This window comes from Burkholderia latens (assembly GCF_902499045.1).
Lineage (GTDB): Bacteria > Pseudomonadota > Gammaproteobacteria > Burkholderiales > Burkholderiaceae > Burkholderia > Burkholderia latens.
Window position 1 is genome coordinate 1 of record NZ_CABVPL010000008.1, and the last position, 54,636, is coordinate 54,636.

Below are 54,636 nucleotides of genomic sequence, written 5' to 3' on the forward strand. Positions count from 1 at the left end.
AAGAAGGTCTGCGCTTCGCAATCCGCGAAGGCGGCCGTACCGTCGGCGCAGGCGTCGTCGCCAAGATCATCGAGTAATATCGACGATCCGCGGGCTCCGACGGGGCCCGCGATTCCCGCGGTACGCCGTTGTACCGTCGAAACCGGGTGTCCAGTTCGATCTGGCACCCGGTTTTTCTTTGTGGCGAGTCGATCGTCGTATTGACAAACGCCCACCACCGCCTTGAATTTTCGTGTAGAATCGCGGGCTTAGCAGTGGAAGTACCGTTCGGAACCGGGCGCTTCGCTCCCCGCAGGCAACAGGTTTCGCGTTCTTTTAGTGTCCGGCGATGCAACATCGCCTCGCTCTTTCCAAGGAATCGTCATGCAGCAACAAAAAATCCGCATTCGCCTGAAGGCTTTCGACTATCGTCTGATCGATCAATCGGCTGCCGAGATCGTCGATACCGCGAAGCGGACTGGCGCAATCGTCCGTGGCCCGGTGCCGCTGCCGACGCGCATTCAGCGTTTTGACATCCTGCGTTCGCCGCACGTCAACAAGACGTCGCGCGATCAGCTCGAAATCCGTACCCACCAGCGCCTGATGGACATCGTCGATCCGACCGACAAGACGGTCGACGCGCTGATGAAGCTCGATCTGCCGGCAGGCGTCGACGTGGAAATCAAGCTGCAGTAAGGCTTTCGGCGCCGACCGGCCTGCCGGCCGGTGCTAAGTCTTTGTATTGCTTGCGGAAATCGAAAAGTCGGGCTATACTGCTTGGCTTTTCGCGTATTCGCGTAAAAAAGTTGGGCCTTGCGTGCCCGGCATTTTGTAAATCAGCCCCGACCAATCGCAGTCGGGAATGGAGAAAATGATGAGCCTTGGACTCGTAGGTCGCAAGGTTGGCATGACCCGTATCTTCACGGCTGAAGGGGATTCGATTCCCGTCACCGTGCTGGACGTGTCGGACAACCGCGTGACGCAGATCAAGACTGTTGAAACCGACGGCTACACGGCCGTGCAGGTTGCATTCGGCTCCCGCCGCGCATCGCGCGTGACGAAGCCGCTGGCAGGTCATCTCGCCAAAGCCGGTGTCGAAGCCGGTGAAATCCTCAAGGAATTCCGCATTGACGCGGCCAAGGCAGCCGAGCTGTCGAATGGCGCCGTGGTCGGTGCAGATCTTTTCGAAGTAGGCCAGAAGGTCGACGTGCAGGGCGTGTCGATCGGTAAGGGCTACGCCGGTACGATCAAGCGTTACAACTTCTCCTCCGGCCGTGCCACGCACGGTAACTCGCGCTCGCACAACGTGCCGGGCTCGATCGGTATGGCGCAGGATCCGGGTCGCGTTTTCCCGGGCAAGCGCATGACGGGTCACCTCGGTGACGTTACGGTGACGGTGCAGAACCTCGAAATCGCTCGTATCGACGCAGAGCGCAAGCTGCTGCTCGTCAAGGGTGCGATTCCGGGCGCGAAGGGCGGCAAGGTTTTCGTGACGCCGGCCGTCAAGACCAAGGGGGCGAAATAATGGAACTCAAGCTCCTGAACGAAAATGGTCAGGAAGGTGCAGTGGTCAACGCGTCGGACGTCGTGTTCGGTCGTGACTACAACGAAGCGCTGATCCACCAGGTCGTCGTCGCGTACCAGGCGAATGCTCGCCAGGGTAACCGCGCACAGAAGGACCGCGAGCAAGTCAAGCACACCACCAAGAAGCCGTGGCGCCAGAAGGGTACGGGCCGTGCTCGTGCCGGTATGTCGTCGAGCCCGCTGTGGCGTGGCGGTGGTCGCATCTTCCCGAACTCGCCGGAAGAAAACTTCTCGCACAAGGTCAACAAGAAGATGCATCGCGCAGGCCTCTGCTCGATCTTCTCGCAGCTGGCCCGCGAAGGCCGTCTGTCGGTCGTCGAGGACATCGTCCTCGAGGCGCCGAAGACCAAGCTGCTGGCCGACAAATTCAAGACCATGGGTCTCGACTCCGTTCTGATCATCACGGACACGGTCGACGAGAACCTGTACCTGGCTTCGCGCAACCTGCCGCACGTGGCGATTGTCGAGCCGCGCTACGCTGACCCGCTGTCGCTGATCTACTTCAAGAAAGTGCTGGTCACGAAGGCTGCGGTCGCCCAGATCGAGGAGTTGCTGTCATGAGCGAGATTCGCAAGAACGATCATCGTTTGATGCAGGTCCTGCTCGCACCGGTGATCTCGGAAAAGGCGACGCTGGTTGCCGACAAGAACGAGCAAGTCGTGTTCGAAGTCGCACCGGATGCCACGAAGCAGGAAGTGAAGGCGGCTGTCGAGCTGCTGTTCAAGGTTGAAGTTGATTCGGTCAACGTGCTGGTTCAGAAGGGCAAGCAAAAGCGCTTCGGCCGTTCGATGGGCCGCCGCAAGGACGTGAAGAAGGCGTACGTTTGCCTGAAGCCCGGCCAGGAAATCAACTTTGAAGCGGAGGCCAAGTAATCATGGCAATCGTGAAAGTTAAACCGACTTCGCCGGGTCGCCGCGCGATGGTCAAGGTGGTCAACAAGAACCTGCACCAGGGCAAGCCGTACGCGGCACTGCTCGACTCGCAGAGCTCGACCGCCGGCCGTAACAACAACGGTCGTATCACCACGCGTCACAAGGGTGGTGGTCACAAGCAGCACTACCGTATCGTCGATTTCCGTCGCACGAAGGATGGCATCCCGGCAAAGGTCGAACGTCTCGAGTACGACCCGAACCGCAGCGCGAACATCGCGCTGGTGCTCTACGCAGACGGCGAGCGTCGCTACATCATCGCCCCGAAGGGCCTGACTGTCGGCCAACAGCTGATGTCGGGTTCGGAAGCGCCGATCCGTGCAGGCAACACGCTGCCGATCCGCAACATTCCGGTCGGTACGACGATCCACTGCATCGAGATGCTGCCGGGCAAGGGCGCGCAAATGGCGCGTTCGGCTGGCACGTCGGCCATGCTGCTCGCACGTGAAGGCGTCTACGCGCAGGTTCGTCTGCGTTCGGGCGAAATCCGCCGCGTGCACATCGAGTGCCGTGCAACGATCGGTGAAGTCGGCAACGAAGAGCATAGCCTGCGCCAGATCGGCAAGGCTGGCGCGAACCGCTGGCGCGGTATCCGCCCGACGGTGCGTGGCGTTGCGATGAACCCGGTTGATCACCCGCACGGTGGTGGTGAGGGCAAGACGGCTGCAGGTCGCGACCCGGTGAGCCCGTGGGGTACGCCGGCTAAGGGTTACCGCACCCGCAGCAACAAGCGCACGACGACGATGATCGTCCAGCGCCGTCACAAGCGTTAAGGAGTAGGCAATGGCACGTTCTGTAAAAAAAGGTCCGTTCTGCGACGCCCATTTGCTGAAGAAAGTTGAGGCGGCTGCAGCTTCGCGCGACAAAAAGCCGATCAAGACCTGGTCGCGTCGCTCGACGATTCTGCCGGATTTCATCGGCCTGACGATCGCTGTTCACAACGGCCGTCAACACGTTCCGGTGTACATCTCGGAAAACATGGTCGGCCACAAGCTTGGCGAGTTCGCACTGACCCGTACGTTCAAGGGTCACGCAGCCGACAAGAAGGCCAAGAAATAAGGGGCAATCAAGATGGAAGTGAAAGCAATTCATCGCGGTGCCCGCATCTCGGCGCAAAAAACGCGCCTTGTGGCTGACCAGATCCGCGGTTTGCCGGTCGACAAGGCGCTGAACGTTCTGACGTTCTCGCCGAAGAAGGCGGCTGGCATCGTGAAGAAGGTTGTGCTGTCGGCAATCGCGAATGCGGAGCACAACGAAGGCGCCGATATCGACGAGCTCAAGATCAAGAGCATCTACGTCGACAAGGCTGCATCGCTCAAGCGTTTCACCGCGCGCGCCAAGGGCCGCGGTAATCGCATCGAGAAGCAATCCTGTCACATCACTGTGACGGTCGGGAATTAAGGAGCCATACGATGGGACAGAAAATTCATCCGACTGGCTTCCGCCTGGCTGTCAGCCGCAATTGGGCTTCGCGTTGGTACGCGAACAACAACAATTTCGCGGCGATGCTGCAGGAAGACATCGGTGTTCGTGAATACCTGAAGAAGAAGCTGAAGAACGCTTCGGTCGGTCGGGTCGTCATCGAGCGTCCGGCCAAGAACGCGCGCATCACGATTTACAGCTCGCGTCCGGGCGTCGTCATCGGCAAGAAGGGCGAGGATATCGAACAGCTGAAGACGGAACTGCAACGCCGCATGGGCGTGCCGGTTCACGTCAACATCGAAGAGATCCGCAAGCCGGAAACCGATGCGCAACTGATCGCTGACTCGATCACGCAACAGCTCGAGCGCCGGATCATGTTCCGTCGCGCGATGAAGCGTGCGATGCAGAACGCGATGCGTCTGGGTGCCCAAGGCATCAAGATCATGAGCGCAGGCCGTCTGAACGGTATCGAAATCGCTCGTACGGAGTGGTATCGCGAAGGTCGCGTGCCCCTTCATACGCTGCGTGCCGACATCGACTACGCGACTTCGGAAGCGAAGACGACCTACGGGATCATCGGTGTCAAGGTGTGGGTGTACAAGGGCGACACGCTCGGCCGCAATGACGCGCCGGTGGTCGAAGAAGTAGCCGAAGACAAGCGTCCGCGTCGCAATGCGCGTCCGGGCGACCGTCGTCCGCGCCGTGACGGCGAAGGCGGCGCTCCGGGTGCTCGTCGTGGCGCACCGCGCCGTGGCGCCGGCAAGCCGGAAGACGGCAAGACTGGAGAATAACGATGCTGCAACCGAAACGCAGGAAGTATCGCAAAGAGCAGAAGGGTCGTAACACCGGCAAGGCGACGCGCGGCAACGCCGTGTCGTTCGGTGAATTCGGCCTGAAGGCGATCGGTCGCGGTCGTTTGACCGCACGTCAGATTGAAGCGGCGCGTCGTGCAATGACGCGTCACATCAAGCGTGGCGGCCGTATCTGGATCCGTATCTTCCCGGACAAGCCGATTTCGCAAAAGCCGGCAGAAGTGCGTATGGGTAACGGTAAGGGTAACCCGGAGTACTACGTCGCCGAAATCCAGCCGGGCAAGATGCTCTATGAAATGGACGGCGTATCCGAAGAACTGGCACGCGAAGCGTTCCGTCTGGCTGCAGCGAAGCTGCCGCTGAAGACGACGTTCATCGTGCGTCAGCTCGGCGCCTAAGGAGAAAACATGAAGGCTTCCGAACTTCTCCAGAAAGACCAGGCCGCGCTCAACAAGGAGCTGGCGGACCTGCTGAAGGCGCAATTCGGCCTGCGCATGCAACTCGCGACCCAGCAGCTCACGAACACGAGCCAGCTGAAGAAGGTTCGTCGCGACATCGCACGTGTGCGGACCGTCATGACTCAGAAGGCGAACCAGAAATGAACGATAGCGTGAAAACCTCGCTGAAGCGGACGCTGGTCGGTCGGGTCGTCAGCAACAAGATGGACAAGACCGTCACCGTGCTGATCGAGCACCGCGTCAAGCACCCGATCTACGGCAAGTATGTCGTGCGCTCGAAGAAGTACCACGCGCACGATGAAGCGAACACCTGCAACGAAGGCGATCTCGTCGAAATCCAGGAAACTCGTCCTGTTTCGAAGACGAAGGCCTGGACGGTGTCGCGCCTCGTCGAAGCAGCTCGCGTCATCTAAGCGGGCAGAGCAGTAGGCAGTAACGGGCACTTCGCCACGAAGTGCTTGAAATCGCAAAGTTTTTGCTTGCGTGACCGGGATTATTTGTTATAATCCCGGTCTTCCCTCTTTATGGGAGCCCCGTCGCGGGCGAAGTTGGTGGGGGAAGCGGACTGGCGCCAGCCTGTCCGAAAGATTCACCGAATTGCGATGGCGGGTTTCGTTTGCCGTCGCTGCTGTTCCAACCCAAGCAGCCGATTGGCTGACGGGACCAAGACTGACCGAATGCATCATGGTGGTGCATCCGGATTAAGTTGGGAAAGACAAACCATGATCCAGACCGAATCTCGGCTCGAAGTAGCCGACAACACGGGTGCGCGTGAAGTCATGTGCATCAAGGTGCTCGGCGGCTCGAAGCGTCGTTATGCCGGCATTGGCGACATCATCAAGGTGACCGTCAAAGAAGCAACGCCGCGCGGGCGCGTGAAGAAAGGCGAAATCTACAACGCCGTGGTGGTCCGCACCGCCAAGGGTGTTCGCCGTCAAGACGGCTCGCTGATCAAGTTCGACGGCAACGCCGCTGTGCTTTTGAATAACAAGCTTGAGCCGATCGGCACCCGTATCTTCGGGCCGGTGACGCGTGAGCTGCGTAGCGAACGATTCATGAAGATCGTTTCGCTGGCGCCGGAAGTGCTGTAAGGAGTCGCGATGAACAAGATTCGCAAAGGTGACGAAGTTATCGTCGTCACTGGCAAGGACAAGGGCAAGCGCGGCGTCGTGCTGGCTGTCGGTGCAGAACATGTGACGGTTGAAGGTATCAACCTCGTCAAGAAGCATGTGAAGCCGAACCCGATGAAGGGTACGACGGGCGGCGTGGAAGCGAAGACGATGCCCCTGCATATTTCGAACGTCGCACTGGTCGACGCGAATGGCAAGGCGTCGCGTGTTGGCATCAAGGTCGAGGAAGGCAAGAAGGTTCGCTTCCTGAAGACGACCGGTGCCGTACTGAGCGCCTGACGCAGCGGAGTAAAAAATGGCTCGTTTTCAAGAGTTTTACAAAGAAAAGGTTGTGCCCGGCCTGATCGAGAAGTTCGGTTACAAGTCGGTCATGGAAGTGCCGCGCATCACCAAGATCACGCTGAACATGGGTCTTGGCGAAGCGATCGCTGACAAGAAGATCATCGAGAACGCCGTCGGCGACCTCACGAAGATCGCTGGTCAGAAGCCGGTCGTCACGAAGGCACGCAAGGCAATCGCAGGCTTCAAGATCCGTCAGGGCTACCCGATCGGCGCGATGGTGACGCTGCGCGGCCGTGCGATGTACGAATTCCTCGACCGTTTCGTGACCGTTGCCCTGCCCCGCGTGCGTGACTTCCGCGGTGTGTCGGGTCGTGCCTTCGATGGCCGCGGCAACTACAACATCGGTGTGAAAGAGCAGATCATTTTCCCCGAAATCGACTACGACAAGATCGACGCACTGCGTGGGCTGAACATCAGCATCACGACGACTGCGAAGACCGACGACGAAGCAAAGGCTCTGCTCGCCAGCTTCAAGTTCCCGTTCAGAAACTGAGGTTACCGTGGCTAAACTGGCACTGATCGAACGTGAAAAGAAGCGCGCCCGCCTGGTCGCGAAGTTCGCAGCAAAGCGCGAAGCGCTGAAGGCGATCGTCGAAGACCAAAGCAAGTCGGAAGAAGAGCGCTACGAAGCACGCCTTGAGCTGCAGCAACTGCCCCGCAACGCAAACCCGACCCGCCAGCGTAACCGCTGCGCGATCACGGGCCGTCCGCGTGGCACGTTCCGTAAATTCGGCCTCGCGCGTAACAAGATTCGTGAAATCGCATTCCGTGGCGAGATTCCTGGCCTGACCAAGGCGAGCTGGTAATAGGAGAAACGTAAATGAGCATGAGTGATCCTATCGCCGATATGCTGACTCGCATCCGCAACGCGCAGATGGTCGAGAAGGTATCGGTCGCGATGCCCTCGTCGAAGGTCAAGGTTGCAATCGCGCAAGTCCTGAAGGACGAAGGTTATATCGACGATTTCGCCGTCAAGGCGGAAGGTGCGAAGTCCGAACTGAATATCGCGCTGAAGTACTACGCGGGTCGCCCGGTCATCGAACGCCTCGAGCGCGTGTCGAAGCCTGGTCTGCGCGTGTACCGCGGCCGTAACGACATTCCGCAGGTCATGAATGGCCTGGGCGTGGCAATCGTGTCGACGCCGAAGGGCGTGATGACCGACCGCAAGGCGCGCGCTACCGGCGTCGGCGGCGAAGTCATCTGCTACGTCGCTTAAAGCCGAGGAGAGAGAAACATGTCTCGAGTAGGTAAGAGCCCGATCGCGCTGCAAGGCGCGGAAGTCAAGCTGGCCGACGGTGCGATCACCGTCAAGGGCCCGCTGGGCACCATCACGCAAGCGATCAATCCGCTCGTGAACGTGGCGAACAACGACGGCACGCTGAATCTGTCGCCGGTCGACGAAAGCCGCGAAGCAAACGCACTGTCGGGCACGATGCGCGCGATCATCGCGAATGCCGTGCACGGCGTGACCAAGGGTTTCGAGCGCAAGCTGACGCTGGTTGGCGTCGGTTATCGTGCGCAAGCGCAAGGCGACAAGCTGAACCTGTCGCTGGGTTTCTCGCACCCGGTGGTGCACCAGATGCCGGAAGGCGTCAAGGCTGAAACCCCGACGCAAACCGAAATCGTGATCAAGGGGATCAACAAGCAACAAGTCGGTCAAGTGGCTGCGGAAGTCCGCGGTTACCGTCCGCCGGAGCCGTACAAGGGCAAGGGCGTGCGCTATTCCGACGAGGTTGTGATCCTCAAAGAAACGAAGAAGAAGTAAGGGTGCGCAATCATGGATAAGACTCAATCTCGCCTGCGCCGCGCTCGCCAGACGCGTATCAAGATCGCTGAGCTGCAGGTCGCGCGTCTCGCCGTGCATCGCACGAACACGCACATCTACGCTCAAGTGTTCTCGCCGTGCGGCACCAAGGTGCTCGCCAGCGCGTCGACGCTCGAAGCAGAAGTGCGCGCAGAACTGGCCGACAAGTCGGGCAAGGGCGGCAACGTCAACGCCGCGACGCTGATCGGCAAGCGTATTGCCGAAAAGGCAAAGGCTGCCGGCATCGAATCCGTCGCCTTCGACCGCTCGGGCTTCCGCTACCACGGCCGCGTCAAGGCGCTGGCTGAGGCAGCTCGCGAAGCTGGGCTCAAGTTCTAAGGAAGGAATTCGTCATGGCAAAGATGCAAGCGAAAGTTCAGGCTGACGAGCGCGACGACGGCCTTCGCGAAAAGATGATTTCGGTCAACCGCGTGACCAAGGTCGTGAAGGGTGGCCGTATTCTCGGCTTCGCCGCACTGACCGTGGTTGGCGACGGCGATGGCCGCATCGGTATGGGCAAGGGCAAGGCGAAGGAAGTGCCGGTCGCTGTCCAGAAGGCAATGGAACAAGCTCGCCGCAACATGTTCAAGGTGCCGCTCAAGAACGGCACGCTGCAGCACGAAGTGCACGGCAAGCATGGCGCATCCGCTGTCCTCCTCGCTCCGGCGAAGGCAGGTACGGGCGTGATCGCCGGCGGCCCGATGCGCGCAGTGTTCGACGTGATGGGCGTTCAGAACGTCGTGGCGAAGAGCCACGGTTCGACGAACCCGTACAACCTCGTTCGCGCCACGCTGGACGGTCTGCGCAAGCAGTCGACCCCGGCAGACATCGCGGCGAAGCGCGGCAAGTCCGTCGAAGATATTTTGGGCTAAGCCCGGGTGGTCACCATGTCTGAAAAAACTGTCAAGGTTCAGCTCGTGAAGAGCCTGATCGGGACCCGCGAATCGCACCGTGCGACCGTGCGTGGCCTGGGCCTGCGCCGACTCAACTCGGTTAGCGAGCTGCAGGATACGCCGGCGGTCCGCGGCATGATCAACAAGGTCTCGTACCTCGTTAAGGTCATCGCGTAAGCGGCCCTACGGATCAAGGAGTTGATATGGAATTGAATAACCTGAAGCCGGCCGCTGGTGCAAAGCACGCCAAGCGTCGCGTCGGCCGCGGCATCGGTTCGGGCCTCGGCAAGACGGCTGGCCGTGGTCACAAGGGTCAGAAATCGCGTTCGGGCGGCTTCCACAAAGTCGGTTTCGAAGGCGGTCAGATGCCGCTGCAACGTCGTCTGCCGAAGCGCGGCTTCACGTCGCTGACGAAGGAATTCGTCGGTGAAGTGCGCCTGGGCGACCTCGAGAAGCTGCCGGTCGACGAGATCGATCTGCTCGCACTGAAGCAAGCCGGCCTGGTCGGCGAGCTGACGAAGAGCGCAAAGATCATCGCGACGGGTGAACTGAAGCGCAAGATCGTCGTGAAGGGTCTCGGTGCCACCAAGGGTGCGCGCGCTGCGATCGAAGCGGCTGGCGGTTCGTTCGCCGAGTGACACGCGTAGCGCGTCGTTACTTGCATTCATCGGAGAAGGTACTTGGCTAACAGCCCGAGTCTTGCAAAACCCGGTCGAAGCACGGCGAAATTCGGCGATCTGCGTCGGCGAGCGATGTTCCTGCTCCTGGCGCTGATCGTCTATCGCATCGGCGCGCACATCCCCGTGCCGGGCATCGATCCGGATCAACTGGCGAAGCTGTTCCAGAGCCAGGCGGGCGGCATCCTGGGCATGTTCAACATGTTCTCGGGCGGCGCGCTTTCCCGCTTCACGATCTTTGCGCTGGGGATCATGCCGTACATCTCGGCGTCGATCATCATGCAGTTGCTGGCGATCGTGTCGCCGCAGCTCGAGGCGCTGAAGAAGGAAGGGCAGGCAGGGCAACGGAAGATCACGCAGTACACGCGGTATTTCACCGTGGTGCTCGCGACCTTCCAGGCGTTCGGTATCGCGGCGGCGCTGGAAAACCAGCCTGGCCTCGTGATCGACCCCGGCATGCTGTTCCGGCTGACGACGGTCGTGACGCTGGTGACCGGCACGATGTTCCTGATGTGGCTCGGTGAGCAGATCACCGAGCGCGGTCTGGGCAACGGCATCTCGATCATCATCTTCGGCGGGATCGCAGCAGGGTTCCCGAATGCCGTCGGTGGGCTGTTCGAGCTGGTGCGCACGGGTTCGATGAGCATCATTTCGGCGATCATCATCGTCGTTCTGATCGCCGCGGTGACTTACCTGGTCGTGTTCATCGAACGCGGTCAGCGGAAGATCCTCGTGAACTACGCGAAGCGCCAGGTCGGCAACAAGATCTACGGTGGGCAGTCGTCGCACTTGCCGCTGAAGCTGAACATGTCGGGTGTGATTCCGCCGATCTTCGCATCGTCGATCATCCTGTTCCCGGCCACGATTCTCGGCTGGTTCAGCACGGGGCAGCCGTCGGGAAGCTGGATCTCCAACACGTTGCATAACGTCGCGGAGGCGCTGAAGCCGGGCCAGCCGGTCTATGTGCTGCTGTACACGCTGGCGATCGTGTTTTTCTGCTTCTTCTACACCGCACTGGTGTTCAACAGCAGGGAAACCGCGGACAACCTGAAGAAGAGCGGCGCGTTCGTTCCGGGCATCCGTCCGGGCGATCAGACCGCACGGTACATCGACCGCATCCTCACGCGTCTGACGCTGGCCGGTGCGATCTACATCGTCTTCGTGTGTCTGCTGCCGGAATTCCTGGTGCTGCGCTGGAACGTGCCGTTTTATTTTGGTGGAACGTCGCTGCTGATCATTGTCGTCGTCACGATGGACTTCATGGCGCAGGTGCAGTCGTACGTTATGTCGCAACAGTATGAGTCGCTGCTCAAGAAGGCAAACTTCAAGGGCGGCAACATCCCAATGCGTTAATTAAGGACTATGGCCAAAGACGATGTAATCCAGATGCAGGGTGAGGTGATCGAAAACCTCCCGAATGCGACCTTCCGCGTGAAGCTGGAAAACGGCCATGTCGTGTTGGGGCATATCTCCGGGAAGATGCGGATGCACTACATCCGCATCCTGCCGGGCGACAAGGTGACGGTTGAATTGACGCCTTACGATCTGTCTCGTGCGCGGATCGTGTTCCGGGCGAAGTGATTTGAAAAAAGGGTATTATCATGAAAGTGATGGCATCGGTTAAGCGCATTTGCCGCAATTGCAAGATCATCAAGCGCAAAGGCGTCGTTCGCGTGATCTGCAGCTCGGATCCGCGCCACAAGCAGCGCCAAGGCTGACCGCGCGTTTGTTTGCGCTTTTTGTTTGAGGAAAAACAATGGCTCGTATCGCAGGGGTTAACATCCCGAATCACCAGCATACCGAGATCGGCCTGACGGCAATCTTCGGTATCGGCCGCACGCGCTCGCGCAGCATCTGCACGGCAGCTGGCGTGGAATTCTCGAAGAAGGTCAAGGACCTGACCGACGCAGACCTCGAAAAGCTGCGTGAAGAAGTGGGCAAGTTCATCGTCGAAGGCGATCTGCGCCGTGAAGTGACGATGAACATCAAGCGCCTGATGGACCTCGGTTGCTACCGTGGTGTTCGTCATCGCAAGGGCCTGCCGATGCGCGGTCAGCGTACGCGTACGAACGCACGTACCCGCAAGGGTCCGCGTCGTGCAGCGCAAGCGCTGAAGAAGTAAGCGGAACTGACAGTTACAGGAAAACGTAATGGCTAAGGCTTCGAACACCGCGGCGCAACGCGTTCGCAAGAAGGTTAAGAAGAACGTCGCTGAAGGCGTGGTTCACGTTCACGCGTCGTTCAACAACACGATCATCACGATCACCGATCGCCAGGGCAATGCGCTGGCATGGGCGACGTCGGGCGGCCAGGGCTTCAAGGGCTCGCGCAAGTCGACGCCGTTCGCTGCTCAGGTTGCTGCTGAGTCGGCCGGTCGCGTCGCGATGGAATACGGCGTGAAGAATCTGGAAGTGCGGATCAAGGGCCCGGGCCCGGGTCGTGAGTCGGCGGTGCGCGCACTGCACGGCCTCGGCATCAAGATCACCGCGATTTCGGACGTCACCCCGATTCCGCACAACGGCTGCCGCCCGCCGAAGCGCCGTCGTATCTAAGGATGTTGCTGGCACGTTCGTGCTGGCGCATTGCCTGTCGCCGCGCAGCGTCGACGGGCGTTGCTTTTTTGATTGACTAAGCCCACCGTTCGCCCCAAAGGGCGCGAACTAGCGCGGATCCCGATCCGCGTGACCGATTGATAAAGGAATGCAAAGTGGCACGTTATATCGGCCCTAAGGCCAAGCTGTCCCGCCGTGAAGGCACCGACCTGTTCCTGAAGAGCGCGCGCCGCTCGCTCGCCGACAAGTGCAAGCTCGACAGCAAGCCGGGCCAGCACGGCCGTACCTCGGGTGTACGTACGTCCGACTACGGTACGCAGCTGCGCGAAAAGCAGAAGGTCAAGCGTATCTACGGCGTGCTGGAGCGTCAGTTCCGCCGCTACTTCGCCGAAGCCGACCGCCGCAAGGGCAACACGGGTGAAAACCTGCTGCAACTGCTCGAGTCGCGCCTCGACAACGTCGTGTATCGCATGGGCTTCGGCTCGACCCGCGCTGAAGCGCGTCAGCTGGTGAGCCACAAGTCGATCACCGTGAACGGCGTCGTCGCGAACGTGCCGTCGCAGCAAGTGAAGGCTGGCGACGTCGTCGCGATCCGCGAAAAGGCGAAGAAGCAGGCGCGTATCATCGAAGCGCTGTCGCTGGCCGAGCAAGGCGGCATGCCGAGCTGGGTTGCAGTCGATGCGAAGAAGTTCGAAGGCACGTTCAAGCAAATGCCGGAACGCGCTGACATCGCAGGCGACATCAACGAAAGCCTGATCGTCGAATTGTATTCGCGTTAATCCGATTGACGGCCGAGGTACCCCGATTGCGTCATGCAAGGAGGGGCCTCGGCTGTTTATTTTCTGGTTGTTACCGGTCAGCCTTATCGGTGTAACGAGCCGAGGGTATTGAAAAGGAAAGCCCATGCAAACCAGTTTGCTGAAACCCAAGATCATCGCCGTGGAATCGCTTGGCGAGAACCACGCGAGGGTGGTCATGGAACCGTTCGAACGCGGTTACGGCCACACCTTGGGCAATGCGCTTCGCCGCGTGCTGCTGTCGTCGATGGTTGGCTACGCGCCGACCGAAGTGACGATCGCGGGCGTGGTGCACGAGTACTCGACGCTTGACGGCGTGCAAGAGGACGTCGTCAACCTGCTGCTGAACCTGAAGGGTGTGGTGTTCAAGCTGCACAACCGTGACGAAGTGACGGTGACCCTGCGCAAGGAAGGCGAAGGCGTCGTCACGGCCGGCGATATCGAACTGGCGCACGATTGCGAAGTCATCAACCCGAATCACGTGATCGCGCACCTGTCGAAGGGCGGCAAGCTCGACGTTCAGATCAAGATCGAGAAGGGCCGCGGCTACGTGCCGGGCAACGTCCGCCGCTACGGCGAAGACACGGCCAAGATCATCGGCCGCATCGTCCTCGACGCATCGTTCTCGCCGGTTCGCCGCGTGAGCTATGCGGTGGAAAGCGCACGTGTCGAGCAGCGTACCGACCTCGACAAGCTCGTGATGAACATCGAGACGAGCGGCGTGATCACCCCGGAAGAGGCGATCCGTCAATCGGCCCGGATCCTGGTCGACCAGCTGTCCGTGTTCGCGGCGCTGGAAGGCACGGAAACGGCTGCCGAGGCGCCGTCGCGCGCACCGCAGATCGATCCGATCCTGCTGCGTCCGGTGGACGATCTCGAGCTGACGGTTCGTTCGGCGAACTGCCTGAAGGCCGAGAACATCTACTACATCGGCGATCTGATCCAGCGCACGGAAAACGAGCTGCTGAAGACGCCGAACCTCGGTCGCAAGTCGCTCAACGAGATCAAGGAAGTGCTCGCTTCGCGCGGCCTCACGCTCGGCATGAAGCTCGAGAACTGGCCGCCGGCTGGTCTCGACAAGTAAGCCCGCCTGTAGCGTTGCTATGGTGGTAGTTGGCAAAGATGCGGATTTTCCTTTAAAATCCGCATCTTGCTTTTTTTCGTTACCGGCCCGTGCGCCCTCAAGGGTGCGATAGAAGAGCTGGATCAAAACTTTGAATCAAGGAAACTGAAATGCGCCATCGTCATGGTCTGCGGAAACTGAACCGCACGAGCAGCCACCGTCTGGCTATGCTCCGTAACATGTCCAACTCGCTGATCGAGCACGAAGTCATCAAGACGACGCTGCCGAAGGCGAAGGAACTCCGTAAAGTCGTCGAGCCGCTGATCACGCTCGGCAAGAAGCCGTCGCTGGCAAACCGTCGTCTGGCGTTCAACCGCCTGCGCGATCGTGACTCGGTCGCGAAGCTGTTCGACGTGCTCGGTCCGCGTTTCGCGAACCGTCCGGGCGGCTACCTGCGCGTGCTGAAGTTCGGCTTCCGCGTCGGCGACAACGCACCGATGGCACTGGTCGAACTGCTCGATCGTCCGGAAGTCGACGAAACGGAAAACGTGCAAGAAGCCGAGTAAGCTTCCAGTACGCAGCAGTAACCGAAAGGGGCCGAGCAATTGCTTGGCCCTTTTTGTTTTTGGAGATCCGCTGCGACCGATTGCCGCAGACGAAGGGGCGGGAGTCGTGCTCCCGTTAAGGCGGCACACGGACGCGATGTCGAAGTGCTCAGTATTCACAGTTCGCTACACTGCCGTCGCTCGGGCAATGAACTGCCCGGAGTGTGTGTCGCGGGCCATCCCGAGGTGGATGCCCGTATTCCGGGTGCTCCCAAATCCGGACGAGTGTTAAAGGCCGCCTGCTGCATATAGAGTGGGGGATTCTTCAGGAGAAAGCCCGGTGACGACGCAGACATGTTCCAATTTTTCCCGGCATTCGAGGCCAATATGGCCGCGCTGCATCTGCCTGTTCCGACCACGTTGTTCGCAACGTTGCAAACCTCTCTAGCGAGCGTTACGTCCATGATGACGACGCTCAAGACGTTGGGTCCGAATGCATCCGTCGCTGAGCTCGCAGGTGCAACGACCAAGCTCGAAATGCTTAGCGTAGCGGGCAGCATCTTGGCGAGTGCTTATATCGGCGCGGTCATTGGCAGTCTGATCGTGGCGACTGATTCAATCGCGTCGTGCAAGCCGGGGGCCAGTGCCACGATCGAGATTACCCGATGGGCCGCTCGCCACGGGTTGACGATTCATCCCCTCGTGTTGACTCAATTGCTACGCCATCCTGAAATCCTCGAACCTGCCCCTTATAGTAATTTTGACCAGCGAAAGCGTGCGGCTCTCAAAGGTGCCGCGCGATGAAGTGGCTGACTGACCGATTCCTGTTGCTCGTGACTGCGCTCGTGTGTCTTGCGGTCAGCTGGATGGTCATCCGGCTGACCGGTAAGTGGTTCCCGTCGATTCTGCTTATCCTCTCCGTCGCAACACTGCTCGGCGACAATGCGCGCCTGCGAAAGCTGCTGGAGCAAAACGGCATCAACCCCCGACGGCGCAAACGTTGAAGCGCGATCACACATCACGTCGCGGTACGCCTGCTAGACAAAACTCGAGCGCCTGCGAAGCCGGCAGAGTCGCGCCGGCTGCGCTACGATACGGGGCAACCGGCGTGGGCGATCCACGTCGACGAGAAGCCAGTAAACCAGTCGGGGGGGCGCGTATGGTGGTGGTGCTGATGCTGACGACGGTGCCTGATGCGGCGACGGCCGAGGCACTGGCCAGCGGCGCGCTCGACGCGCGGCTTGCGGCATGCGTGTCGGAGCTCGGGGCGATCAAGTCGCGCTATCACTGGCAAGGCAAGGTCGAAACGGCCGACGAGATCCAGTTGCTGTTCAAGACGAGCCCCGTGCGCTCGCTCGAACTGGAGCGATTTATTCTTGCGCATCATCCGTACGAGACGCCCGAAATCGTCTCGTGGCAGGCGACGGCCTCGGCCGCGTACGGCCAGTGGGTGACCAGCGAAACACAACGTCTATTTCATGTTTAACGGTATGGCGCTTTCCGTACGCGTGCGCGCGCTGCGGTTCCTCGCAGTCCTGTTGTCGTTCATGGTCGGGCTGGGCGGCCTGTCGGTCGCGCGCGCGGCGGACGATTTCCTCGATCCGTCGGTCGCGTTCAAGTTCAGCGCGACCGAAGCGCCGGGGCAGGTGGACGTCCGCTTCAAGGTCGCGAACGGCTATTACCTGTACCGTGAGCGATTCGCGTTCGCGGTGAAGAACGGCCAGGCGACGCTCGGCGACCCGCAATTCCCCGCCGGTCACGTGAAATTCGACCAGACGTTCCAGAAGGAAGTCGAGACCTATCGCGACGAGGTCGTGATACACGTGCCGGTCAAGCAGGCTGCCGGGCCATTCGAGCTCGCGGTCACGTCGCAGGGGTGTGCGGACGAAGGCATCTGCTATCCGCCCGCCGAGCACGTCGTGAAGGTCGACGGCGCGGCCTTGGGCGCGGCTGCGCCGGCTGCCGGCGCAGCGGCTTCGGGTAGCTGGCTCGACAAGGTGACGAGCGCCGATTTCGCGCAGTCGCTGCTGGAGGGCCACGGCTTCTTCACGATCGTCGCGCTGTATTTCGCCGCCGGCGTCGTGCTGAGTCTCTTGCCGTGTTCGTATCCGATGATTCCGATCGTGTCGGCGATCATCATCGGCCAGGGCACGCGCGCGACGCATGCGCGCGGCTTCGCGCTGTCGCTCACGTACGTGGTCGGCATGGCGCTTGTCTATACGGTGCTCGGCATCGCCGCCGCGCTGGTTGGCCAGAGCCTCGGCGCGTGGCTGCAGAATCCGTGGGTGCTCGGCGCGTTCGGCGTGCTGCTGACCGCGTTCGCGGTATCGCTGATCTCGGGCAAGGACATCGCGCTGCCCGCGCGTTGGCAGAACGGCGCTGCCGAGGCATCGAGCGCGCGCCAGGGCGGCCACTTCGTCGCGGTCGCGGCGATGGGCGCGTTGTCGGCGCTGGTCGTCGGCGCCTGCATGACGGCGCCGCTGTTCGCGGTGCTCGCGTTCATCGCGCACACCGGCAATGCGCTGCTCGGCGGTGCCGCGCTGTTCGCGATGGGCCTCGGCCTTGGCGTGCCGCTGCTCGTCGTCGGTGTCGGCGCGGGCACGGTCCTGCCGCGCGCCGGTGCGTGGATGGACGGCGTGAAGGTGTTCTTCGGGATCGTGCTGCTCGCCGCCGCGCTGTGGATCGTATGGCCGGTGCTCGCGGGCGGTCTGAAGATGGTGCTCGCCGCGTTGTGGCTGCTCGTCGCGGCCGCGGCGCTCGGCCTCTTCACGCCGCATGCCGGCGTCGCGTCGATCTGGCGCCGCCTCGGCCGCGGCCTCGGCGCCGCGCTCGCGATCTGGGCGGCGACGCTGCTCGTCGGTCTTGCCGCCGGCTCCAACGACCCGATCAAGCCGCTCGCCGTTCTCGCGGCGCGCACCGTTGCGGCGGGTGATGCAGCTGCCAACGGCGCGGCTTCCGCGCAGGCGGGCCCCGCGTTCGCGCCGGTGCGCTCCAGCGGCGAACTCGATGCGTTGCTGAAGACGTCGGGCCGCCCCGTGATGCTCGATTTCTATGCCGACTGGTGCGTGAGCTGCAAGGAAATGGAGCATCTGACGTTCACCGACTCGCGCGTGCAGGCGCGGCTCGCGCAGCTTCACCTCGTGCGCGCGGACGTGACCGCGAACAATGCGGACGATCAGACACTGCTCAAGCGCTTCAACCTGTTCGGGCCACCGGGGATCATCTTCTTCGATCGCAACGGCAACGAGATCGGCCGTGTGGTCGGCTATCAGGCGGCCGACACGTTCCTGCGCAGCCTCGATCGCGCGGCGGTGCCGACGGTGTAACGCGCAATCGCGTGCGCGCGTCGGCTGCCTCCGCGCCGGCTCCACGTAAAAAAACGGCGGGACACCGAAGTGTCCCGCCGTTTTGCTTGATGCCGTCAGTCGTGCGGCTCAGCGCTGCGCCTTCAGCAGACGCGCGGCGTCGAGCGCGAAGTACGTGAGCACGCCGTCGGCCCCTGCGCGCTTGAATGCAAGCAACGATTCGAGCACGACCTTGTCGTGATCGAGCCAGCCGTTCATCGCGGCGGCCTTCAGCATCGCGTATTCGCCGCTCACCTGGTACACGTAGGTCGGGAAGCGGAACTCGTCCTTCACGCGACGCACGATGTCGAGGTACGGCATGCCGGGCTTGACCATCACCATGTCGGCGCCTTCGTCGATGTCGAGGCGCACTTCGCGCAGCGCTTCGTCGCTGTTCGCCGGATCCATCTGGTAGGTCATCTTGTTGCCCTTGCCCAGATTCGACGCCGAGCCCACTGCATCGCGGAACGGGCCGTAGAACGCCGACGCGAACTTCGCCGAGTAGGCCATGATCCGCGTATGGATGTGGCCGTCGCTTTCGAGCATTTCGCGCACTGCGCCGATGCGGCCGTCCATCATGTCCGACGGCGCGACGATGTCGACGCCGGCCTCCGCTTGCGCACGCGCCTGGTCGATCAGGATCTCGATCGTGTCGTCGTTGATCACGTAGCCGTTTTCGTCGAGCACGCCGTCCTGGCCATGGCTGGTGTACGGATCGAGCGCGACGTCGGTCAGCACGCCGAGTTCGGGGAACCGCTTTTTCAGCTCGCGCACCGCGCGCGGAATCAGGCCGTCCGGATTGGCCGCCTCGCGGCCGTCGGGCGTCTTCAGCGACGGCTCGATGGCCGGGAACAGCGACAGCACGGGCACGCCGAGTTCGACGCATTGCTCGGCGACGTGCATCAGCAGATCGACCGACACGCGCTCGACACCGGGCATCGACGGAACGCTCTGGCGTTCGTTGGTGCCGTCGACGACGAACACCGGATAAATCAGATCGTCCGTGGTCAGGCGGTTTTCGCGCATCAGGCGCCGGGAGAAGTCGTCGCGGCGCATCCGGCGCGGACGATGAAGCGGATGGAAGCTCATGGCGATTTGGCAGAAATCAGGGCAAGAAGGGCCTTACGGAACCCTTGGGTCATTTTCGAGATCGTTGGTATATGATAGCGATCGAGCGGCACGCGTCGCGTGCAGCTCCCCGCTTCTCCTCCCTGAGCGGGTGCCTGTCGTTTTTCGATTAGGCTGTTTGACCCGCCGTTCAACGGCGGGTTTTTTTATGCGCCGGCCGAATCCGCAGGTGCCGTCAGGTGCGCACGGCCGATCCGGGCCGCGCGGTGCCCGCTCATTGTGCTACAGGCTCGCTTTTTTCGTCGGCGACGGACGGCCGCACCCAGCTCTCGATCAGCTCGTGCGCCTCGTCGAGCCCCGTGCGCTTCAGCGCCGAGAACAGCTGGACGGTCAGCTTGCCCTTCACGCCCTGGTCGCGATACGCGTCGAGCCCCTTTTGCGTGTTCCGCAGCGCGTTGATGCTTTCCTGTCGCGTCAATTTGTCGCACTTCGTCAGCAGCGTGTGGATCGGCTTGCCGGTCGGCGCGAACCACTCGATCATCCGGCGATCGAGGTCGGTCAGCGGACGGCGCGAATCCATCATCAGGATCAGGCCGCACAGCTGCGAACGCGTCGCCAGGTAGGACGACAGCAGCATTTCCCAGTGGGCTTTCGCGGCCCCCGGCACTTCCGCGTAGCCGTAGCCGGGCAGGTCGACGAGATTCGCGACGGGCTCGGCGGCCGGGCCGACGGAGAAGTAGTTGATGTGCTGCGTGCGGCCGGGCGTCTTCGACGCGAACGCGAGCCGCTTCTGGTTGCACAGCACGTTGATCGCCGTCGATTTGCCAGCGTTCGAGCGGCCCGCGAACGCGATTTCCGGCTGGACCGTCGGCGGCAGGTCGCGCAGATGGTTGACGGTCGTGTAGAAGCGGGCTTGATGGAGCAAAAAGGCCATGGGAAACCGGTGGGACGGGGCGGCGCGAGCCGCTTGGTGGAGGCGGGGTAGCCCCGATAGGCGCGGGAGCTTTCAGCGCGATATTGTACAATACGGCGGTTTTGCCGACGGGCTGCGGGCGCCTGCCTCACGCTTTTATGCAGCTTCTGCGGTAGACTGGTCGACGTCGTTTTTTGCAGAACCTCAAATTCCCACAAGACGAAACAGGGTGTGCGAATGAATCGACTGTGCAAGTCTCTGATGGTGCTTCAGGTTGCAGCAGGGTTCGTAGGTTTCGTAGCAGAGGCAAACGCGGCGGATGCGGCAAAGAAGCCGGATCTCGACCGCGGCAAGGCGATTGCCGCGCAGGTGTGCGCGTCGTGTCACGGCGCCGACGGCAACAGCGCGTCGGGCAGTTTCCCGAAGCTCGCCGGCCAGCATCCCGAATATCTGGTCAAGCAGTTGAACGACTTCAAGACCCAGCCGGGCGCGAAGGGGCCGGCGCGGACCAATCCGGTAATGGTCGGGTTCGCGAGCGCGCTGAGCGCGGACGACATGCGCAACGTCGCCGCGTACTACGGATCGCAGACGACGAAGCTCGGCACCGCACGCGATGCGGCGACCGTGCCGATCGGCCAGAAGATCTATCGCGGCGGCATCGCGGAGAAGGGCGTACCGGCCTGCGCGAGCTGCCACGGGCCGACGGGGCAGGGGATGCCGGTCCAGTACCCGCGTCTGTCGGGGCAATGGGCCGATTACACGGTCGCCCAGTTGACCGCGTTCCAGCAGGGTGCCGGCGCGCGCAACAACAACGAGGCGATGCATCAGATCGCTTCGCGTCTGTCCGACACCGAGATCAAGGCCGTCGCGGATTACATCGCAGGCCTGCGTTGAACGGACAGTCGCGAATGAAATGACCGGGCGCCGAAAGGCGGCCGGAGTCAGAACAAGAAAAGGGTGGGGCGCCGCATGAGTGCGGCCGCCTTGCCCTTTTTTGTTGTCAGTTGGAGTTTGAATGAGCGTTACCACGTCGGGGTTGCAGTCGAAGTCGGGTCAGAGCGTGTCCAAGCGCGCGGTCGAGCTGGTGAGCTCGATGCGCTTCGCGATCGCGCTGCTGGTGGTGCTGTCGATCGCGAGCATCGTCGGTACGGTCCTCACGCAGGACGACCCGTATCCGAACTACGTGAACCAGTTCGGCCCGTTCTGGGCGGACATCTTCCGGTCGCTGGGCCTGTACAACGTGTACAGCGCGTGGTGGTTCATGCTGATCCTGATCTTCCTCGTCGTGTCGATCTCGCTGTGCGTGATCCGCAATGCGCCGAAGATGCTCGCGGACGCGAAGAGCTGGAAGGACAAGGTGCGCGAAGGCAGCCTGCGCGCGTTCCACCACAAGGCCGAATACACGGCGCCCGGCACGCGCGCAAGCGTCGCGGCCACGCTCGCGGCGTTCGTCGGCAAGGCCGGCTACAAGCACGTCGTGCGCGAAACCGACGGCGCGACGCTGATCTCCGCCAAGCGCGGCGCACTGACGAAGTGGGGTTACATTTCCGCGCACCTTGCGATCGTCGTGATCTGTATCGGCGGCCTGCTCGACAGCAATCTGCCGATCAAATTCCAGATGTGGATGTTCGGCAAGAGCCCGGTCAACACGAGCGCGACGATCAGCGAGATCTCGCCCGATCACCGGCTGTCCGCGTCCAATCCGACGTTCCGCGGCTATGCGTGGGTGCCGGAAGGCCAGTTCGTGTCGACCGCGATCCTGAACCAGCCAAGCGGCTCGCTGATCCAGGACCTGCCGTTCTCGATCCAGCTGAACAAGTTCATCGTCGATTACTACACGACCGGAATGCCGAAGCTGTTCGCGAGCGACATCGTCGTGATCGATCGCGAGACGGGACAGAAGATCCCGGCGCGCGTCGAGGTCAACAAGCCGTTCACGTACAAGGGCGTGTCGATCTACCAGTCGAGCTTCCAGGACGGCGGCTCGCAAATGCAGATGACCGCCTACCCGATGACCGGCGACAACGCGAAGACGTTCGCTGTGAAGGGCACGATCGGCAGCACCGCGCCGCTGCAGATGCCGGGCGCCGACGGCGACACGATCGAGTTCTCCGACTTCCGCGCGATCAACGTCGAGAACATGGCCGATGCGAACGGCAAGCCCGACGTGCGCGGCGTCGCGAAGACGGAATCGCTGAAGGAAGTGTTCGACGAGCGGCTCGGTTCGGGCGCGAAGACGTCGAAGCCGATGCAGCTCCACAACATCGGCCCGTCCGTGCAGTACAAGATTCGCGGTAAGGACGGTCAGGCGCGCGAATTCAACAACTACATGCTGCCCGTCGACATGGGCGGCACGCGCGTGTTCCTCGCCGGCGTGCGCGCGAGCCCGAACGACCCGTTCCGCTACATGCGGATTCCCGCCGACAGCCAGGATTCGATCGGCGAATGGATGCGCCTGCGCGCTGCGCTCGAGGATCCGGCCGTGCGCGCCGATGCCGCCGCCCGCTTCGCGCAGCGGTCGCTGCCGACGACCGAAGCGGCGTTGCGCAGCCGCCTGCAGGACAGTGCGTTCAAGGTGCTGACCCTGTTCGCGGCGAGCGACGACAGCGTGGGCCGCGGCGCCGACGGCCAGCCGGTCGGCGGCTTCCAGGCGGTCGCCACGTTCATCGACCGTTCGGTGCCGAAGGCCGAGCAGGAAAAGGCGGCGAGCCTGCTGCTGCGCATGCTCGAAGGCTCGATGTGGGAGGTCTGGCAGATCGCGCGCGAGCGCGCCGGCGAGCCGGCCGCCCAGCAGGGCAGCGATACGATCCGCTTCGTGCAGAACGCGATCAACGCGCTATCCGACAGCTTCCTGTATGGATCGCCGGTCTATTTGCAGCTTGACTCGTTCAAGCAGGTGCAAGCTTCGGTATTTCAGCTGACGCGCGCACCCGGCAAGAATCTGGTGTATCTTGGCAGCCTGCTGCTGGTCGCAGGCATCTTCTCGATGTTCTACGTGCGCGAGCGGCGCCTGTGGTTCTGGATCAAGGATGCCGGCTCGGGCGTCGATGTCGTGATGGCGATGTCCACGGCCCGCAAGACCTTCGATTTCGAGAAAGAATTCGTGCAGACGCGCGACGCGGCCGGCGCCGCGTTGGGCGCCGCACCTCGCGATGCCACGCCCGCCCGCCAGCCAGCAGGCGGCGGTGCCGATTCCGAGACTTCCACCCGGTAACATCATGGATCTCACTCAAGTTTCCTCTTCCCGTCCGGGGCCGGCCAAGGCTCCGAATCCGGCGCCGTTGTTCGACGACCGTCCGTTCCTCGCGCGCCTGTCCGTCATCGACTGGTTGTTCGCGCTGGCACTCGTGGTCGGCGCGGGCTATGCGCTCGTGCACTACAACGAGCACATGGATTACTACGACAAGGCGGTGATGATCGGCACGGTGCCGGCGCTTGTCGTGCTCGGCTGGCGCTGGAAGCCCGCGCGACTGATGATGGCGGCGATCGCGGTGCTGTCGCTGCTGTCGATCCAGATCTACCAGGGCGACCTCGCGCGTGCCGATTCGGCGTTCTTCCTCAAGTACTTTCTGTCGAGCCAGTCGGCGATCCTATGGATGAGCGCGCTGTTCGTGCTCGCGACGATCTTCTACTGGATCGGCCTGCTCACACGCTCGGAGTCGGGTTCCGCAATCGGCCAGAAGCTCACGTGGGTCGCCGTGCTGATGGGCTTCACCGGGCTGATGGTGCGCTGGTACGAGTCGTACCTGATCGGCGCCGACGTCGGGCATATCCCCGTGTCGAACCTGTATGAAGTGTTCGTGCTGTTCAGCCTGATCACCGCGCTGCTCTATCTGTATTACGAGGGCCACTACGGTACGCGGGCGCTCGGCGCGTTCGTGCTGCTGGTCATCAGCGCGGCCGTCGGCTTCCTGATGTGGTACTCGGTCGCCCGCGACGCGCAGCAGATCCAGCCGCTCGTGCCGGCGCTGCAGAGCTGGTGGATGAAGATCCATGTGCCCGCGAACTTCATCGGCTACGGCAGCTTCGCGCTGTCGGCAATGGTGTCGGTCGCGTACCTGATGAAGGAGCGCGGTGTGCTCGCCGATCGGCTGCCGGCCCTCGAAGTGCTCGACGACGTAATGTACAAGTCGATCGCGGTCGGTTTCGCGTTCTTCACGATCGCGACGATCCTCGGCGCACTGTGGGCGGCCGAAGCGTGGGGCGGCTACTGGAGCTGGGATCCGAAGGAAACCTGGGCGCTGATCGTGTGGCTCAATTACGCGGCATGGCTGCACATGCGCCTGATGAAGGGGCTGCGCGGCGCGGTCGCCGCATGGTGGGCGCTGACGGGCCTGCTCGTGACGACGTTTGCGTTCCTGGGCGTCAACATGTTCCTGTCCGGGCTGCACAGCTACGGCAAGCTGTAAGATTTCCGATGCTGGTCCGACGAATGACCGCCGGCGCACTGCGTGCCCGGCGGTTTTCTTTTGTAACGGGCGGGCGCGCCGGCCGTCGAACGGCGCTGGACCGGCCCGGTCGAACGCTGATGAAGCGTGCGCGCCGCGCATGCACGAGGAGCAGCACGATGTGGATCAAAACCCCCTTGCGTACCGCGCTGACCGGCGCTGATATCGCGCCGACCGAGATTACGCCGCGCGCGGTGTTCGAGAACCGGCGGCGCGTATTGCAGGCCGCGGGCCTCGCGGCGGCGGGCGGCTTGCTTGGCGGCAGCGGCGCGGCGTTCGCCGCGTATGCGTCGCCGGACGCGCGGGCAGCGAAGCTCGCGGCCAAAACCAACCCGAGATTCGTCGCGGCCGACAAGGTGACGCCGTTCAAGGACATCACGTCCTACAACAACTTCTACGAGTTCGGCACCGACAAGGGCGACCCGGCGCAGAACGCCGGCACGCTACGGCCTCGACCGTGGCGCGTGAGCGTCGACGGAGAAGTACTGCACCCGAAGGTGTTCGATCTCGACGAGTTGCTGAAGCTTGCGCCGCTCGAGGAGCGCGTGTACCGGCTGCGCTGCGTCGAGGGCTGGTCGATGGTGATTCCGTGGATCGGCGTGCCGTTTTCCGAACTCGTCAAGCGCGTGCAGCCGACCGGGAACGCGAAATACGTGCAGTTCATCACGCTCGCCGATCCGTCGCAGATGCCCGGGTTGTCGACGCCGGTGCTCGACTGGCCGTATTCGGAAGGGCTGCGGATGGACGAGGCAATGAACCCGCTGACGCTGCTGACGATGGGCGTCTACGGCCAGGTGCTGCCGAACCAGAACGGCGCGCCCGTGCGCATCGTCGTGCCGTGGAAGTACGGTTTCAAGAGCGCGAAGTCGCTGGTAAAGATCCGCTTCGTCGACAAGCAGCCGAAGACGAGCTGGAATACGTACGCGTCGAACGAATACGGCTTCTATTCGAACGTGAACCCGAACGTCGATCACCCGCGCTGGAGCCAGGCGACCGAGCGCCGGATCGGCGAGGACGGCTTTTTCACGCCGAAGCGCAAGACGCTGATGTTCAACGGCTACGGCGACCTCGTCGCGTCGATGTATCAGGGCATGGACCTGAAGAAGAACTTCTGAGGGCTGCGGTGAGAAACGACATGCGTCCTTCGACGCTGACGCCCGAACGCGCACCGCGCCCGCGCCGGGCGGCCGCCGCCGGCGGGTCTTCCAGGACCGGCGGCGCGGTGCGGCCTGCTGCGCCGCGTTGGCTTGCGCCGGCCAAGGTGCTCGCGTTCGCGGCCGGCCTTTATCCGCTCGCGCGTCTCGTGCTGTTCACGCTGACCGACCGGCTCGGCGCGAATCCGATCGAATTCATTACCCGTTCGACGGGCCTCTGGACGCTGGTAATGCTGTGCGTGACGCTTGCCGTCACGCCGCTTCGGCGCGCGGCGCGCGTGCCCGCGCTGCTGCGCTTTCGCCGGATGATCGGCCTGTTCGCGTTCTTTTACGCGACACTGCACTTCACGACGTATCTGTGGTTCGACAAGTGGTTCGACGTGCTCGCGATCCTCAAGGACGTCGGCAAGCGTCCGTTCATCACTGTCGGTTTCGCCGCATTCGTGCTGCTGATTCCGCTGGCCGCGACGTCGCCGCGCGCGATGGTGCGCCGGCTCGGCCGTCACTGGACGACGCTGCACCGGGCGATCTACGCGATCGCACTGTTCGGCGTGCTGCATTTCTGGTGGATGCGTTCCGGCAAGCACGATCTCGCGCAGCCGAAGGTGTACGCGACGATCGTCGCGGCGCTGCTCGGCTGGCGGCTGCTCGACTGGGGCTGGCGGCGCATTCGCGCGTGACCACGGGCCCGAAAGAACGAAAGGCGATGACCGGAAGTCATCGCCCTTTGCACGATAGCCACCGCGCGAGCGGCGGCGCACGATCAATTACTGCGTGACAGCGGGGCCGGATGCGGGCGTTGCGCCCTTCGACGTATTGCTCGACAGCTCGGGCGACAGCGTGAGCGGCGTGCCGGAGGAATCGGGAATGCTGTCGGACGACGCGTTTTCGTCGGTCGGCGCGACGTCGGACGGCGGCGTGTCCTGCTGCTGGATGGGCTTCGCCGGCAACGGGGGCACGGTGGGCAGATAGAGCGGACCGCGTTGACCGCAACCGGCAAGAATCGCCAAAGCCGCTACAATCGCGCTCATCCGGAAAACGACTCGCATGATCGTCCCTGAACAATTTAACCGATAGAGTTTAGCATGTCCGATACCGAATACCTGGCCCGTGCCGAGGCCGTGCTGGCAGCCGTCGAGCGCACCGTGGACGCCGCGAACGACGGCGATCACGACATCGATCTCGAGCGCAACGGCAGCGTGCTGACGCTCACGTTCGAGAACGGCTCGAAGATCATCATCAACCTCCAGCCGCCGATGAAGGAACTGTGGATCGCCGCGAAGGCGGGCGGATTCCACTACCGTTTCGTCGACGGCGCATGGCGCGATACGCGCACCGGCACCGAGTTCTTCGCCGCGCTCACCGATTTCGCGACGCAGCAGGCCGGCCTGCCGATCACGTTCGCGGGGTAATGCACGCGCGCTCGGCTCGTCGGGCGCGGATGCGCGGGATGCGCCGTATAGATCGAAACGCAAAGAAAAAGCGCCCCGCGGGGCGCTTTTTTCGTGCATGGGCCGCTGGTGTCAGTGGCCGCGGAACAGGTTCATGATGTCCTGCTTCTCCTGCTCGTCGACATGCGGCACCGCTTCGTCGACGTTCTCCGCCGCCGGCGCCTGCGGCACGCCGACCGTCGACACGAAGCCGTGCCCCGGCGTGAACTCGGTGAAGTAGAGCTCGCCGCCGAGCGACTGGACGTCGTCCGGCATCGTCGGCTTGAATTCCGGCACGCCCTTCAACGCCGCACCCATGTAGTCGATCCAGACCGGCAGCGACAGGCCGCCGCCGGTTTCGCGATCGCCGAGGCTGCGCGGGTTGTCGTAGCCGATCCACGCGATCGCCGCGAGCGTGTGCTGGTAGCCGGCGAACCACGCGTCGTGCGAGTCGTTCGTCGTACCGGTCTTGCCGGCGAGGTCGGTGCGCTTCAGCACGTTGGTGCGCGCGCCCGTGCCGCGCTGCGCGACGCTCTGCAGCAAGCTGTTCATCACGTATGCGTTACGCGGGTCGATCGCGCGCGGCGCGTTCTGCTCGGCGACGAGCGGCTGCGCGCGCGCGACGATCGCACCGTTCGGGTCCGTCACTTCGGCGATCAGGTACGGATTCACGCGGAACCCGCCGTTCGCGAACACGGAGTACGCGCCGGCCATCTGCAGCGGCGTGACCTGGCCCGCGCCCAGCGCCATCGGCAGGTAGGCCGGATGGCGCTCGGCGTCGAAGCCGAAGCGCGTGATGTACTGCTGCGCATACTTCGTGCCGATGTGGTTCAGGATCCGGATCGACACGAGGTTGCGCGAGCGCTGCAGCGCCGTGCGCATCGACATCGGGCCTTCGAAGCCGCCGCCGTAGTTCTTCGGCTCCCACGGCTGGCCGCCGGTTTCCGCGGCGCTGAAATACAGCGGGCCGTCGTTGATCACCGTGGCCGGGCCAAGGCCCTTGTCGAGCGACGCCGAGTAGATGAACGGCTTGAACGACGAGCCCGGCTGCCGCCACGCCTGCGTGACGTGGTTGAACTTGTTCTTGTTGTAGTCGAAGCCGCCGACGAGCGAGCGGATCGCACCGTCCTGCGGGACGATCGAGACGAACGCGCCTTCGACCTGCGGCAACTGCGTGATCGACCACTTGCCGGCATCGTTCTTCACGACCCGCACGATCGCACCCGGGCGGATGCGACGGTTCGGCTGCGCGTTGGCCGACAGCGCGCTCGACGCGAAGCGCAGGTTGTCGCCCTCGATCGTCGCGCTGCTGCCGTCGATGAATGCAACCGTGATCTGACGCGGCGCGGCCGCGGTGACGACTGCCGCGATCAGTTCACCGTTGTCGGGGTGCTCGAGCAGCGCGTCGTCGATCGCCTGCTCGCGGTCGTCGGCGCCGGCCGGCAGCTCGATGAAGCCTTCCGGACCGCGATAGCCATGGCGGCGCTCGTAATCCATGATGCCTTTGCGCAGCGCGGTGTACGCGACTTGCTGGTCGGCGGAGTCGATCGTCGTGACGACGTTGAAGCCGCGCGTGTAGGTTTCCTCGCGGTACTGCGCGTACATCATTTGCCGGACCATTTCCGCGACGTACTCGGCGTGCACGCTGAATTCGCGCCCCGCGCCCTTGACGACGAGCGGCTGCACGACGGCCTGGTCGTACTGCTCGCGCGTGATGAAATTCAGCTCGAGCATCCGCTGCAGGATGTATTCCTGGCGCACCTTCGCGCGTTTCGGGTTGACGACCGGGTTATACGCGGACGGCGCCTTCGGCAGCCCGGCCAGCATCGCCGCTTCGGCGAGCGTGATGTCCTTCAGGTCCTTGCCGAAGTAGACCCGCGCGGCGCTCGCGAAGCCGTACGCGCGCTGGCCGAGATAGATCTGATTCATGTAGACCTCGAGAATCTGATCCTTCGTCAGCGCGCGCTCGATCCGGTACGCGAGCAGCATCTCGTAAATCTTGCGCGTGTAGGTCTTTTCGCTCGACAGGAAGAAGTTGCGCGCGACCTGCATCGTGATCGTGCTCGCGCCCTGCGACGCATGGCCGTTCGTCAGCGCGACGAAGCCGGCGCGCGCGATGCCGGTGAGATCGACGCCGCCGTGGTCGTAGAAGCGCGCATCCTCGATTGCGAGGATCGCCTTCTTCAGCGAATCCGGCACGTCCTTGAAATGGACGATGTCGCGGCGTTCCTCGCCGAATTCGCCGATCAGCACGTGATCGGACGTATAGATGCGCAGCGGTACCTTCGGACGATAGTCGGTCAGGGCATCGAGCGACGGCATGTTCGGCCACGCGACGACGAGCGCGTAGCCGAGCACGAGGCCGCCGGCCACGACGAGCGCGATGCACATCGCGGCGAGACCGATCAGCGCCTTCAGCCACCAGGGCCGCTTCTTGGGCTCGGGCGCGGGAGGCGGGGACGTAGGAGACGTGGATTGCATAGGCATACCGGAAAACAGTCCCGCGATTATAGCTGCCCGGTATGACCGGTCCTGACGCCGCAGCGGCGCTGGCCGGCGCGCAGCGGATCGCGGTGTCGCCGGCATAGTGTCCGCGCGGTCGGCCTGCGCGACAACTAGCCGTTCGGCCGACTGTCGCACACGCGCGCCGCTTTGCAGAATCAGGCCTCGGAAACGCGGCGTGGGCCGCAGCGAATCGCGGGAGGCTGGGATGACTGGACGATGGGCGGCGCGGATCGCGCCGGGCAGGCACCGTTCGACGGGGATCGACGTCGCGGCGGACGAGGTGAGGGTGGCCGTGCTGAGCCGCCGCGGCCGCGTCGCCGACGTGCGCGTCGACGGGCTCGAGCGGGAGCCGGTGGGGCTGGCGGGCGGGCCCGACGACGCGCGCTGGGCCGCGGTGGCGCGCGCGCTGGCAGCGGCCGTGTCGCGGCTGTCGGCGGCGGGTGTGCGCTGCGACGCGCGCGGCGTGATGGCGCTGCGCGACGACGAGATGCGGATCGCGACGCTCGATCTGGCTGGGCGCGAGGACGTCGCGGACGCTGCTCGGCAGGCGGCCGAGCGTATCTCGGGGCTGGCGCCCGACAGTCTCGCGTACGACTGGCGCAAGGACGACAACACGCGCACGGGCGAAATTGCGGTGGCGGTCGCGCCGCAGGCATTGCTCGAGCGGCGGATCGACGTGGCGGCGCAGGCCGGCATCGACCTGACGGCCGTCGACGGCGAGTCGGCGGCCGCGCTGCGCGCACTGCGCTATGCCGCGCGGTTCGAGCACGACGCGCATGGCCCGTACGCCGCATTCTGGTTCGGCGATACGGGCGTGCACGGCTGGCGGGTCGACGGGCCGGTTGCAGCGCCGGTGCTCGCGGTGTCGGGCGACGTGCAGGCGGCGTTTACGGATGCATTGCGACAGTGCGCACTCGGGACGGTGCGCTGCGCGCTCGTGGCTGGCGACGAGCGTTGCATCGCGCGCTGCGGCACGTCGGTCGCCGATATCGGCGATGCGCTCGGCGTGGCCGCGGTGCCGTTCGACTGCAGCGGGTGGGACGGGTTGCCCGGCGGTCCGGCAGTGTCCGCCGGCGGGCCGGCGTTTGCGCTTGCAATCGGGCTCGCGCTTCGCGGGGTGTGGGAATGATGGCCGACATGGGCTTCAGGCGGACAGCCGCAGTCCCGTCCCCACTTGGTGGATTCAATCTGCTGCCTTACCGGGAGCGGCTCGCGCTCGCGCTGCGGCGGCGCCGCGCGATGCAGTGCGGCGCGGCGATCGTATTGGGCGTGCTCGGTGCTGGCCTGTGGACCGGCGCGGCGACCGTATGGCGATGGCGCGTGGATGCCGAACGAACGCGGGTGGACGCACAACTGCGGCAATGGCAACCGCGGCTCGATGTTGCACGGCGCGCCGCCGGCGCGGCCGCCGACGTTGCGCAACGCGATGCGCAGGCGGCCTTGCTGGCCGCGCCGTACCGGCGCATCGCCGGGCTGCTGGCGACACTGGCGCAAGCGCGCGACGACACCGTCCGGCTCGACGCGTTGCGTGCGACGTCGTCCGGCGCCGTGCTCGACGCGCGCGCCACGAGTTACAGGGCGGCCGCGCGGTGGCTCGCCAGGATCGCGGCCGAGCAGCACGGCTGGCGGTTCGATATCGGCGAACTCGCACCGGCTTCGGCCGCGCCGGTCGCCGATTTGGCCGCGCCGTTCAGGTTCTCCGTGCAGGTCCGCTGGCATGATGGGTCGCCTCGGCGGAACGCAACAGGAGGCGACGCATGACGACGATCGTTCATTGGTCGATCCCTGGCGGTGCCGGGTGGCGTGGCCGCGTGACACGCGTGTCGCCGGCTACCGTGCACGCCGTGGGCTGCGTGCTGGCATTCACGGCCGCGGTGGCGGGCGGTATTCATCTGGCGGATGCCGCCGACTGGAGCGGTCTCGCGCGCAGTCGCGTGCTGCTGGCAACCGCCCAGGCGCGCGCGGCCGCGGCGCAGCGGATGCTCGCGGATGCCTCGCAGCGGCGCGATACAGGCCCGGGTACCGTGCGCGACGCCGATTCGCGACCCGCGCCAACGTGGCCCGCGCTGGTGCTGGAACTGGCGGGCCTGGCCGGCGAGAGCGGATTGCGTATTGCATCGATCGAGCCGCGAAGCATGGACGACGTGGCCGCCGATGGGCGGCGCACGATTCGAATCGTCGCGGAAGGCGGCTTTCCCGCCGTGCTGCGGTTGATGGACGGGCTCGCGGGCTGGCGCGTGCTCGCGGTGCCCGTGGCATTGCACATTGAACGCAAAGCCCCGGAGGCCCGGGCGGACATGACGCTCGACGTATTTCCTTTGCTGCCGGCGCTCCCGCTTCCGGGCGGCGGCGTATCGGTACTCGCAGGCGCGTCGGGCGGCGATCCGTTCGGCGGCGCGGATTCGCCGGCGGTATCCGAGGGTCCGGCGCCGCGGCTGGCAGGCACGATCCGCGACGCGCGTACCGGGCTCGCGTTGTTCGATTCCGGCGACGGAACGTTCGCGGCAATCGTGCCGGGCGAAGCGCTCGGGGCGGCGCGTGTGACGCGGGTCGATACCGGTGCCGTGACGCTTGCGACGGCCGATGGCACCCGCCGTGTCGTCGTGGACGATGGAGGTCGCCGATGATCGGGTACGGAAGGTGGATGATCGCGTTCTGGGTCGGATTGAACGCGGTGGTATCCCACGCCGCACTGCCGCCGCTGCCCCCTTTGCCGCTCGCCGGGTGGCCGATCGCGTCGATGCCGGGGCGCACCACCGACGTGCCGTTGCCGCCGGGCGCGCCCGACGGGGCGTCTGACGCCGCACCGTTGCAGGATCAAGCGCAGGGCGATGCGCCGCCGTTCGGAGACGCAGCGCGCGCGGCGCTGACGGCCGCCACTGCCGCAACGGCACCGGCGCCGGTCCTGGAAGGGCCGCCCGTTCCGTTACCGCCGCCGACCCGCATGAACGACGCCGCCGCGCGGCACCCTGGCGATGCCGACGACGCGCGCCGGATCTCTTTAAATCTGCAAGGCGCGGGCCTGGCAGCCGCGTTCGACGCGCTCGCGCGGTTCACCGGGCTCAACATCATCGTCGGCGAGCAGGTGCGCGGCACCGTGACGTTGCGTCTGAACAATGTCCGCTGGCGCGATGCATTCGACACGCTGCTCGACACGCACGGCCTCGCGATGTCCCGGCGCGGCAACGTAATCTGGGTCACGCCGGCGAGCGAACTCGCCGCACGCGAGCGCGAGCGCTTCGAAACGCATGCACGCGCGGCCGAGCTCGAGCCGCTCTCGAGCCGCACGTTCGCGCTGCATTACCCGCGCGCGCAGGACGTGCAGCGGCTGTTGGCCGGGGCGACCGGCCAGCGCCTGCTGTCGAAACGCGGCGCCGCGGCGGCCGACCCGCGCATGAACCTGCTGTTCGTCACCGATCTGGCGCCGCGCATCGCGCAGATCGCGGACCTGATCGACGCAATCGACCGGCCATCGCGGCAGGTGCGGATCGAGGCGCGCATCGTCGAAGGCGAACAGGGTTTCTCGCGCAACCTCGGCGCGCGCATCGCGCTGCGCGCGCAGGGCCGTCCAGCGTCAGCCGACGGCACGGCGTCGGCAGCGGACACGCGCAACTTGCTCGACCTGGCCGCGCGCCCGCTCGGCGGATTCGACGCGGCGACGGCCGGTTTCACGCTGTTCGCCGCGCCGCTCAGCCGCGTGCTCGACATCGAGCTGAGCGCGCTCGAGGCGCAAGGACGGGGCCAGATCGTTTCGAGCCCACGCGTGGTCACGGCCGACCGCGTGAAGGCGATCGTCGAACAGGGCTCCGAACTGCCGTACCAGGCCAAGGTCGGCAATGGCGTCACCGGCGTGCAGTTCCGCCGCGCGACGCTGAAGCTGGAGGTCGAGCCACAGATCACACCCGACGGGCGTGTCGTGCTCGATCTCGACGTGACGAAGGACAGCGTCGGCGAGCCGACCGCGGCCGGCCCGGCGATTCATACCAAGCACGTGCAGACGCGGGTGGAAGTCGAGGACGGCGGGACGGTCGCGATCGGCGGGATTTACGAGCAGTTGAACCGGGACGATGTGACGCGCGTGCCGCTCTTGGGCAAAATACCTGTACTCGGCGCGCTTTTTCGGCACCGCGCGCGGCGCGACCAGCGCAGTGAACTGGTCGTCTTCATCACGCCGACGGTCGTCGGCGCGCGTTGCGAAACGGCCGACACAGGCGGCGCAGATGCGGGAAAAACGGGGCCAGACGCCGGCGGCGCAGGCTCGACAAGGCGGCCGCTTTGCCAGTAAGCTGCGCCACACACCAGCAAGATTCAAGCAGAGGAAGCCGTTGCAAGCGCGGGACCCACATGCAAACGTATTTTTCGTCGGCCTTATGGGAGCGGGTAAGACCACCGTGGGCCGTGCGGTCGCGCGCCGGCTCGACAGGACGTTCTTCGACTCCGACCACGAAATCGAGGCTCGCACGGGTGCGCGCATTCCGGTGATCTTCGAAATGGAGGGCGAGGCCGGCTTCCGCGACCGCGAATCGCACGTGATCGCCGAGCTCACGCAGCGCGAGAGCATCGTGCTCGCGACGGGCGGCGGCGCGGTGCTGCGTCCCGAAAATCGCGATTGCCTGAAAACCAACGGGATCGTCGTTTATCTGCGCGCGAATCCGCATGATCTGTGGCTGCGTACGCGCAAGGACAAGAACCGCCCGCTGTTGCAGACCGACGATCCGAAGGCGCGTCTCGAAGCGCTCTACGAAGTGCGCGACCCGCTGTACCGCGAATGCGCGGACTTCATCATCGAGACCGGTCGCCCGTCGGTCAACGGCCTCGTCAACATGGTGCTGATGCAACTCGAACTCGCAGGCGTCATCGCCAAGCCGCTACAAGCATGATTACCGTCAACGTCGATCTGGGCGACCGCGCCTATCCGATTCACATTGGTGCCGGCCTGATCGGCCGCACCGAACTGTTCGTCCCTCACATCACCGGTTCGTCGGTCACGATCGTCACGAACACGACGGTCGATCCGCTCTACGGTGCCGCGCTGCGCGCGGCGCTCGCGCCGCTCGGCAAGCGCGTGTCGACGGTCGTGCTGCCGGACGGCGAGGCCTACAAGAACTGGGAAACGCTGAACCTGATCTTCGACGGCCTGCTGACCGAGCGCGCGGACCGCAAGACCACGCTCGTCGCGCTCGGCGGCGGCGTGATCGGCGACATGACCGGGTTCGCCGCGGCGTGCTACATGCGCGGCGTGCCGTTCATCCAGGTGCCGACGACGCTGCTGTCGCAGGTCGATTCGTCGGTCGGCGGCAAGACGGGCATCAATCACCCGCTCGGCAAGAACATGATCGGCGCGTTCTACCAGCCGCAGGCGGTGATCGCCGATATCGGCGCGCTGACCACGCTGCCCGATCGCGAGCTGGCGGCCGGCGTCGCCGAAGTCATCAAGACCGGCGCGATCGCCGATGCGGAATTCTTCGACTGGATCGACGCGAACGTCGGCGCGCTGAATCGCCGCGAGCCGGACGCGCTCGCGCATGCGGTGAAGCGCTCGTGCGAAATCAAGGCGAGCGTGGTCGCGGCCGACGAGCGCGAAGGCGGCCTGCGCGCGATCCTGAACTTCGGCCATACGTTCGGTCATGCGATCGAAGCCGGCCTCGGCTACGGCGAATGGCTGCACGGCGAAGCGGTCGGCTGCGGGATGGTGATGGCCGCTGACCTGTCGGTGCGGCTCGGCCTGCTCGACGAAGCGTCGCGGCAGCGGCTGGATGCCGTGATTGCCGCCGCGCATCTGCCGGTCCGCGGCCCCGCGCTCGGCGATGCGCGCTATATGGACCTGATGCGCGTCGACAAGAAGGCCGAGGCCGGTGCGATCAAATTCATCCTGCTGAAGCGATTCGGCGATACGGTGATCACGCAGGCGCCGGACGAAGCCGTATTCGCCACGCTGGCGCAGACGACGCGGTAACGGCGTTCCGGATGCCCCGGCGCCCCTGACATGGAGGAGACGTGAGCGAGACATCCAGCAGCAAACTGCCCGAGGCCGGCCGCGCATCCGCCGTGGCGCCGGTCGAGCCGCTGACGCTGGCGGCGCTGGAAGCCCATCTCGCTCCATATGCCGCGCACGCGTCGCAGTCGCGCGGCCGCCGCCATCCTGAAACGCCGCCGGCCGCGCGCACCGAGTTCCAGCGCGATCGCGACCGCATCGTTCACTCGACCGCATTCCGCCGGCTCGAATACAAGACGCAGGTCTTCGTCAATCACGAAGGCGACCTGTTCCGCACCCGCCTCACGCACAGCCTCGAAGTCGCGCAGATCGCGCGTTCGGTCGCGCGCAACCTGCGCCTGAACGAGGATCTGGTCGAAGCGATCTCGCTCGCGCACGATCTCGGCCATACGCCGTTCGGCCATGCCGGACAGGACGCATTGAACGCGTGCATGCGCGAGCACGGCGGCTTCGAGCACAACCTGCAGAGCCTTGCCGTCGTCGACGAGCTCGAGGAGCACTACGGCGCATTCAATGGACTGAATCTGTGCTTCGAGACGCGCGAAGGCATCCTCAAGCACTGCTCGCGCGAGAACGCGCGCAAGCTCGGCGCGCTCGGCGAGCGTTTCCTGCAAGGGCGACAGCCGTCGCTCGAGGCGCAGCTCGCGAACATCGCGGACGAAATCGCGTACAACAACCATGACGTCGACGACGGCCTGCGCTCCGGCCTGATCACGATCGAGCAGCTCGCCGAAGTCGAACTGTGGCAGCGCCACTACGACGCGGCGCTTGCCGAATTCCCGCATCTGGAAGGCCGCCGCCTCGTGCACGAGACGGTGCGCCGGATCATCAACACGCTGATCGTCGACCTGATCGACGAGACCACGCGCAATCTCGCGCGCGTCGCGCCCGCATCGCTCGACGACGTGCGCGCCGCGCCGCCGCTCGTCGCGCACAGCGAGGCGGTCGCCGCGCAGGCGGCCGCGCTCAAGCGTTTCCTGTTCAAGAACCTGTATCGCCACTACAAGGTGATGCGCATGGCGAACAAGGCGCAGCGCGTCGTCACGGGGCTGTTCGACGCGTTCATCGACGATCCGCGCCTGCTGCCGCCGCCGTATCAGACGGACGACGAAGCGCAGCAGCCGCGCCTCGTCGCGCACTACATCGCCGGCATGACGGACCGCTTCGCGCTGAAGGAGTATCAGCGGCTGTTCGTCGTCAACGACAACTGACTGTCACAAACGATCACTAGACTTCGCCGGTTCAATGGCGACGGGAATGTTGCACACGCTGTTGGTAACGTTTTCACAGGAGAGAGGTCGATGAAGAAGAAGCCCGCGGGGACCATGATTCGCTCGATCGCGCTGGGCGGCGCGTTGATGTTCGGTGTGCAGCATGCGGCGCTCGCCGCGACGGAGATTCAGTTCTGGCATGCGATGGAGTCGGCGCTCGGCGAGCGCGTGAACGAGATCGCCGCGCAGTTCAACGCGTCGCAGAGCGACTACAAGATCGTGCCGGTCTTCAAGGGCACCTACGACCAGGCGCTCGCGGCGGGCATCGCCGCCTATCGCAGCGGCAACGCGCCGGCGATCCTCCAGGTCTACGAAGTCGGCACCGCGACGATGATGCAGGCGAAGAAGGCCGTCGTGCCGGTGTACGACGTGTTCAAGCAGGCCGGCGTGCCGCTCGACGAAAAGGCATTCGTGCCGACCATCGCGAGCTACTACACCGATGCGAAGACGGGCCATCTCGTGTCGATGCCGTTCAACAGCTCGACGCCGGTGCTGTACTACAACAAGGACGCATTCAAGAAGGCCGGGCTCGACCCGAACCAGCCGCCGAAGACGTGGGCCGACGTGCAGGCCGCCGCGGAGAAGCTGCGCAAGTCCGGGATGGCGTGCGGCTTCACGACCGGCTGGCAGGGCTGGATCCAGCTCGAGAACTACAGCGCATGGCATGCGCTGCCGTTCGCGAGCCGCAACAACGGTTTCGACGGCACCGACGCGGTGCTCGAATTCAACAAGCCGCAGCAGATCGCACATATCGCGTTCCTGCAGCAGATGCAGAAGGACGGCACGTTCACGTATGCGGGCCGCAAGGACGAAGCGTCGGCGAAGTTCTACAGCGGCGACTGCGGGATCCTGACGACGTCGTCGGGCGCGCTCGCGAACGTGCAGAAGTTCGCGAAGTTCAGCTACGGCACCGGCATGATGCCGTACGACGCGAACGTGAAGGGCGCGCCGCAGAACGCGATCATCGGCGGCGCGAGCCTGTGGGTGCTGGCCGGCAAGGATCCGGCGACCTACAAGGGCGTCGCGAAATTCCTCGCGTTCCTCGCGTCGCCGCCCATCGCCGCGAAGTGGCACCAGGAGACGGGCTACCTGCCGGTGACGACGGCCGCGTACGACCTCACGCGCCAGCAGGGCTTCTATGCGAAGAACCCGAGCGCGGAAACCGCGATCAAGCAGATGCTCAACAAGCCGCCGCTGCCTTACACGAAGGGGCTGCGTCTCGGCAACATGCCGCAGATCCGTACGGTCGTCGACGAGGAGCTGGAGCAGGTCTGGGCGCAGAAGAAGTCGCCGAAGGACGCGCTCGATTCGGCCGCGTCGCGCGGCGACGAACTGCTGCGCCGCTTCGAGAAGTCGGGCGGCTGAGTCGCATCGCGTTCGTGCCGCCGGCCGCCGCGTCGCGCATGCGCGCGTGCGGGCCGGCGGCGCGGTTCCCCTTCCGTTTCGCCTCCGGACACCCGCGATGCAATCCCGTTCCCGTTTCGGTGCGAGCCTGCTGCCGTACCTGCTGATCGCGCCGCAGCTCGCGATCACCGCCGTGTTCTTCCTGTGGCCGGCCGGCGTCGCGCTGTGGCAGTCGACGCAGATGCAGGACGCGTTCGGCACGTCGAGCGAGTTCGTCGGCCTCGCGAACTTCACGCGCCTGTTCGCCGATCCGCTGTACCTGGACTCGTTCCGCACGACGCTGGTGTTCAGCTCGCTCGTGACGGTCAGCGGGCTCGTCGTGTCGCTGCTGCTCGCCGCGTGCGCCGACCGCGTGATCCGCGGCGCGCGCGTGTACCGCACGCTGCTGATCTGGCCGTACGCGGTCGCGCCGACGATCGCGGCCGTGCTGTGGGCGTTCCTGTTCAATCCGAGCATCGGCCTCGTCACCTACGCGCTCGCGAAGGGCGGCATCGTGTGGAACCACGCGCTGAACGGCAACCAGGCGATGTTCCTCGTCGTGCTCGCGTCGGTGTGGAAGCAGGTGAGCTACAACTTCCTGTTCTTCTACGCGGGGCTGCAGGCGATTCCGCGCTCGCTGATCGAGGCGGCGGCAATCGACGGCGCCGGCCCGGTGCGGCGCTTCTTCAACATCGTGCTGCCGCTGCTGTCGCCGACGAGCTTCTTCCTGCTGGTCGTGAACCTCGTGTACGCATTCTTCGACACGTTCCCGGTGATCGACGCGGCCACCGCGGGCGGCCCCGCGCAAAGCACGAAGACGCTGATCTACAAGATCTTCACGGAAGGCTTCCAGGGCCTCGACATCGGCAGCTCGGGCGCGCAGTCGGTCGTGCTGATGATCATCGTCATCGTGCTCACGGTGATTCAGTTCCGCTTCGTCGAACGCAGGGTGCAATACGCATGATCGAAAATCGCAAGGGCTTCGACCTGTTCTGCCACGCGGTGCTGATCGCGGGCATCGTGCTGATCGTGTTTCCCGTGTACGTCGCATTCTGCGCGGCGACGATGAACGCGCAGGAAGTGTTCACGATCCCGCTGTCGCTGGTGCCGAGCACGCATCTGTTCGAGAACATCGCGTACATCTGGGGGCACGGCAGCGGCGGCACGACGGCGCCGTTCGGCCGGCTGCTCGTCAACAGCTTCGTGATGGCGTTCGGGATCGCGGTCGGCAAGATCGCGGTGTCGATCCTGTCCGCGTACGCGATCGTCTATTTCCGCTTCCCGTTCCGCAACACGGCGTTCTGGCTGATCTTCATCACGCTGATGCTGCCGGTCGAGGTGCGGATCTTCCCGACCGTGCAAGTCGTGTCGACGCTGCACATGACGAACACGTACGCGGGGCTCACGCTGCCGCTGATCGCGTCGGCGACCGCGACGTTCCTGTTCCGCCAGTTCTTCATGACGCTGCCCGACGAGCTGATGGACGCCGCGCGCATCGACGGCGCGGGCCCGCTGCGCTTTTTCTGGGACGTCGTGCTGCCGCTGTCGAAGACGAGCATCGCGGCGCTGTTCGTGATCACGTTCATCTATGGCTGGAACCAGTATCTATGGCCGATCCTGATCACGACGGAGGCGTCGCTGTCGACGTCGGTGGTCGGCATCAAGACGATGATCGCGAGCGGCGACGCCGCGACCGAATGGCAATACGTGATGGCGGCGACGCTGCTGGCGATGATGCCGCCGCTCGTCGTCGTGCTGGCGATGCAGCGCTGGTTCGTGCGCGGCCTCGTCGATTCCGAGAAATAACCACAGACGGCAACCGGGAGAAGGACCAAGTATGGCTGCGCTGAGCTTGAAGGGCGTCAGGAAATCCTACGACGGCAAGCAGCACGTGCTGCACGGCATCGACGTGGAGATCGCCGACGGCGAATTCATCGTGCTGGTCGGCCCGTCGGGCTGCGGCAAGTCGACGCTGCTGCGGATGATCGCGGGGCTCGAGACGGTGACGGACGGCGAGATCGCGATCGGCGAGCGCGTGGTGAACGCGCTGGAGCCGAAGGATCGCGACATCGCGATGGTGTTCCAGAACTACGCGCTGTATCCGCACATGACGGTCGCGCAGAACATGGGTTACGGGTTGAAGATCCGCGGCATCGATCGTGCGACGATCGACGCGCGAGTGGCCGCGGCCGCGAAGATCCTCGAACTCGAACCACTGCTCGCGCGGCGGCCGCGCGAGCTGTCGGGCGGCCAGCGCCAGCGCGTCGCGATGGGCCGGGCGATCGTGCGCGAGCCGTCGGTGTTCCTGTTCGACGAGCCGCTGTCGAACCTCGATGCGAAGCTGCGCGTGCAGATGCGGCTCGAGATCCAGCGGCTGCATGCGCGGCTCGCGACGACGAGCGTGTACGTGACGCATGACCAGATCGAGGCGATGACGCTCGCGCAGCGCGTGATCGTGATGAACCGCGGCTACGCGGAACAGATCGGCGCGCCGGTCGACGTGTACGAGAAACCGGCCACGGTGTTCGTCGCGGGCTTCATCGGATCGCCGGCGATGAATCTGCTGCATGGGCGGCTGTCCGAGGATGGCGCGACGTTTACGGTCGCGGGCGGCGGCCCGGCGCTGCCGGTCGCCGGCGCGCCCGGCATCGGCACCGCGATCGCCACCGGCCGCGACTGGGTGCTCGGCGTGCGGCCGGAGCACATGACGCCGCAGCCGGGCGTCGCGCAGGCCACGCTGCCGGTCGACTCGTGCGAACTGCTCGGCGCGGACAACCTCGCGCACGGCCGCTGGGGCAATCACGACGTCGCGGTGCGGCTGCCGCACGCCGATCGTCCCGCGCGCGGCACGGCGCTGGGCGCCGCGTTGCCCGCGCACCGGCTGCATTTCTTCGACCCAGAGACCGGCAAGCGTGCCGGCTGACCCTGACGAACCCGCTGAACGCGTGAAGAGGCTCACGATGACGACCCGCTCCGACTGGCCCTATCCGCGCGTCGTCGCCCATCGCGGCGGCGGCACGCTCGCGCCGGAAAACACGCTCGCCGCGCTCGACGAGGGGGCGCGGCGCGGCCACCGGATGGTCGAGTTCGACGCGAAGCTGTCCGCAGACGACGTGACCTTTCTGCTGCACGACGACACGGTCGATCGCACGTCGGACGGCCGCGGGCCGGCCGCAGGCATGCGTTATGCGGCGCTGGCCGCGCTGGACGCGGGCGCGTGGTTCGACGCGCGCTTCGCGGGCGAGCGGATGCCGACGTTCGAGGCGGCCGCCGCGCGCTGTATCGCGCACGGGCTCGCCGCGAACGTCGAAATCAAGCCGTGCCCGGGCCGCGAGCGCGAGACCGGGCGCCGGGTGGCGGCGGACGCGGCCGCGTACTGGCACGGTGCGGCCGTGCCGCCGCTGCTGTCGTCGTTCTCGTTCGATGCGCTCGAACAGGCGCGCGCGACCGCGCCCGCGTTGCCGCGCGGAATGCTGTACGACGCGATTCCGCACGACTGGCGCGCGCAGGTGGTCGGCGCGCTCGACTGCGTGTCGTTGCACGCGAACCACGAGGCGCTCGACGAACCGCTCGTGCGCGCGATCAAGGCGGCCGGGCTGCGCATCCTGGTTTACACGGTGAACGACCTCGCGCGGGCGCGCGAACTCGTGCGTTGGGGCGTCGATGCGGTCTGCACCGACCGTATCGACCTGATCGGCCCGACCTCGCTCGACGACGTCGTGTAACGCCGCGCATCGGGCAAAAACGTGCCCGGGAACGTGCCAGACGCGAAAAAACGACGCCCCGGCGGGCTTCCGACCGGGGCGTTTCGCATGGCGGCGACGTTACTCGAGGAAAAATCCGCTACAAATTGCAGCAGGATTAACCATTCCCCAAATATTCGACTACGCTTAGAAGCGGTAGCCGACGTTCAGGTACGTGACGATCGGGTTGAGCGAGATATGGGCCTTCGACGTCTCCGTCAGCGTGCCGACCGGCGTGCGGCGGGCCGTCGTGAAGGTCGCGGTCACGCTGACGGGGATGTACGACAGCGACAGGCCCGCGAACCAGTGTTTCGTGAAGTTGTACGTGAAGCCGGCGTTGAAGACGGGCGCCCACTGGTTGCTGGTGGTGGCGCTGGTCGGGCCGCCGAGCACGCCGTTCTCGAACGCGCCGTTGGTGATTTTTGCGCCGGTGAACCAGACGTACGTCGCGCCGATGCCGACATACGGACGGAACTTCGCATTGGCGTCGTTGAAGTGGTAGCGAAGCAGTACGGCGGGGCTCCACTGGTACGCACGGCCGAGTACGCCGAATCTTTCGAACTGACCCTTGCCGGTGATGTCGAACTTCGGCGGTATCCCCATGACGAGCTCGGTGGAGATATGGTCGGTGACGAAGTAACCCGCTGCGAGCCCGAGCGTATCGGCGTCGTTGATGCCGGCGCCGGTGTTGGGAATCGACTGATTGATGGGCGTGCCGCCCACGCCGTAGACGAACAGCGGGTCGCTGCTGTCCTGCGGCGAAAGGTGCAGCCAGCCGGTGCTGACGTAGAAATCACCTGCAGATTGTGCGTGTGCCGCACCGCCCGCGAATGCGAACGCGAGCGCCGCGGCCCCCGTAATGGCCAGTTTTCGTTTCATTGTGTCTCCTCCGATCAAAGGCGTGCTCATTATGACGACTGCGTTTAAAACCAAACAAGCTCGTAAGTTAGAGCTTTCACCCTAGGATTCGCACGACCGTACGCTTTCGCGCGCCGCAGGGACAGGCATTCTACGCAGGTGCGCAATTTCGGACCTCCGGGTATTTCCTAACGCGTTCAAACGGACATTCAGCATGGCACGGTTAGCACGACTCTACGTTCCCGACCAGCCGCAGCACGTGATACTGCGCGGCCTGGATCAGCAACCCGCGTTCGTCGACGACCAGGACTACGAGCTCTTCATCGATTGTCTGAAGGCCGCGGCACGCGATCACCACCTGTCGGTGCATGCCTATGTGCTGCTCCCGCGGCAGGTGCAACTCCTCGTGACGCCGAGCGACGAAGCAAGCCTGCCGAAGGCGATGCAGGCAGTCGGCCGCCGCTACGTCGCGCATTTCAATCGGCGCTATTCGCGCCGCGGCACGCTTTGGGAAGGCCGCTATCGCGCGACCGTCATCGAAGGCGAGCGCTATTTCCTGCTCGCGAGCCGCGTGGTCGAGATGAGCCCGGTACGCTCGCAGCTCGTCGCAACGCCGGACGCCTATCGCTGGTCGAGCTACCGGCACCACGTCGGGCTCACCGTCGACAGCCTGATCACCGACCATCCGCTCTACTGGGCGCTCGGCAACACGCCGTTCGACCGTCAGCGTGCGTACAAGGAGTTGTGCGAGCAGCCGCTCGACGAGCGGCAGGCTGACCAGCTCCAGCAGGCGACGTTGAAGGGATGGGTGCTGGGCGGCGAAAACTACCGCGAGTGGGCGGCGCGCACCGCGAATCGCCGCGTGTCGCCGCTGCCGCGCGGACGCCCCAGAAAGGTGCGTGAGAACACACCGCCGATCCAGCAGTAAGCCGGGAGAGGCGGGCCAGGAGGCGGCGCTGCGGGCGCCGCTTCTTTTTGCACCAAAATGATACGCCCCCAATAAAACGGCACCAGTTCAAGGCGTGGATTTAATTGGGGTTCGATCAAGCGGTTTTTGTTGCTATTCCTTTGATTCGTCGCGTATATTCCGAATTCCGGTGGCCCCGGGCGAACTGCGCCCACCCACTGTCGGCCGTGCCGTCTCCCGTCGGGAGCGGGAGCGACGGCAATAAAAAATGGTTCAACGGCCCTCGAGGCCCCTTTACGACGGTGTCCCCATGAACGACCACCAGCAGCCGCTCGCCGCGGTGCCCGCCGCACAAGGTCTGTACGACCCGCAAAACGAACACGACGCCTGCGGCGTCGGCTTCGTCGCTCACATCAAGGGCAAGAAGAGCCACGAGATCATTCAGCAGGGTCTGAAGATCCTCGAGAACCTCGATCACCGCGGCGCGGTCGGCGCCGATCCGCTGATGGGCGACGGCGCCGGCATCCTGATCCAGATTCCGGACGCGTTCTATCGCGAGGAAATGTCGAAGCAGGGCGTGACGCTGCCGCCGGCCGGCGAATATGGGGTCGGCATGATCTTTCTGCCGAAGGAAAACGCATCGCGTCTCGCGTGCGAGCAGGAGCTCGAGCGGACGGTGCGGGCCGAAGGCCAGGTCGTGCTCGGCTGGCGCGACGTGCCGGTCGATCACGCGATGCCGATCTCGCCGACGGTCAAGGCGAGCGAGCCGCTGATCCGCCAGATCTTCATCGGCCGCGGCAAGGACATCATGGTGACGGACGCGCTCGAGCGGAAGCTGTACGTGATCCGCAAGACCGCGAGCCACCGCATCCAGGCGCTGAAGCTCAAGCACGGCAAGGAATATTTCGTGCCGTCGATGTCGGCGCGCACGGTGGTGTACAAGGGGCTGCTGCTCGCGGGCCAGGTCGGCGTGTACTACCGCGACCTGCAGGACGAGCGCGTCGTGTCGGCGCTCGCGCTCGTGCACCAGCGCTTCTCGACCAACACGTTCCCGGCGTGGGAGCTCGCTCACCCGTACCGGATGATCGCGCACAACGGCGAGATCAACACCGTGAAGGGCAACGTGAACTGGCTGAACGCGCGTACCGGCGCGATCGCGTCGCACGTGCTCGGCGACGACCTGCCGAAGCTGTGGCCGCTGATCTACCCCGGCCAGTCGGACACCGCCTCGTTCGACAACTGTCTCGAACTGCTGGTAATGGCCGGCTACCCGCTCGTGCACGCGGTGATGATGATGATCCCGGAAGCGTGGGAACAGCACACGCTGATGGACGAGAACCGCCGCGCGTTCTACGAATACCACGCCGCGATGATGGAGCCGTGGGACGGTCCGGCCGCGATCGCGTTCACCGACGGCCGCCAGATCGGCGCGACGCTCGACCGTAACGGCCTGCGTCCGGCGCGCTACATCGTGACCGACGACGACCTCGTCATCATGGCGTCGGAAGCCGGCACGCTGCCGATCCCCGAATCGAAGATCGTCAAGAAGTGGCGCCTGCAGCCGGGCAAGATGTTCCTGATCGACATGGAACACGGCCGCATCATCGACGACAAGGAGCTGAAGGACAACCTCGCGAACGCGAAGCCGTACAAGAGCTGGATCGACGCCGTGCGCATCAAGCTCGACGAGATCGAGCCGAAGGCCGAGGAAGTCGCGGCCGGCCGCACGCAGGGCGCCGCGCTGCTCGACCGCCAGCAGGCGTTCGGCTATACGCAGGAAGACCTGAAGTTCCTGATGGCGCCGATGGCGCAGCAGGGCGAGGAGGCCGTCGGCTCGATGGGCAACGACTCGCCGCTCGCGGTGATGTCGAACAAGAACAAGACGCTCTATCACTACTTCAAGCAGTTGTTCGCGCAGGTCACGAACCCGCCGATCGACCCGATCCGCGAGAACATGGTGATGTCGCTCGTGTCGTTCATCGGCCCGAAGCCGAACCTGCTCGACACGAACAACATCAACCCGCCGATGCGCCTCGAAGTGTCGCAGCCGGTGCTCGACTTCAAGGACATCGCGAAGATCCGCGCGATCGACCAGTACACGGGCGGCAAATTCAGCGCGTACGAGCTGAACATCTGCTATCCGGTCGCATGGGGCAAGGAAGGCATCGAGGCGCGCCTCGCGTCGCTGTGCGCGGAAGCCGTCGACGCGGTGAAGTCCGGCTACAACATCCTGATCGTGTCGGACCGCAAGACCGACGCCGAGCACGTCGCGATTCCGGCGCTGCTCGCGACGTCGGCGATCCACACGCACCTCGTCCAGCAAGGGCTGCGCACGAGCACGGGCCTCGTCGTCGAGACGGGCTCCGCACGTGAGACGCACCACTTCGCGCTGCTCGCGGGCTACGGCGCGGAAGCCGTGCACCCGTACCTCGCGATGGAAACGCTCGCGAAGATGGCCGAAGGGCTGCCGGGCGACCTGTCGCCGGAGAAGGCCGTCTACAACTTCACGAAGGCGGTCGGCAAGGGCCTGCAGAAGGTGATGTCGAAGATGGGCATCTCGACGTACATGTCGTACACGGGCGCGCAGATCTTCGAAGCGCTCGGCCTGTCGAGCGACCTCGTCGAGAAGTACTTCAAGGGCACGGCGTCGAAGGTCGGCGGCATCGGCCTGTTCGAAGTCGCGGAAGAAGCGATCCGCCTGCACCGCGACGCATTCGGCGACAGCCCGGTCCTGCGCGACATGCTCGACGCAGGCGGCGAGTACGCGTATCGCGTGCGCGGCGAGGATCACATGTGGACGCCGGACTCGATCGCGAAGCTGCAGCACGCGACGCGCAGCAACTCGTACCAGACGTACAAGGAATACGCGCACCTGATCAACGACCAGACCAAGCGCCACATGACGTTCCGCGGCCTGTTCGAGTTCAAGGTCGAGCCGACCAAGGCGATCCCGATCGAAAACGTCGAGCCGGCGAAGGAAATCGTGAAGCGCTTCGCGACCGGCGCGATGTCGCTCGGCTCGATCAGCACCGAAGCGCATGCGACGCTCGCGATCGCGATGAACCGGATCGGCGGCAAGTCGAACACCGGCGAAGGCGGCGAGGACGAGAAGCGCTACCGCAACGAACTGCGCGGCATTCCGATCAAGTCGGGCGAGACGCTGAAGTCGGTGATCGGCGATGAGATCGTCAGCGACATTCCGCTGAAGGACGGCGATTCGCTGCGCTCGAAGATCAAGCAGGTTGCGTCGGGCCGCTTCGGCGTCACCGCCGAGTACCTGGCATCGGCCGACCAGATCCAGATCAAGATGGCGCAGGGCGCGAAGCCGGGCGAAGGCGGCCAGCTGCCGGGTCACAAGGTGTCCGAATACATCGGCAAGCTGCGTTACTCGGTGCCGGGCGTCGGCCTGATCTCGCCGCCGCCGCACCACGACATCTACTCGATCGAGGATCTGGCGCAACTGATCCACGACCTGAAGAACGTGAACCCGAGCTCGAGCATCTCGGTGAAGCTCGTGTCGGAAGTCGGCGTCGGCACGGTCGCGGCCGGTGTCGCGAAGGCGAAGGCCGATCACGTCGTGATCGCCGGCCATGACGGCGGCACGGGCGCGTCGCCGCTGTCGTCGGTGAAGCACGCGGGCACGCCGTGGGAACTCGGCCTGGCCGAAACGCAGCAGACGCTGGTGCTGAACCGCCTGCGCGGCCGCATCCGCGTGCAGGCCGACGGCCAGATGAAGACGGGCCGCGACGTCGTGATCGGCGCGTTGCTCGGCGCGGACGAATTCGGCTTCGCGACGGCGCCGCTCGTCGTCGAGGGCTGCATCATGATGCGCAAGTGCCACCTGAACACGTGCCCGGTCGGCGTCGCGACGCAGGATCCGGTGCTGCGTGCGAAGTTCAAGGGTCAGCCCGAGCACGTCGTGAACTACTTCTTCTTCGTTGCCGAGGAAGTGCGCGAGATCATGGCGCAGCTCGGTATCGCGAAGTTCGACGACCTGATCGGCCGCGCCGACCTGCTCGATACGCGCAAGGGCATCGAGCACTGGAAGGCGAAGGGCCTCGACTTCTCGCGCGTGTTCTACCAGCCGGAAGAATGCGAGGACGTCGCGCGCCGTCACGTCGACGTGCAGGATCACGGCCTCGAGCGCGCGCTCGACCACGTGCTGATCGAGAAGGCGAAGGCCGCGATCGAGAACGGCGAGCATGTGTCGTTCATCCAGCCGGTGCGCAACGTGAACCGGACGGTCGGCGCGATGCTGTCGGGCGTGATCGCGAAGAAGCACGGCCACGATGGCCTGGCGGACGACGCGGTGCACATCCAGCTGAAGGGCACGGCCGGCCAGAGCTTCGGCGCGTTCCTCGCGAAGGGCGTGACGCTCGACCTCGTCGGCGACGGCAACGACTACGTCGGCAAGGGCCTGTCGGGCGGCCGGATCATCATTCGTCCGACCAACGACTTCCGCGGCAAGTCCGAGGAAAACATCATCTGCGGCAACACGGTGATGTACGGCGCGATCGAAGGCGAAGCCTTCTTCCGCGGCGTGGCGGGCGAGCGCTTCTGCGTGCGCAACTCGGGCGCGACGGCGGTCGTCGAAGGCACGGGCGACCACGGTTGCGAATACATGACGGGCGGCACGGTCGTCGTGCTCGGCGAAACCGGGCGCAACTTCGCGGCCGGCATGTCGGGCGGTCTCGCGTACATCTACGATCCGGAAGGCACGTTCGCGGCCAAGTGCAACAAGTCGATGGTCGCGCTCGAGCCGGTGCTGCAGCAGGCCGAGCAGGAGCGCACGGTCGACCGCGCGCTCTGGCACGAGGGCACGACGGACGAAGCGCTGCTCAAGGGGCTCGTCGAGCGTCATTTCCAGTTCACGGGTTCGCCGCGCGCGAAGTCGCTGCTGGAAAACTGGGACGCGGCGCGCCGCCAGTTCGTGAAGGTGTTCCCGCACGAATACAAGCGCGCGCTGGGCGAGATCGGTGCGAAGAAGGCGGCGAAGGAAGTGCTGGCCGCCTGAGCGACGAACGACATAGCGACTGCCGCGCGCGCCTGATGGCCGCGCGCGGCTCCCCCACCCGATACACCGAACAGAAGAGCACCTTATGGGCAAGGCAACCGGTTTTCTGGAGTTCGAACGCCGCCACGAGGCGTACGAAGCACCGCTCACGCGCGTGAAGCACTACAAGGAATTCGTCGCGGCGCTGACCGACGCGGACGCGAAGATCCAGGGCGCGCGCTGCATGGATTGCGGCATCCCGTTCTGCAACAACGGCTGCCCGGTCAACAACATCATCCCGGACTTCAACGATCTCGTTTACCGCCAGGACTGGCAGCAGGCGATCGAAGTCCTGCATTCGACCAACAACTTTCCCGAGTTCACGGGCCGCATCTGTCCGGCGCCGTGCGAAGCGGCGTGCACGCTGGGGATCAACAACGATCCGGTCGGCATCAAGTCGATCGAGCACGCGATCATCGACAAGGCGTGGGCCGAAGGCTGGGTGAAGCCGCAACCGGCCGCGCACAAGACGGGCAAGAAGGTCGCGATCGTCGGCTCGGGCCCCGCGGGCCTCGCCGCCGCGCAGCAGCTCGCGCGCGCGGGCCACGACGTGACGGTGTTCGAGAAGAACGATCGCGTCGGCGGCCTGCTGCGTTACGGGATCCCCGATTTCAAGCTCGAGAAGTGGCTGATCGATCGCCGCATGCGCCAGATGGAAGCGGAAGGCGTGACGTTCCGCACCAGCGTGTTCATCGGCAAGGATCCGCTGCCCGAATCGATCGGCAACCTCGCGAAGGAAACCATTTCGCCGGACACGCTGAAGGAAGAATTCGACGCGGTCGTGATCGCGGGCGGTTCGGAAACGCCGCGCGACCTGCCGGTGCCGGGCCGCGAGCTCGCCGGCGTCCATTTCGCGATGGACTTCCTGCCGCAGCAGAACCGCGTGAACGCGGGCGACAAACTCACCGATCAGCTGCTCGCGAAGGGCAAGCACGTGATCGTGATCGGCGGCGGCGATACGGGTTCCGACTGCGTCGGCACGTCGAACCGTCATGGCGCGAAGCAGGTCACGCAGTTCGAGCTGCTGCCGCAGCCGCCGGAAGAGGAAAACAAGCCGCTCGTGTGGCCGTACTGGCCGATCAAGCTGCGCACGTCGTCGTCGCACGAGGAAGGCTGCGAGCGCGACTGGGCGGTCGCGACGAAGCGCCTCGAAGGCAAGAACGGCAAGGTCGAGAAGTTGATCGCGGTGCGCGTCGAGTGGAAGGACGGCAAGATGCAGGAAGTGCCGGGCTCCGAGTTCGAGATGAAGGCCGACCTCGTGCTGCTCGCGATGGGCTTCACGCAGCCGGCGGCGCCGGTGCTCGACGCGTTCGGCGTCGCAAAGGACGCGCGCGGCAACGCGCGTGCGGCGACCGAAGGCGAGCGCTCGTACTACACGTCGGTCGACAAGGTGTTCGCGGCAGGCGACATGCGCCGCGGCCAGTCGCTCGTCGTATGGGCGATCCGCGAAGGCCGCCAGTGCGCACGCTCGGTCGATGAGTACCTGATGGGGCATTCGGAATTGCCGCGCTGAGCTGAAGCGCGAGCGGGTTTTGACGAAAGCCGGGCGTCCGAAAGGGCGTCCGGTTTTTTTGTGGCCGGCAATCACCGAGCCGCCGCCGAGCCGGTGGTTGTTACTGCAGACGCCGCCATTTTCCCGAAGCGTCGGCTAACCTGATCGCATCGGGCATCGATTTTCCGCGTTCCTCGCTTCGGTTCGCTTTGTAATAATCATTGAAAACCGTCATAGCGTGCCGCCCCCCTTCGGCCGCGTTTGTGCGGTGGTCGCATATGAATGACCTTATCTAAAGGGACTCTGGATGGAAGCGTTCGCGTAACGGCTGATCGACGCCATCCACGGCGTGCCGTGGAACTACGTGCCGATCGCACTGCTGCCTGGTTCCGGCGCGTGGTTCACGTTGCGATTCCGGATGAACCAGCCGAAGGTGCTGTTTCCGAGCATGAAGCTGCTCGTGTGGGGCGAGCACGGTCCGCTGCCGCAGCGTCCGGCGTCGGCCGAATCGGCGGCAGAAGCACGCTTGGCGGTGCGCGAGTCATGAACGCCGACCGGCTGCGTGCATTCGTCGCGCTGATGCCCGATACGGCATCGCGCGACACGCTGCGTGCGTTGCCGATCACCCGCGGCGCGCGTCGCACGCCGCCCGCACAGTTGCACGTGACGCTCGCGTTCATCGGCGCCGAACGCGCAAGGTGCGACGCGCTGGCCACACGGCTGCCGGCGCTCGCCGCCGCGCATGCGCTGCCGTCGCAGCCGGTCGAGCGGATCGAGTGGTGGCCGAGCCTGCCGCGCGCGAGGCTGATCGTCGCCGAACTGGCGGCCGATCCTGCGTGCGCGGCGCTCCATGCGGATTTGTCGCCGCTGCTGCGCGATCTGGGCGTGCCGGCCGACCGCCGACCGTCACGGCAGCAGTCTTTTAATCTCTTCGAGAAACGATTTCGCCGTATGGCCCCATAGGTCTACACCGAACCATTTTCCGAATTGATTTTCAAAAGCATCTTCCATGTCGGTGGGATGAAGTGAAATGAATTCGTCTATGTCAAAAAGCAGCTTTTTTCTTTCCGCCTCGGTCGAAGAGCTGACGTAATCGGCAACGATTTCCGGGATCGTATTTCCAAATAGATCGAAGTCCTGACCGAAGTAGATGGAAATGAACTGATCGAGTTCGACGTGTTTCGTGTCCAATCGGGGCTCCTCATAACAGGAAAGCGGTCAGGATGAAGTATGGCATCTCGTTGTATGCGGTCATTTTGGTGACGATCATTATTTTTGTTGAATTGGAAACGGTGCTCGCTCCTCGTGCGAGCGTGTATCCGACCGTGCGACCGACATCGCCAGTGATCCGAAACGTGCTGTTGCGCGTGGCCGAGCTTGCCCACCGCTCGATTTGAAGCGCCTGAGCTCGCATGACTTCCGAAATGGCGCGCTCCGCTGTCTGGAGATCGATAAATGATGATGCGAAGCGAAGATGGGGCTCCAGCATCAGCCTTTTCTTCAATTGATCTTCGGTTTTGCCGACATGCTTGGCGATCGTATGTCCGCCCAACCGCAGGTTTGCCGCTGTCGCCTCATGCCGGATCAGATCGATCCGCCCTGCCGTGATACTCGACGCTCGAATCGCCTTGATCGTGCCTGCGAGTCCGAGCGGTACCGCAAGATCCAGCGACACTCCCACATGATCGGCCAATTCCGGCGGCGCTTTCGCTGTATCGACCAGCTTGCTCACGCCTTGCTGCAGCAGTGCGCTCGTCTGTCGCCCGGTCCAGATCTGGTTAAGGCCGGCTGCCGCGGTGTCCGCGCCGTGTACGCCGAACGTGACACAACCGAGTTTGGTGAGACCCGTCGGTTCCGGCGCGATGCACAACGCTGCGGCCCCCGTCATCTCCAGCACGCCGCCGACGACCTGCAGGCCGCCCCATAACCGATTACTCAACATCTCGCCCGGACTGATCGTCTGGCGCTTCAGGACGGCAGCCAACTGGGCCGCACTCAGTACGATTCGAACTTCACCATCATGGTCCTCGCGCATCGTTCCTCTGATATTGAAATGAAAATGAAAGAAACGATGGTAATGCGCTGATTGAGCGCATCTTTTTTGAGATTTCCGAGGGTGGGGCGGATCTACGAGCAGGCGTGGCTACGCAGCGGATTGAAATGCTACAGATTGCAAACGAAGAGCGGCGTGGATCGCAACACAACTAACCTAGTGACATTCAGGGCCGATTTTTCGCGGTCTCTGTTTGCGAGGACACCAGATGGAAGCACACGTGCATGGGACCGTCGCCGCCCTCAACAGCAACCGGCTTCGCGCATTCATCGCGCTGATGCCCGATACGGCATCGCGCGACGCGCTGCATGCGTTGCCGGTCACGCGCGGCGCGCGGCGCACGCTGCCCGCGCAACTGCATGTGACGCTCGCGTTCATCGGTGCGATCGAACGCGAACGGTGCGACGCGCTGGCTGCACGGCTGCCGGCGCTCGCCGCCGCGCATGCACTTCCGTTGCAGCCGGTCGAGCGGATCGCGTGGTGGCCGAGCCTGCCGCGCGCGAGGCTGATCGTCGCGGAACTTGCGGCCGATCCCGCGTGTGCGGCGCTGAATGCGGATTTGTCGGCGCTGCTGCGCGATCTGGGCGTGCCGGCCGACCGCAGGCCGTTCCGGCCGCATGTGACACTCGCGCGGCTGCCACGCGACGCGGACGGTCAGCCTGCGCACGGCGGCGCGACGGGCCGGCCGGTCGCGCTGCGCTTCGACGCGCTGACGCTGTTCGAAAGCAGGCTGTCGCGCGAAGGCGTGTCGCACGTGCCGATCGTATCGGTGCCGATTGCACCGGCGGCACGGGAAGGCGGGTAGGGGAACGGGGAGAAAGCCGGCGCGGCGCGCGCCGGCTTTTTGCTTGCCGGCGTTACGCGGCGACCTTGTCGTCGTCGTTCACGCGCTCGACGTTGATCGTGCCGACGTGGAACGCGGCGAGCGACTCGCGGTGCGCGATGCTGACGATCGCGGCCTTCGGCAGCCGCTCGGCGAACAGGTGATAGAGGCGGGCTTCGTTGTCGGCATCGAGCGCGCTCGTGGCTTCGTCGAGGAACAGGAAGTCCGGCTTGTGCAGCAGCACGCGCGCGCCGGCGAGACGCTGCTGTTCGCCCGGCGACAGCACGCGCGTCCAGTGACCGGTTTCGTCGAGGCGCTCGACGTAGTCTTCGAGACGGCACGCGCGCAGCGCGTCGCGGCACGCGTCGTCGGTGAACGCGTCGGGCGCGGCCGGATAGGTGAGCGCGGCCTTCAGCGTGCCGATGGGCAGGTAGCTGGTTTGCGGCACGAACATCATCCGCGCGCCGACGGGCGCGTCGATCGCGCCGTCGCCGAACGGCCACAGGCCGGCCAGCGCGCGCATGAACGTGCTCTTGCCCGAGCCCGACTTGCCGATCACGAGCCAGCGCGAGCCCGGTTCGATCGTCACGTTGCCGATGTTCGCGAGCGCGTTGCCGTTCGGCAGCGCGAGCTTCAGCGACGACGTCGACAGCTTGGCCGCATCGACGTAGTGCAGGTTGATGCCGCCGTGCTCGGTCGCGGGCGACAGGCTTTCCTTCAGATGCGACGTGCCCATCACGCGCTTGAATTCGCGCAGACGGTTGACGGTGGCGCGCCATTCGACCAGCGTCGAGTAACTGTTGATGAACCACGAGAACGAATCGCTGACGGTGCCGAACGCGGACGAGATCTGCATCAGCACGCCGAACGAGAACGCACCCGCGAAGTAGCGGGGCGCCGCGACGACGAGCGGGAAAATGATCGCGATCTGCCCGTAGAAGCTCAGCACGAACGTGAGGCGCTTCGTGTACTTCATCACGCGCCACCAGTTGTCGCGGATGCGCATGAACAGGCTCTGCGCGTTGGCGGTCTCGGTTTTCTCGCCGTCGTAGAACGCGATCTGTTCGGCGTTCTCGCGCACGCGGATCAGGCCGAAACGGAAGTCGGCCTCGACACGCTGCTGCTGGTAGTTGATCGACACGAGCGGATGGCCGACCTTCTGGATGATCAGCGAGCCGACCACCGCATACAGCGCGGCCGCCCACACCA

General features: G+C 64.5%; 65 protein-coding genes and 1 pseudogene (1 of these 66 only partly in view). 58 read left to right on the forward strand and 8 right to left on the reverse strand.

The features are described 5' to 3' along the window. From BSE24067_RS08035 to dsbD, 34 genes are all read left to right on the forward strand, one after another. Positions 1-77, forward strand: a 77-nt coding sequence (locus tag BSE24067_RS08035; RefSeq protein ID WP_201785588.1) for an EF-Tu C-terminal domain-related protein, incomplete at its 5' end; no start/stop codon positions are given. Positions 78-363: 286 nt separating this feature from the next. Next, positions 364-675, forward strand: coding sequence for a 30S ribosomal protein S10 (gene rpsJ / locus BSE24067_RS08040; protein WP_004199280.1), 312 nt, complete (start codon positions 364-366; stop codon positions 673-675). Positions 676-853: 178 nt separating this feature from the next. After that, positions 854-1,504, forward strand: a complete 651-nt coding sequence (gene rplC, locus BSE24067_RS08045) for a 50S ribosomal protein L3 (RefSeq protein WP_006752926.1) — start codon at positions 854-856, stop codon at positions 1,502-1,504. Continuing rightward, a complete protein-coding gene (rplD, locus tag BSE24067_RS08050) occupies positions 1,504-2,124 on the forward strand; it encodes a 50S ribosomal protein L4 (protein ID WP_040143046.1) in 621 nt (206 codons plus the stop codon). Before rplC ends, rplD begins: the two co-directional genes overlap by 1 nt. Further along, positions 2,121-2,435, forward strand: a complete 315-nt coding sequence (rplW, locus tag BSE24067_RS08055; protein WP_004199275.1) for a 50S ribosomal protein L23 — start codon at positions 2,121-2,123, stop codon at positions 2,433-2,435. The genes rplD and rplW overlap by 4 nt, the downstream gene beginning before the upstream one ends. 2 nt (positions 2,436-2,437) lie before the next feature. Further along, positions 2,438-3,265, forward strand: a complete 828-nt coding sequence (gene rplB / locus BSE24067_RS08060; RefSeq protein ID WP_034209733.1) for a 50S ribosomal protein L2 — start codon at positions 2,438-2,440, stop codon at positions 3,263-3,265. 10 nt (positions 3,266-3,275) lie between these two features. Continuing rightward, on the forward strand, positions 3,276-3,551 hold the full coding sequence (rpsS, locus tag BSE24067_RS08065) for a 30S ribosomal protein S19 (RefSeq protein ID WP_004199273.1): 276 nt from the start codon (positions 3,276-3,278) through the stop codon (positions 3,549-3,551). Positions 3,552-3,563: 12 nt separating this feature from the next. After that, positions 3,564-3,893 carry a 50S ribosomal protein L22 gene (gene rplV / locus BSE24067_RS08070; RefSeq protein ID WP_004199272.1) on the forward strand — a complete coding sequence of 110 codons (330 nt, stop codon included), beginning with the start codon at positions 3,564-3,566 and terminating at the stop codon, positions 3,891-3,893. An 11-nt stretch (positions 3,894-3,904) separates the two neighbouring features. Beyond that, positions 3,905-4,705: a 30S ribosomal protein S3 gene (rpsC, locus tag BSE24067_RS08075; RefSeq protein ID WP_006482899.1), complete on the forward strand. Its 801-nt coding sequence runs from the start codon at positions 3,905-3,907 to the stop codon at positions 4,703-4,705. Positions 4,706-4,707: 2 nt separating this feature from the next. Then, complete coding sequence (rplP, locus tag BSE24067_RS08080; RefSeq protein WP_040143049.1) at positions 4,708-5,124, forward strand: 50S ribosomal protein L16; 417 nt, start codon at positions 4,708-4,710, stop codon at positions 5,122-5,124. Between the two features lie 9 nt (positions 5,125-5,133). After that, a complete protein-coding gene (gene rpmC / locus BSE24067_RS08085; RefSeq protein WP_006400652.1) occupies positions 5,134-5,328 on the forward strand; it encodes a 50S ribosomal protein L29 in 195 nt (64 codons plus the stop codon). Continuing rightward, complete coding sequence (gene rpsQ, locus BSE24067_RS08090; protein ID WP_006752928.1) at positions 5,325-5,597, forward strand: 30S ribosomal protein S17; 273 nt, start codon at positions 5,325-5,327, stop codon at positions 5,595-5,597. Before rpmC ends, rpsQ begins: the two co-directional genes overlap by 4 nt. Positions 5,598-5,906: 309 nt before the next feature. Next, complete coding sequence (rplN, locus tag BSE24067_RS08095) at positions 5,907-6,275, forward strand: 50S ribosomal protein L14 (protein WP_006752929.1); 369 nt, start codon at positions 5,907-5,909, stop codon at positions 6,273-6,275. A gap of 9 nt (positions 6,276-6,284) precedes the next feature. Next, on the forward strand, positions 6,285-6,593 hold the full coding sequence (gene rplX, locus BSE24067_RS08100; protein WP_006477187.1) for a 50S ribosomal protein L24: 309 nt from the start codon (positions 6,285-6,287) through the stop codon (positions 6,591-6,593). Between the two features lie 16 nt (positions 6,594-6,609). Continuing rightward, entirely contained in the window at positions 6,610-7,149 is a 540-nt protein-coding gene (gene rplE, locus BSE24067_RS08105) for a 50S ribosomal protein L5 (protein ID WP_006482882.1), read from the forward strand. A gap of 7 nt (positions 7,150-7,156) precedes the next feature. Beyond that, complete coding sequence (rpsN, locus tag BSE24067_RS08110) at positions 7,157-7,462, forward strand: 30S ribosomal protein S14 (RefSeq protein ID WP_006482884.1); 306 nt, start codon at positions 7,157-7,159, stop codon at positions 7,460-7,462. Between the two features lie 14 nt (positions 7,463-7,476). Next, a complete protein-coding gene (rpsH, locus tag BSE24067_RS08115) occupies positions 7,477-7,872 on the forward strand; it encodes a 30S ribosomal protein S8 (RefSeq protein ID WP_006477185.1) in 396 nt (131 codons plus the stop codon). Between the two features lie 18 nt (positions 7,873-7,890). Then, positions 7,891-8,421, forward strand: a complete 531-nt coding sequence (gene rplF, locus BSE24067_RS08120) for a 50S ribosomal protein L6 (RefSeq protein WP_006758786.1) — start codon at positions 7,891-7,893, stop codon at positions 8,419-8,421. 12 nt (positions 8,422-8,433) lie between these two features. Beyond that, positions 8,434-8,799 (forward strand): 50S ribosomal protein L18, encoded by a 366-nt coding sequence (rplR, locus tag BSE24067_RS08125; RefSeq protein WP_006477183.1) that lies wholly within the window; start codon positions 8,434-8,436, stop codon positions 8,797-8,799. Between the two features lie 14 nt (positions 8,800-8,813). Beyond that, a complete protein-coding gene (gene rpsE, locus BSE24067_RS08130; RefSeq protein WP_006752931.1) occupies positions 8,814-9,332 on the forward strand; it encodes a 30S ribosomal protein S5 in 519 nt (172 codons plus the stop codon). Between the two features lie 15 nt (positions 9,333-9,347). Then, positions 9,348-9,530 carry a 50S ribosomal protein L30 gene (gene rpmD, locus BSE24067_RS08135; protein ID WP_006400644.1) on the forward strand — a complete coding sequence of 61 codons (183 nt, stop codon included), beginning with the start codon at positions 9,348-9,350 and terminating at the stop codon, positions 9,528-9,530. 26 nt (positions 9,531-9,556) lie between these two features. Beyond that, on the forward strand, positions 9,557-9,991 hold the full coding sequence (gene rplO / locus BSE24067_RS08140; protein WP_006482880.1) for a 50S ribosomal protein L15: 435 nt from the start codon (positions 9,557-9,559) through the stop codon (positions 9,989-9,991). Positions 9,992-10,033: 42 nt separating this feature from the next. Continuing rightward, positions 10,034-11,383 carry a preprotein translocase subunit SecY gene (secY, locus tag BSE24067_RS08145; protein ID WP_006400642.1) on the forward strand — a complete coding sequence of 450 codons (1,350 nt, stop codon included), beginning with the start codon at positions 10,034-10,036 and terminating at the stop codon, positions 11,381-11,383. A gap of 9 nt (positions 11,384-11,392) precedes the next feature. Then, positions 11,393-11,611: a translation initiation factor IF-1 gene (gene infA, locus BSE24067_RS08150; RefSeq protein ID WP_004521905.1), complete on the forward strand. Its 219-nt coding sequence runs from the start codon at positions 11,393-11,395 to the stop codon at positions 11,609-11,611. A 20-nt stretch (positions 11,612-11,631) separates the two neighbouring features. Beyond that, the gene (gene rpmJ, locus BSE24067_RS08155) at positions 11,632-11,748 is read left to right on the forward strand and encodes a 50S ribosomal protein L36 (protein WP_004199844.1); all 117 of its coding nucleotides are present in this window, start codon (positions 11,632-11,634) and stop codon (positions 11,746-11,748) included. A gap of 38 nt (positions 11,749-11,786) precedes the next feature. Further along, a complete protein-coding gene (gene rpsM, locus BSE24067_RS08160; protein WP_039323572.1) occupies positions 11,787-12,152 on the forward strand; it encodes a 30S ribosomal protein S13 in 366 nt (121 codons plus the stop codon). Positions 12,153-12,180: 28 nt separating this feature from the next. After that, complete coding sequence (gene rpsK / locus BSE24067_RS08165; RefSeq protein WP_004197937.1) at positions 12,181-12,582, forward strand: 30S ribosomal protein S11; 402 nt, start codon at positions 12,181-12,183, stop codon at positions 12,580-12,582. Between the two features lie 155 nt (positions 12,583-12,737). Next, positions 12,738-13,361: a 30S ribosomal protein S4 gene (rpsD, locus tag BSE24067_RS08170; protein WP_151065326.1), complete on the forward strand. Its 624-nt coding sequence runs from the start codon at positions 12,738-12,740 to the stop codon at positions 13,359-13,361. A gap of 124 nt (positions 13,362-13,485) precedes the next feature. Next, positions 13,486-14,463 carry a DNA-directed RNA polymerase subunit alpha gene (locus BSE24067_RS08175; RefSeq protein ID WP_006477176.1) on the forward strand — a complete coding sequence of 326 codons (978 nt, stop codon included), beginning with the start codon at positions 13,486-13,488 and terminating at the stop codon, positions 14,461-14,463. A 149-nt stretch (positions 14,464-14,612) separates the two neighbouring features. After that, positions 14,613-15,008, forward strand: a complete 396-nt coding sequence (gene rplQ / locus BSE24067_RS08180) for a 50S ribosomal protein L17 (RefSeq protein ID WP_006477175.1) — start codon at positions 14,613-14,615, stop codon at positions 15,006-15,008. 333 nt (positions 15,009-15,341) lie between these two features. After that, positions 15,342-15,791, forward strand: a complete 450-nt coding sequence (locus tag BSE24067_RS08185) for a hypothetical protein (protein WP_244122360.1) — start codon at positions 15,342-15,344, stop codon at positions 15,789-15,791. After that, complete coding sequence (locus tag BSE24067_RS08190) at positions 15,788-15,991, forward strand: hypothetical protein (protein ID WP_151065325.1); 204 nt, start codon at positions 15,788-15,790, stop codon at positions 15,989-15,991. Before BSE24067_RS08185 ends, BSE24067_RS08190 begins: the two co-directional genes overlap by 4 nt. 155 nt (positions 15,992-16,146) lie before the next feature. After that, on the forward strand, positions 16,147-16,473 hold the full coding sequence (gene cutA, locus BSE24067_RS08195) for a divalent-cation tolerance protein CutA (RefSeq protein WP_151065335.1): 327 nt from the start codon (positions 16,147-16,149) through the stop codon (positions 16,471-16,473). Then, on the forward strand, positions 16,466-18,313 hold the full coding sequence (gene dsbD, locus BSE24067_RS08200; RefSeq protein WP_151065324.1) for a protein-disulfide reductase DsbD: 1,848 nt from the start codon (positions 16,466-16,468) through the stop codon (positions 18,311-18,313). The genes cutA and dsbD overlap by 8 nt, the downstream gene beginning before the upstream one ends. A 108-nt stretch (positions 18,314-18,421) precedes the next feature. Here the strand turns inward: dsbD and hemB are convergent, their stop codons facing one another. Both hemB and yihA read right to left on the reverse strand, forming a co-directional pair. Beyond that, positions 18,422-19,420 (reverse strand): porphobilinogen synthase, encoded by a 999-nt coding sequence (gene hemB, locus BSE24067_RS08205; RefSeq protein ID WP_151065323.1) that lies wholly within the window; start codon positions 19,418-19,420, stop codon positions 18,422-18,424. 253 nt (positions 19,421-19,673) lie between these two features. Beyond that, the gene (gene yihA, locus BSE24067_RS08210) at positions 19,674-20,333 is read right to left on the reverse strand and encodes a ribosome biogenesis GTP-binding protein YihA/YsxC (RefSeq protein WP_044848923.1); all 660 of its coding nucleotides are present in this window, start codon (positions 20,331-20,333) and stop codon (positions 19,674-19,676) included. Between the two features lie 216 nt (positions 20,334-20,549). On the opposite strand from yihA, the gene BSE24067_RS08215 reads away from it, so the two are divergent. The 5 genes from BSE24067_RS08215 (at position 20,550) to msrQ (ending at position 26,594) form a co-directional block, all read left to right on the forward strand. Continuing rightward, positions 20,550-21,206, forward strand: a complete 657-nt coding sequence (locus BSE24067_RS08215; protein WP_151065334.1) for a c-type cytochrome — start codon at positions 20,550-20,552, stop codon at positions 21,204-21,206. 121 nt (positions 21,207-21,327) lie between these two features. Next, the gene (locus BSE24067_RS08220) at positions 21,328-23,526 is read left to right on the forward strand and encodes a cytochrome c biogenesis protein ResB (RefSeq protein WP_151065322.1); all 2,199 of its coding nucleotides are present in this window, start codon (positions 21,328-21,330) and stop codon (positions 23,524-23,526) included. Positions 23,527-23,530: 4 nt separating this feature from the next. Beyond that, entirely contained in the window at positions 23,531-24,721 is a 1,191-nt protein-coding gene (gene ccsB / locus BSE24067_RS08225) for a c-type cytochrome biogenesis protein CcsB (RefSeq protein ID WP_151065321.1), read from the forward strand. Between the two features lie 158 nt (positions 24,722-24,879). After that, positions 24,880-25,875: a protein-methionine-sulfoxide reductase catalytic subunit MsrP gene (gene msrP, locus BSE24067_RS08230; RefSeq protein WP_151065320.1), complete on the forward strand. Its 996-nt coding sequence runs from the start codon at positions 24,880-24,882 to the stop codon at positions 25,873-25,875. Between the two features lie 20 nt (positions 25,876-25,895). Next, a complete protein-coding gene (msrQ, locus tag BSE24067_RS08235) occupies positions 25,896-26,594 on the forward strand; it encodes a protein-methionine-sulfoxide reductase heme-binding subunit MsrQ (protein ID WP_151065319.1) in 699 nt (232 codons plus the stop codon). An 87-nt stretch (positions 26,595-26,681) separates the two neighbouring features. On the opposite strand, the gene lptM is transcribed toward msrQ, so the two are convergent. Next, positions 26,682-26,963 carry an LPS translocon maturation chaperone LptM gene (lptM, locus tag BSE24067_RS08240; RefSeq protein WP_151065318.1) on the reverse strand — a complete coding sequence of 94 codons (282 nt, stop codon included), beginning with the start codon at positions 26,961-26,963 and terminating at the stop codon, positions 26,682-26,684. A gap of 36 nt (positions 26,964-26,999) precedes the next feature. Here lptM and cyaY point away from each other — a divergent pair, with 36 nt between their 5' ends. Next, a complete protein-coding gene (gene cyaY, locus BSE24067_RS08245) occupies positions 27,000-27,326 on the forward strand; it encodes an iron donor protein CyaY (RefSeq protein ID WP_151065317.1) in 327 nt (108 codons plus the stop codon). A gap of 111 nt (positions 27,327-27,437) precedes the next feature. On the opposite strand, the gene BSE24067_RS08250 is transcribed toward cyaY, so the two are convergent. After that, positions 27,438-29,825: a penicillin-binding protein 1A gene (locus BSE24067_RS08250; RefSeq protein ID WP_151065316.1), complete on the reverse strand. Its 2,388-nt coding sequence runs from the start codon at positions 29,823-29,825 to the stop codon at positions 27,438-27,440. A 229-nt stretch (positions 29,826-30,054) separates the two neighbouring features. On the opposite strand from BSE24067_RS08250, the gene BSE24067_RS08255 reads away from it, so the two are divergent. From BSE24067_RS08255 to ugpQ, 12 genes are all read left to right on the forward strand, one after another. Beyond that, positions 30,055-30,978, forward strand: a complete 924-nt coding sequence (locus BSE24067_RS08255) for a type IV pilus biogenesis protein PilM (RefSeq protein ID WP_174904726.1) — start codon at positions 30,055-30,057, stop codon at positions 30,976-30,978. Beyond that, the gene (locus BSE24067_RS08260; protein WP_151066542.1) at positions 30,975-31,610 is read left to right on the forward strand and encodes a fimbrial protein; all 636 of its coding nucleotides are present in this window, start codon (positions 30,975-30,977) and stop codon (positions 31,608-31,610) included. Before BSE24067_RS08255 ends, BSE24067_RS08260 begins: the two co-directional genes overlap by 4 nt. After that, the gene (locus BSE24067_RS08265; RefSeq protein WP_151066544.1) at positions 31,607-32,476 is read left to right on the forward strand and encodes a pilus assembly protein; all 870 of its coding nucleotides are present in this window, start codon (positions 31,607-31,609) and stop codon (positions 32,474-32,476) included. Before BSE24067_RS08260 ends, BSE24067_RS08265 begins: the two co-directional genes overlap by 4 nt. Next, complete coding sequence (locus BSE24067_RS08270; protein ID WP_151066546.1) at positions 32,473-34,134, forward strand: type IV pilus secretin PilQ; 1,662 nt, start codon at positions 32,473-32,475, stop codon at positions 34,132-34,134. Before BSE24067_RS08265 ends, BSE24067_RS08270 begins: the two co-directional genes overlap by 4 nt. Before the next feature lie 40 nt (positions 34,135-34,174). After that, the gene (locus BSE24067_RS08275) at positions 34,175-34,729 is read left to right on the forward strand and encodes a shikimate kinase (protein WP_151066583.1); all 555 of its coding nucleotides are present in this window, start codon (positions 34,175-34,177) and stop codon (positions 34,727-34,729) included. Continuing rightward, positions 34,726-35,805 (forward strand): 3-dehydroquinate synthase, encoded by a 1,080-nt coding sequence (aroB, locus tag BSE24067_RS08280; RefSeq protein ID WP_151066548.1) that lies wholly within the window; start codon positions 34,726-34,728, stop codon positions 35,803-35,805. The genes BSE24067_RS08275 and aroB overlap by 4 nt, the downstream gene beginning before the upstream one ends. Positions 35,806-35,846: 41 nt before the next feature. Continuing rightward, entirely contained in the window at positions 35,847-37,055 is a 1,209-nt protein-coding gene (locus BSE24067_RS08285; RefSeq protein WP_151066550.1) for a deoxyguanosinetriphosphate triphosphohydrolase, read from the forward strand. Between the two features lie 90 nt (positions 37,056-37,145). Continuing rightward, on the forward strand, positions 37,146-38,480 hold the full coding sequence (gene ugpB, locus BSE24067_RS08290) for a sn-glycerol-3-phosphate ABC transporter substrate-binding protein UgpB (RefSeq protein ID WP_151066552.1): 1,335 nt from the start codon (positions 37,146-37,148) through the stop codon (positions 38,478-38,480). Positions 38,481-38,577: 97 nt separating this feature from the next. Then, positions 38,578-39,462, forward strand: coding sequence for a sn-glycerol-3-phosphate ABC transporter permease UgpA (ugpA, locus tag BSE24067_RS08295; RefSeq protein WP_151066554.1), 885 nt, complete (start codon positions 38,578-38,580; stop codon positions 39,460-39,462). Then, positions 39,459-40,304, forward strand: coding sequence for a sn-glycerol-3-phosphate ABC transporter permease UgpE (ugpE, locus tag BSE24067_RS08300; protein WP_151066555.1), 846 nt, complete (start codon positions 39,459-39,461; stop codon positions 40,302-40,304). Before ugpA ends, ugpE begins: the two co-directional genes overlap by 4 nt. A 31-nt stretch (positions 40,305-40,335) precedes the next feature. Next, positions 40,336-41,421 (forward strand): sn-glycerol-3-phosphate import ATP-binding protein UgpC, encoded by a 1,086-nt coding sequence (locus tag BSE24067_RS08305; protein WP_151066556.1) that lies wholly within the window; start codon positions 40,336-40,338, stop codon positions 41,419-41,421. Positions 41,422-41,458: 37 nt separating this feature from the next. Next, complete coding sequence (gene ugpQ, locus BSE24067_RS08310) at positions 41,459-42,223, forward strand: glycerophosphodiester phosphodiesterase (RefSeq protein WP_151066558.1); 765 nt, start codon at positions 41,459-41,461, stop codon at positions 42,221-42,223. A 165-nt stretch (positions 42,224-42,388) separates the two neighbouring features. Here ugpQ and BSE24067_RS08315 read toward each other — a convergent pair whose 3' ends face one another. After that, positions 42,389-43,120, reverse strand: a complete 732-nt coding sequence (locus tag BSE24067_RS08315) for an OmpW/AlkL family protein (RefSeq protein ID WP_151066559.1) — start codon at positions 43,118-43,120, stop codon at positions 42,389-42,391. A gap of 193 nt (positions 43,121-43,313) precedes the next feature. On the opposite strand from BSE24067_RS08315, the gene BSE24067_RS08320 reads away from it, so the two are divergent. The 5 genes and pseudogenes from BSE24067_RS08320 to BSE24067_RS08340 all read left to right on the forward strand — a co-directional run. After that, positions 43,314-44,027, forward strand: coding sequence for a transposase (locus tag BSE24067_RS08320; protein ID WP_040143092.1), 714 nt, complete (start codon positions 43,314-43,316; stop codon positions 44,025-44,027). A gap of 289 nt (positions 44,028-44,316) precedes the next feature. Beyond that, a complete protein-coding gene (locus BSE24067_RS08325) occupies positions 44,317-49,020 on the forward strand; it encodes a glutamate synthase-related protein (RefSeq protein ID WP_151066561.1) in 4,704 nt (1,567 codons plus the stop codon). Between the two features lie 85 nt (positions 49,021-49,105). Further along, positions 49,106-50,572: a glutamate synthase subunit beta gene (locus tag BSE24067_RS08330; RefSeq protein ID WP_151066563.1), complete on the forward strand. Its 1,467-nt coding sequence runs from the start codon at positions 49,106-49,108 to the stop codon at positions 50,570-50,572. Between the two features lie 328 nt (positions 50,573-50,900). Beyond that, a complete protein-coding gene (locus BSE24067_RS32410) occupies positions 50,901-51,098 on the forward strand; it encodes a hypothetical protein (RefSeq protein ID WP_244130555.1) in 198 nt (65 codons plus the stop codon). Then, positions 51,095-51,463 (forward strand): annotated as a pseudogene (locus tag BSE24067_RS08340) (2'-5' RNA ligase family protein); the annotation flags it as partial. The gene BSE24067_RS32410 and the pseudogene BSE24067_RS08340, both read left to right, overlap by 4 nt. On the opposite strand, the gene BSE24067_RS08345 reads toward BSE24067_RS08340, so the two are convergent. Together BSE24067_RS08345 and BSE24067_RS08350 are read right to left on the reverse strand one after the other, a co-directional pair. Next, positions 51,458-51,742 carry a contact-dependent growth inhibition system immunity protein gene (locus tag BSE24067_RS08345; RefSeq protein WP_151066565.1) on the reverse strand — a complete coding sequence of 95 codons (285 nt, stop codon included), beginning with the start codon at positions 51,740-51,742 and terminating at the stop codon, positions 51,458-51,460. The pseudogene BSE24067_RS08340 and the gene BSE24067_RS08345 overlap by 6 nt on opposite strands. 10 nt (positions 51,743-51,752) lie before the next feature. Continuing rightward, positions 51,753-52,586, reverse strand: a complete 834-nt coding sequence (locus BSE24067_RS08350) for an RNase A-like domain-containing protein (protein ID WP_151066567.1) — start codon at positions 52,584-52,586, stop codon at positions 51,753-51,755. A 226-nt stretch (positions 52,587-52,812) separates the two neighbouring features. On the opposite strand from BSE24067_RS08350, the gene thpR reads away from it, so the two are divergent. Then, positions 52,813-53,409, forward strand: a complete 597-nt coding sequence (gene thpR, locus BSE24067_RS08355) for an RNA 2',3'-cyclic phosphodiesterase (RefSeq protein WP_151066569.1) — start codon at positions 52,813-52,815, stop codon at positions 53,407-53,409. Between the two features lie 52 nt (positions 53,410-53,461). Here the strand turns inward: thpR and BSE24067_RS08360 are convergent, their stop codons facing one another. After that, on the reverse strand, positions 53,462-54,636 hold the 3' portion of the coding sequence (locus BSE24067_RS08360; RefSeq protein ID WP_151066570.1) for an ABC transporter ATP-binding protein/permease. 595 nt of this gene lie beyond the right edge of the window; the window shows 1,175 of its 1,770 coding nt (coding positions 596-1,770); its start codon lies off the right edge, out of view; the stop codon is at positions 53,462-53,464.

Coding starts and splice junctions, on each gene's coding strand:
- ugpE (WP_151066555.1), top strand. CDS start 39,459: ATGATCGAAAATCGCAAGGGCTTCGACCTGTTCTGCCACGCGGTGCTG.
- BSE24067_RS08250 (WP_151065316.1), bottom strand. CDS start 29,825: ATGCAATCCACGTCTCCTACGTCCCCGCCTCCCGCGCCCGAGCCCAAG.
- rplB (WP_034209733.1), top strand. CDS start 2,438: ATGGCAATCGTGAAAGTTAAACCGACTTCGCCGGGTCGCCGCGCGATG.
- rpsS (WP_004199273.1), top strand. CDS start 3,276: ATGGCACGTTCTGTAAAAAAAGGTCCGTTCTGCGACGCCCATTTGCTG.
- BSE24067_RS08350 (WP_151066567.1), bottom strand. CDS start 52,586: ATGCGCGAGGACCATGATGGTGAAGTTCGAATCGTACTGAGTGCGGCC.
- rpmD (WP_006400644.1), top strand. CDS start 9,348: ATGTCTGAAAAAACTGTCAAGGTTCAGCTCGTGAAGAGCCTGATCGGG.
- BSE24067_RS08320 (WP_040143092.1), top strand. CDS start 43,314: ATGGCACGGTTAGCACGACTCTACGTTCCCGACCAGCCGCAGCACGTG.
- rpsE (WP_006752931.1), top strand. CDS start 8,814: ATGGCAAAGATGCAAGCGAAAGTTCAGGCTGACGAGCGCGACGACGGC.
- ugpA (WP_151066554.1), top strand. CDS start 38,578: ATGCAATCCCGTTCCCGTTTCGGTGCGAGCCTGCTGCCGTACCTGCTG.
- rplN (WP_006752929.1), top strand. CDS start 5,907: ATGATCCAGACCGAATCTCGGCTCGAAGTAGCCGACAACACGGGTGCG.
- rplO (WP_006482880.1), top strand. CDS start 9,557: ATGGAATTGAATAACCTGAAGCCGGCCGCTGGTGCAAAGCACGCCAAG.
- rplE (WP_006482882.1), top strand. CDS start 6,610: ATGGCTCGTTTTCAAGAGTTTTACAAAGAAAAGGTTGTGCCCGGCCTG.
- rplF (WP_006758786.1), top strand. CDS start 7,891: ATGTCTCGAGTAGGTAAGAGCCCGATCGCGCTGCAAGGCGCGGAAGTC.
- cyaY (WP_151065317.1), top strand. CDS start 27,000: ATGTCCGATACCGAATACCTGGCCCGTGCCGAGGCCGTGCTGGCAGCC.
- BSE24067_RS08325 (WP_151066561.1), top strand. CDS start 44,317: ATGAACGACCACCAGCAGCCGCTCGCCGCGGTGCCCGCCGCACAAGGT.
- BSE24067_RS08215 (WP_151065334.1), top strand. CDS start 20,550: ATGAATCGACTGTGCAAGTCTCTGATGGTGCTTCAGGTTGCAGCAGGG.
- rplX (WP_006477187.1), top strand. CDS start 6,285: ATGAACAAGATTCGCAAAGGTGACGAAGTTATCGTCGTCACTGGCAAG.
- ugpQ (WP_151066558.1), top strand. CDS start 41,459: ATGACGACCCGCTCCGACTGGCCCTATCCGCGCGTCGTCGCCCATCGC.
- rpsC (WP_006482899.1), top strand. CDS start 3,905: ATGGGACAGAAAATTCATCCGACTGGCTTCCGCCTGGCTGTCAGCCGC.
- yihA (WP_044848923.1), bottom strand. CDS start 20,333: ATGGCCTTTTTGCTCCATCAAGCCCGCTTCTACACGACCGTCAACCAT.
- dsbD (WP_151065324.1), top strand. CDS start 16,466: ATGTTTAACGGTATGGCGCTTTCCGTACGCGTGCGCGCGCTGCGGTTC.
- BSE24067_RS08260 (WP_151066542.1), top strand. CDS start 30,975: ATGATGGCCGACATGGGCTTCAGGCGGACAGCCGCAGTCCCGTCCCCA.
- rplC (WP_006752926.1), top strand. CDS start 854: ATGAGCCTTGGACTCGTAGGTCGCAAGGTTGGCATGACCCGTATCTTC.
- rplP (WP_040143049.1), top strand. CDS start 4,708: ATGCTGCAACCGAAACGCAGGAAGTATCGCAAAGAGCAGAAGGGTCGT.
- BSE24067_RS08305 (WP_151066556.1), top strand. CDS start 40,336: ATGGCTGCGCTGAGCTTGAAGGGCGTCAGGAAATCCTACGACGGCAAG.
- BSE24067_RS08315 (WP_151066559.1), bottom strand. CDS start 43,120: ATGAAACGAAAACTGGCCATTACGGGGGCCGCGGCGCTCGCGTTCGCA.
- BSE24067_RS08185 (WP_244122360.1), top strand. CDS start 15,342: ATGTTCCAATTTTTCCCGGCATTCGAGGCCAATATGGCCGCGCTGCAT.
- BSE24067_RS08190 (WP_151065325.1), top strand. CDS start 15,788: ATGAAGTGGCTGACTGACCGATTCCTGTTGCTCGTGACTGCGCTCGTG.
- hemB (WP_151065323.1), bottom strand. CDS start 19,420: ATGAGCTTCCATCCGCTTCATCGTCCGCGCCGGATGCGCCGCGACGAC.
- rpsJ (WP_004199280.1), top strand. CDS start 364: ATGCAGCAACAAAAAATCCGCATTCGCCTGAAGGCTTTCGACTATCGT.
- rplV (WP_004199272.1), top strand. CDS start 3,564: ATGGAAGTGAAAGCAATTCATCGCGGTGCCCGCATCTCGGCGCAAAAA.
- BSE24067_RS08220 (WP_151065322.1), top strand. CDS start 21,328: ATGAGCGTTACCACGTCGGGGTTGCAGTCGAAGTCGGGTCAGAGCGTG.
- infA (WP_004521905.1), top strand. CDS start 11,393: ATGGCCAAAGACGATGTAATCCAGATGCAGGGTGAGGTGATCGAAAAC.
- lptM (WP_151065318.1), bottom strand. CDS start 26,963: ATGCGAGTCGTTTTCCGGATGAGCGCGATTGTAGCGGCTTTGGCGATT.
- msrP (WP_151065320.1), top strand. CDS start 24,880: ATGTGGATCAAAACCCCCTTGCGTACCGCGCTGACCGGCGCTGATATC.
- BSE24067_RS08175 (WP_006477176.1), top strand. CDS start 13,486: ATGCAAACCAGTTTGCTGAAACCCAAGATCATCGCCGTGGAATCGCTT.
- rpsM (WP_039323572.1), top strand. CDS start 11,787: ATGGCTCGTATCGCAGGGGTTAACATCCCGAATCACCAGCATACCGAG.
- BSE24067_RS08270 (WP_151066546.1), top strand. CDS start 32,473: ATGATCGGGTACGGAAGGTGGATGATCGCGTTCTGGGTCGGATTGAAC.
- rpsH (WP_006477185.1), top strand. CDS start 7,477: ATGAGCATGAGTGATCCTATCGCCGATATGCTGACTCGCATCCGCAAC.
- thpR (WP_151066569.1), top strand. CDS start 52,813: ATGGAAGCACACGTGCATGGGACCGTCGCCGCCCTCAACAGCAACCGG.
- rplD (WP_040143046.1), top strand. CDS start 1,504: ATGGAACTCAAGCTCCTGAACGAAAATGGTCAGGAAGGTGCAGTGGTC.
- rpmJ (WP_004199844.1), top strand. CDS start 11,632: ATGAAAGTGATGGCATCGGTTAAGCGCATTTGCCGCAATTGCAAGATC.
- rpsK (WP_004197937.1), top strand. CDS start 12,181: ATGGCTAAGGCTTCGAACACCGCGGCGCAACGCGTTCGCAAGAAGGTT.
- msrQ (WP_151065319.1), top strand. CDS start 25,896: ATGCGTCCTTCGACGCTGACGCCCGAACGCGCACCGCGCCCGCGCCGG.
- rpmC (WP_006400652.1), top strand. CDS start 5,134: ATGAAGGCTTCCGAACTTCTCCAGAAAGACCAGGCCGCGCTCAACAAG.
- rpsQ (WP_006752928.1), top strand. CDS start 5,325: ATGAACGATAGCGTGAAAACCTCGCTGAAGCGGACGCTGGTCGGTCGG.
- ugpB (WP_151066552.1), top strand. CDS start 37,146: ATGAAGAAGAAGCCCGCGGGGACCATGATTCGCTCGATCGCGCTGGGC.
- BSE24067_RS08330 (WP_151066563.1), top strand. CDS start 49,106: ATGGGCAAGGCAACCGGTTTTCTGGAGTTCGAACGCCGCCACGAGGCG.
- aroB (WP_151066548.1), top strand. CDS start 34,726: ATGATTACCGTCAACGTCGATCTGGGCGACCGCGCCTATCCGATTCAC.
- rplW (WP_004199275.1), top strand. CDS start 2,121: ATGAGCGAGATTCGCAAGAACGATCATCGTTTGATGCAGGTCCTGCTC.
- BSE24067_RS08255 (WP_174904726.1), top strand. CDS start 30,055: ATGACTGGACGATGGGCGGCGCGGATCGCGCCGGGCAGGCACCGTTCG.
- ccsB (WP_151065321.1), top strand. CDS start 23,531: ATGGATCTCACTCAAGTTTCCTCTTCCCGTCCGGGGCCGGCCAAGGCT.
- rplQ (WP_006477175.1), top strand. CDS start 14,613: ATGCGCCATCGTCATGGTCTGCGGAAACTGAACCGCACGAGCAGCCAC.
- rplR (WP_006477183.1), top strand. CDS start 8,434: ATGGATAAGACTCAATCTCGCCTGCGCCGCGCTCGCCAGACGCGTATC.
- cutA (WP_151065335.1), top strand. CDS start 16,147: ATGGTGGTGGTGCTGATGCTGACGACGGTGCCTGATGCGGCGACGGCC.
- BSE24067_RS08265 (WP_151066544.1), top strand. CDS start 31,607: ATGACGACGATCGTTCATTGGTCGATCCCTGGCGGTGCCGGGTGGCGT.